Source organism: Lysinibacillus sp. PWR01 (assembly GCF_043359455.1).
GTDB lineage: Bacteria > Bacillota > Bacilli > Bacillales_A > Planococcaceae > Lysinibacillus > Lysinibacillus fusiformis_F.
In genome coordinates, this window is sequence record NZ_JBHERJ010000044.1 from 1 (window position 1) to 48,004 (window position 48,004).

A 48,004-nucleotide genomic window follows, 5' to 3' on the forward strand; every position below is an offset into this window, starting at 1 on the left:
CGATGACATCATAATTTGTCATCGTTTTATTAAATTTAACCTCTTCATAACTATTTCAAGATAGGTTAATGCCAATACATATTTGTCAATATTTTCACTTTCAAGTATAAAATAGTTGGATTTTATATGGTATAATTTCAAACGATACTGATACATATAATAGGAAAAGGGAGAGAAAAGAATTTGATGAAAAAGATGATGAAACGAACGAGTGCGGCGTTGCTTGGTGCCTCATTGATGCTGACGACAGTTGTACCTGTGATTCATGCAGAAGAGCAAACACCACCCCTAGTACCATCGATTAGCGAATGGGCGATAGAAACATTAAATGAGGGCGAAAAATACGGAATTTACTCAACTGAATGGTACTTTGATGGCTTCCTTCAAGAAATTTCAGTGGATAAAGTAAATGAACTTCTAGCTTTAACGGAAAAGAAAGTTGCTTCTCTAGGGTTAGCTGAAAATAAACAATATAAACCAGTGAGTGTGAAAAACGATAACACACGTGGTGATATTGTGAAGCGCTTGTATAATATCGTCGCGCGCTACGATTTACCTGTTGGTACAGATGCTGTTCAATTTATGAAAGAGCATAACATATTACAAGGCTCTCCAAATGGACTGCAGTTAGAGAAAAAGGCAACGACTCAACAGGCTGTATTACTAGCTGTCCGTTTTATTCAGAGTACATATGCACTTGCAGAGCAAGGATCTAAGGGGGTAGCCTGGATAGTAGAGGATGAGGATACACTTGTCTACTTATTAGGTTCTATTCATCTAGGAACACCAGACTTATATCCATTCGATAAAAAACTAGTAACGGCGTTCGATGAATCGGATGCGCTGTTAGTAGAGGCGAATATCTTGGATACGGAAGCACTTGAATACTATTCAGAAAAAGCAATGTATACAGATGGCTCAACATTGAAAGATGCTGTTGCACCAGAAACATATGCGAAGCTTGAACAAGTGGCAAAGCTTTATGATCTTCCTATGGACCAGCTGACAGTGCAAAAGCCGTGGATGCTTTCTAGTGCATTATCAATGCTTGCAATGGACGACTCCTTTGGTATGACACCACAAGAGATGGCAATGCACGGTATCGATATATACTTTTTATTGAATGCACAGTTGCAGCAAAAGCCAGTGATTGAATTAGAAGGTACGAGAGCACAGGTTGATATGTTTGAAGCATTATCACCAGAGGCACAGGAGCAGTCATTAGTCGCTGTGTTGGATAGTATCATTAATCCATCTGAAGAGAATCAATCCGCAGTTCTTCAAGAGTGGTTTACAAGCTGGAAGCAAGGAAATGTTGAAGAGTTTGCAAAAAGCTTCCAAGCAATGGAAGGTACATCGTCTGAATTTAATGAAATGCTATTTGGTCTACGTGATGAACAAATGGCAAAGAAAATCATGAATGTATTGGAAGAAAAAGAAGGTAAGTACTTTGTTGTTGTTGGTTCAGGTCACTTCCTAATCGATAAAAATATTCGCTATCATTTGGAGAAAAACGGCTACAAGGTAAAGCCATTTTATCAATAATAATGAATTTCCCTCGTAAAAGGATAGATTAAATTCTATCTTTTACGAGGTTTTTTTATGCATGTAAGACAATAATGATCATTTGACGCTAACAATCTAAATAATCGGATTATTGTTGCAACGAAAAAAAAATCATGTTAGTATTAGTAAAACGTTTTACTAAATCGTTTTACTTGTGAAGGGGATGAAAATATTGAGAAATAAACGAATTGCAACGATTGGGGATGCAATGGTCGTTTTTAATCCATCTAAGACAGGTCCTCTACGTTTCGTTCCTTCCTTTGAGCGAGCTGTGGGTGGTGCAGAATTAAATTTTGCGATAGGTGTTACACGTTTAGATATGGAAGCAAAATGGATTAGTTGTATTGGAGACGATGAATTTGGCAAGTTAATTTATAACTTTGCGCGTGGTGAAGGAATCGATGTATCACATGTCTTACGAACACCACATATTCCAACGTCTATCTACTTCAAGGAAATTCGGGAAGACGGTGCAGGTAAATCGTTTTATTACCGCAACCCATCACCATTACTTGAGCTAACAGAAGACCGTATAGATGAGTCAGTACTTGATGATGTGGACTTATTACATATTAGCGGTGTGTATTTAGCGGTATGTGAACATAATATTCAAGTTGCAATGAAATTGATTGCTTTAGCCAAAGCAAAAAATATTCCTATATCCTTTGATCCAAATTTACGTTTAAAACTATGGTCTATAGAAGATGCCCGAGCGGTATACGAAAAAGTGTACCCATCTATCAATCTTCTTTTAACAGGACAGGATGAATTTGAACTTTTATTTGAAGGGCGTACAGTTAAAGACGTTCAAGAGAGTTATAAAATAGATGAAATTATTGTGAAAAAAGGCGAACAAGGCGCCACGGTTTATACAGCTAATGAACAGTATGAACGAGAAGCCTTTTCCATTCGTGCCATTGATACAGTTGGAGCAGGGGATGCATTTGATGCAGCCTATGTCTATAGCTATTTAAATGGTGATGATATCGTAGAACGCCTCCGTTTGGCCAATGGGGCAGGTGCATTGGTAGCCACGATTAAAGGAGATAATGAAGGGCTCCCATCCTTGCAAGAATTAAGGCAATTTATCGGCGATGAAAAACTAATTGAGCGTTAGGAGTTGTCAGGAATGCAAAAAATCGAAATTTTGAAAGCGTTGTCAGATGCAAAAGTTGTAGCGGTCATTCGCGGAAGTTCACCTGAAGAAGCGACAGAAATTTCAAAAGGGGCAATTACAGGTGGCATTCGAGCAATTGAAATAACGTATACAACACCTTTTGTTGAAGAAACCTTTAAAGCATTACGTCATAGTGATGCAATAATTGGAGCTGGGACAGTATTGGATGTTGAAACTGCACGCCACGCGATTTTAAATGGTGCAAAATTTGTTGTTAGTCCGAGCTACAACGCTGCAATTGCAAAGCTTTGCAATCGCTATAGCATACCATATTTACCAGGCTGTATGACGATTACAGAGATGGTGACAGCACTTGAAGGTGGAAGTGACATTATTAAATTATTCCCAGGAAATCAATTTGAACCAAACTTTATTAAAACCGTTAAAGGGCCTCTGCCACATATCACAATTATGCCTACAGGCGGTGTTGGCTTGGCTAATATGAACGAGTGGTTAGAAGCAGGCGCAGTTGCAGTTGGGATTGGTAGTGATTTAAATAAAGCATTTGCAAAAGATGGATACGCAGGTGTAGTTGAACGTGCCAAAGCGTATATTGAAAATCTATCAAACTAGGAGGTAATGAAGTATGAATATGACGTTTAGATGGTATGGTCGTGGCAATGATACAGTGAAATTAGAAGATGTGAAACAAATACCGAATGTAAAAGGAATTGTTTGGGCACTTCATCATCTACCAGCAGGAGAAGTATGGACTAAAGAGGCCATTCAAGATGAAGTTGATTATATACAGTCTTTTGGATTCCATACAGATGTTGTAGAAAGCGTCAATGTCCATGAAGATATTAAATTAGGATTGCCGACACGTGATCAATATATTGAAAACTATAAACAATCTATTCGCAACCTAGGCGAAGTGGGTGTCAAAGTCATTTGCTATAACTTCATGCCGGTATTTGATTGGACACGTACAGACTTATTCCATCCATTAGAAGATGGCTCAACGGCTCTCTATTTTGATAAGGAAAAGGTCATGAATTTAGATCCACAAGAACTGGTGAATGAAGTAAGCGCTTCTTCGGATTTAACACTCCCAGGGTGGGAACCAGAACGATTAGCCCGACTTTCAGAATTATTTGAGCAGTACAAAGAAGTAGATGAAGCCAAACTTTGGGACAACTTAGCTTACTTCTTACAAGCCATTTTACCAGTTGCAGAAGAAGCAGGTATTCAAATGGCGATTCATCCAGATGATCCACCGTATTCTATCTTTGGCTTACCGCGCATTATTACAGGAGCAGAAAGCTATGAAAAATTAATTAAAATCTCTGATTCCATGGCGAATGGTTTTACGTTCTGCTCAGGTTCAATGGGAGCAGACCTACAAAATGATATGGTAGCCATCGCTGAAAAATATGCATATCGTGCTCCGTTTGCCCATATCCGCAATGTCAAGATTATGGAAAATGGCAGTTTCTTTGAAACATCGCATTTTACTTCGGATGGTTCAATCGATATTAAAAATATTGTACGCACATTAAATGACCAAAACTATGAAGGCTATGTACGTCCAGATCATGGTCGTCATATTTGGGGAGAACAATGTCGTCCAGGCTACGGCTTATATGATCGAGCACTTGGCATTATGTATTTAAATGGTCTTTGGGATGCTTATGAAAATCTAAAGAAATAGGTGACATGTATGAAGGCACTACAAGTAATCAAACCTTTTGAAATGACTTTAATTGACGTAGCAGAACCAGTGATAACAGAGTCAACAGATGTCCTAGTTCAAACAGAATATGTTGGTATTTGTGGCTCAGACATGCATATTTATCATGGCTCGAATCCATTAGCGACATTGCCTCGTGTACCTGGGCATGAAGTTGTTGGACGTGTGTTAGAGGTTGGCCAAGAGGTACAAGGATTAAAAGCTGGTGACAAAGTTGTTGTCGAACCGATTCGTTATTGTGGTGAGTGCTATGCTTGCCGTAAAGGACAACCAAATGTCTGCGAACAGCTTTCCGTTTTTGGTGTTCATGAAGATGGCGGTATGCGTGAGCGCTTTGTTGTTGCTGAAAAGCAATTACATAAAGTAGCAGACCACACACCTTTAGAAGAAGCAGTCTTAATCGAACCTTATACAATTGGCGCACAAGCAGTATATCGTGGTGAATTACAGGCGGGTGAGACACTATTGATTCAAGGAGCAGGGCCGATTGGCATTTGTATTTTAAAGATGGCTAAATTAATGGATGCACGCGTGATGATTTCTGATTTGGATCCAGCTAAGCTCTCATTCGCAAAAGAACTTGGTGCGGATGAAGTTGTCAATGTAAAAGAACAAGATTTATTAGAGGCTGTTAATCAATGGACAGATGGAGTAGGTGTCAATGTATCTATTGATGCGGTCTGTATTCCACTAACATTTAAGCAATCTATTGATGCTGTTTCAGTTGCTGGAAGAGTGGTAGTCCTTAGCTTTGGAGAGGAAGCCATTGAGCTTGCCCCTCTACCAATCACAAAAAAGGAATTATCGATCAAAGGATCACGTTTACAGACATTCCAATTTGAAAACGTAGTGAAGCTTGTTGATGCTGGAAAGCTACAGCATCAAGGATTAATTACACATACTTTCTCATTACATGAAGCAAAAGCAGCCTTTGAATTTATAGAAAAAAACCCAAATGAAGTACGTAAAGTTATTTTAAAAGTAGGTGAGTAAGGTGCATCAAGCATTACAAAATAAAGTGGCTGTTGTAACAGGTGGTAGTGGTGTTCTTTGCTCAGAGATGGCGAAGGAATTGGCTAGGCAAGGTATGCGAGTTGCTATTTTAAATCGTACGGCGCAAAAAGGCGAGGCAGTCGTCCAATCGATTAAAGAAAATGGCGGAGAAGCAATTAATTTTTCTGTGGATGTTTTAAATAAAGAGTCATTAATAGCAGCGAGACAAGCAATATTACAGCAATATGGTCAAATTGATGTACTGATTAATGGAGCGGGTGGCAATCATCCAGATGCCATTACTGCTGATGAAGTATATAAAGAACAATCAACTACACCAAATTTCTTTGAATTAACGCCAAACGGTTTTGAAAGCGTATTCTCGAATAATTTTACAGGAACATTTTTAGCTGCCCAAGTTTTTGGCGAAGCATTGCTGAAAACGAAGGGGACGATAATTAATATTTCATCCATGAGCTCCTATGCTCCTATGACAAAAGTGCCTGCATATAGCGCGGCAAAGGCAGCGATTAATAACTTTACGCAATGGATGGCTGTGCATTTTGCAGAAGCAGGCTTACGTGTCAATGCCATTGCACCTGGATTTTTTATTACCGAACAAAACCGTAATCTATTGCTGACAGAAGACGGCTCACTAACAGCACGTTCAGAAAAAATCATTACAGCTACACCACAAAAACGCTTTGGAAAACCACAAGATTTATTAGGGACATTATTATTTTTAGCTGATGATACATACTCAGCATTTGTCACTGGCGTAACGATTCCTGTTGATGGTGGATTTATGGCATACTCAGGCGTTTAACAAAGGGGATCTATTTCAAATTTAGGGGTGAATGATATGAAACAACAAGGTATTTTTGGAGATGGCAAAACGGTTGTTATTGTCATGCTATTTTTAGCGGGTGTCATTAACTATTTAGACCGTTCAGCATTATCAATTGCAGCACCATTTATTCAAGAAGATATTCATCTAACGTCAACACAATTAGGGATTATCTTTAGTAGTTTCTCTGTTGGGTATGCCATTTTCAACTTTTTAGGTGGCATGGCTTCCGATAAATTTGGTGCCAAGTTAACGCTATTTGTAGCGATGATTGTATGGTCTTTATTCAGTGGAGCAATGGTATTAGTCGTTGGATTTGCTTCATTAATTATTGTTCGAATTGTATTTGGTATGGCGGAAGGACCATTGTCATCAACCATAAATAAAATGGTGAACAACTGGTTCCCTGCAGATAAACGTGCTTCTGTAGTAGGGCTAGCCAATAGTGGTACACCACTTGGTGGTGCGATTGCAGGTCCAATTGTCGGTTATATTGCATTAGCATATGGCTGGAAATATTCATTTATTGCGATTATGATCCTTGGATTTATTTGGGCAATTGTATGGTTTAAAGTGGTAAAAGAAAAGCCGAACAAAGAAGACAGTGTAGAATCAATGGCAAACTTAGAGATTGCAGCAGAAGATATCAATCATAGTCGTGGTCTATCTTACTATTTAAAACAACCAACTGTATTATTTACAGCCTTTTCGTTCTTTGCCTATAACTATATCCTATTCTTTTTCTTAACTTGGTTCCCAAGCTATCTAGTAGAAGCTCGTGGAATGGCTGTTAAAGATATGAGTATTGTGACGGTTATTCCATGGATTTTAGGGTTCTTAGGTTTAGCAATGAGTGGAATTGTATCGGATTTCATTTATAAACGTTTTATGCGTAAGGGAGTTTTATTCTCTCGTAAAGTCGTTCTAGTTACATGTTTATTCTTAGCCGCTGTATCAATTGGCTGTGCAGGTATTGTAACAACAACAGTTAGTGCTGTTGCGCTTGTTGCTACCTCTGTTTTCTTCTTATATTTAACAGGTGCTATTTACTGGGCAATCATCAATGACGTGGTGGAATCTAAATATGTTGGATCTGTTGGTGGCTTTATGCACTTCCTTGCAAACACGGCAGGTATTATTGGACCAACTTTAACAGGTTTCCTGGTAGACAGAACAGGAACGTTCTCTGCGGCTTTCCTACTTGCAGGTGGTTTAGCGGTCATCGCTTCATTAGCAGTTATTAAATTTGTTACACCAATTGTTCATAAAGAAATAGCTTAGAAATAGAAAGGATGGATTCAAATGAACAATCAGTCAGTTATTAAAATTCATCCAATGGACAATGTAGCCATAGCCTTGAGTGATCTTCCTCAAGGCTTTTTACTTCCATTGGATGGGACAGAAATAACTTTACAGCAACAAGTACTACGTGGGCATAAGATTGCCATCACAACTCTTTCTAAAGATACACATATCATGAAATATGGTTTTCCAATTGGTCATGCGACAGAAGAAATCTCAGCAGGTAGCTGGGTTCACTCACATAACATGAAAACCAATTTATCGGGTGAATTAAGCTATGAATTTAATCCAAAAACACATCCTGTAGCCGAACCTCGTCATGCACAGCGCACGTTTAAGGGCTATCGTAGAAAAGATGGTCAGGTTGGAGTGCGAAATGAAATCTGGATTATTAATACGGTTGGATGTATTAACAAAGTAGCTGAAAATCTGGCGAAGTTGGGCAATCAATTATTGAAGGCTGACAATTTTGATGGTGTACAGCATTTCGCCCATCCATATGGTTGTTCACAACTCGGTGATGATTTAACGTATACACAAAAAATATTAGCTAATTTAATTCACCACCCAAATGCAGGGGCAGTGATTGTATTAGGGCTAGGGTGTGAGAACAATTATATTGAGCTGTTTAAGAAAACAATCGGTCATTATGATGAACAACGCGTAGCCTTTTTAAATGTTCAAGAATCTGCAGATGAAATGGAAGAGGGTCAACTATTACTTGAAAAAGCCTTTGACTATGTGACGACATTTGAAAGACAAGCATTACCTATTTCAGAACTGAAAATCGGTTTGAAATGTGGCGGTAGTGATGGTTTCTCTGGCATTACAGCTAATCCGATGATTGGCGTATTTTCTGACCAATTGATCTCAGCAGGTGGTGCAACGGTGTTAACGGAAGTTCCAGAAATGTTTGGGGCTGAACAGATTTTAATGGAACGTGCAAAAGATGCCTCTGTTTTTGAGGATATTGTGCATTTAGTAAATAATTTTAAACAGTATTTTATTAAATATAATCAACCTGTCTATGAAAATCCCTCCCCAGGAAACAAAGCGGGTGGAATAACAACATTGGAAGAAAAGTCACTTGGCTGTATTCAAAAAGGGGGATTCCAAGAGGTAAAAGAGGTGCTTGATTATGGCGACCGTATGTCCACAAAGGGGCTACATTTACTAAATGGTCCAGGAAATGATCTTGTATCAACAACAGCACTTGCCTCAACAGGCTGCCAAATTGTCCTTTTCTCAACAGGTAGGGGAACACCGTTTGGAGGACCTACACCTACAGTCAAAATTTCAACAAATACACCCCTTTATGAACGTAAAAAAAATTGGATTGACTTTAACGCAGGGCAGTTAGTGGAAGGTAAGCCGATGGATGTATTAGTCGATGAATTTATGGATTATATAGTAGCGCTAGCTTCAGGAGAAGTACAAACAAATAATGAGAAATATGGATTCAAAGAAATCGCCATTTTTAAAGATGGCGTGACGATGTAGGAGAGAAATGACATGAAACATCCTATTAAAATAATGCAAATAGGTGATGGGAATTTTATTAGAGGCTTTTTTGACCTAGCAGTTGAACAACTACAAGTCCCTTGCAGTATCGTTTCAGTTGCAGCAACAGCAAGAGGAAAAACAGTCAAACAGCTAGAAGAACAACAGTTACAATTCACTGTGATGGAACGTGGGTTAAAAAATGGTGAGGTTGTAGAAGAAGAAACCACTGTTAAGATTATTCAAGATACGATTCATCCGTATGAGAACTGGCATACATTTTTACAATATGCCCAGTCAGAAACATTAGAAATGATTGTGTCTAATACAACAGAGGCAGGAATTTATTACGAAAATATTCCTTATCCTACTGCCTGTCCAACAAGCTATGCAGCAAAGTTAACCGTCTTTCTAGAACAATATTACAATCATTTTCAAGGTGAAAAACAATTGGCAATTGTGCCTTTGGAATTAATAGAACAGAATGGCTCTACATTAAAAACGATTTGTCTACAGCATGCTAAAGACTGGAATTTGCCTACAGCATTTAATGAATGGCTGGCTACTTTAGCTTTTTGTAATACACTTGTAGACCGTATTGTAACAGGTTATCCACAAGATTATCAGGGGGAGGATGCCCTTTACACAGTTTGTGAACCGTACTTCTTATTTGTAATTGATCAAAAAGAGCCATTTAAACATTGGCCAACAAGTCTTGATTTCCCTTTTGTCTTTGATGATTTAGACATGTATCGGAAACGCAAAGTCGCCATTTTAAATGGTAGTCATATTTTGCTTTCAGCATTCGGCAAGATTTTTAACTACACAACTGTAAGAGAGGTATTTTCTCATGCAGGCGTTCGAGCCTTTATTGAAAAAGTAACAAACGATTTTACTCAACGATTCCAAGTGGATGAACACTATCAGCAAGATGTCTTTGAACGTTTTTTAAACCCATTTATTGAGCATCAGCTATATGATATTCAATTAAATGAGTTATCCAAGTGGCAAACACGTATTGCTCCATATGCTGAAACAGAAATTTACTATCAAGCTTTAGCATTAGGGATGTATGCAATGAATCCAACACGCTTTTCCATGCGTGAATCGGATCAAGTTATTGAAAAACTAACTGAAATCCATAACCATTTTGAACAAGGTCAGACAGAGCCAATGCAACAATTCATCGAACAACATTTCCAGTGTGATGCAACCAAGGTTATTCAGCAATTATCCACAATTAATAGTTTATTGGAGGAAATAGCATGCGACAATTAATAATTAATGAACCATTTCAAATGGTAGAACGTGAAGTAGACAAGCCGAGTATTGAAGGAAGTCATGATGTTTTATTAAAAATCACACATATTGGCGTGTGTGGAACAGACACACATGCTTTTGCAGGTGAACAGCCATTCTTTAGTTATCCACGTGTGTTAGGTCATGAACTAGCTGCTATCGTAGAAGAAGTCGGTGAAGCAGTGAAGGACATTCAAGTAGGTGATCGTGCAACAGTTATTCCATACATCCATTGTGGAGAGTGTGTTGCATGCCGTCGAGGTCAAACGAACTGCTGTAAATCCTTGAAAGTATTAGGTGTACATATGGATGGAGGTATGGGCGAATATATCGTAGTTGATGACAGTATCGTGATTACTGATAATGCTGTGTCAGGTGACCAATTAGCCATTGTGGAACCATTAGCTATTGGTGCCCATGCAGTACGTCGTTCAGAACTAACAGCAAATGATACGGTACTTGTTATCGGTGCAGGGCCAATTGGATTAGGAGCGGCTCGTTTTGCTAAATTACGTGGCGCAAAAACAGTGTTAATGGACTTAAACGAAGAACGTTTAAAAGAAGGACAGGCATGGACGGAAGCGGATGGCGTGATTGTTGGTAGTCATGACGTAAAGGCCCAGTTACATGATAAATTTAATGGCGAACTACCTACAGTTGTCTTTGATGCAACAGGCAATCAACAATCAATGGAATCTTCATTCCAGTATGTAGAAAATAGTGGCACATTAGTGTTTATTGGCTTAATGAAGAAGACCATTACATTTAATGATCCTGAATTTCATTCCAAGGAATTAACGTTGAAAAGCAGCCGCAATGCGACGTTAGAAGACTTTGAGACGGTTATGAGCTACATGCAGTCAGGAGCTATAAAGCAAGGCTATGTCACGAAAAATATTGCATTCGATGAAGCGATTTCTTACTTTGAGGCAAAACAATACAACACGAATAAAGCACAAATCTATTTTAAGTAATGGGGAGGGTTTTCAATGAATATTTCTGTACCAGCATTAAAAGAAATCGTTGTTCGAAAATTCACAGCTGAGGGTGTTGACGCTGAAACAGCAGCGCAAGTAGCAGATGTTTTGATTTATGCAGATTTACGTGGTGTCAGTTCTCACGGTGTTATGCGTGTGGAGCATTATATAACACGTTTAAAGGCAGGTGGCATAACGAAAAACCCCCATTTTTCATTAGAAAAAAGAGGCACAAATCACCTTCTTTTTAAAGGGGATAATGGTTTTGGGCATGTCATTTGTAAGGAAGCGATGGATGAAACGATTAAAATAGCTAAGGAACATGGCTCATGTACAACGATTATTCAAGAAAGTAGCCATTGTGGGGCGCTTGGCTATTTCCTTGAACAAGCAACGAGCGAAAATTTAATTGCTATTATGTGCTCTCAAACCGACTCAGCAGTCGTTCCTTTTGGGGGAAAAGAGCCTTACTTTGGTACGAATCCAATAGCTTACGGTTTTCCAACCAACGATAAACCGATCATTTTGGACATGGCAACAAGCAATGTAGCACTCGGAAAAATTTTATATGCACGCGAAAAAGGCGAGACAATCCCAAATTCGTGGGGAGTTGATGCACAAGGTGCGCCAACTACAGATCCTCACCAAGTCAAATCTTTAACACCGTTTGCAGGACCAAAAGGATATGGGATGGCACTTGTAGTAGATGTTCTTTCTGGAATTTTAGCAAGTGCAGCTTTTGGTCCACATATTTCAAAAATGTATGGTGATTATGAACAGAAACGTAATCTTGGACAATATTTATATGTATTAGATCCAACTATTTTTGGTGACGTCGAGCTATTCAAAGAAAATATTTCACAAATGATTAATGAATTACATGATGCGCCAACAGCACCCAATTTTGATCAAGTACTGGTGCCTGGTGAGATTGAACAGAATCGTAGTGCAGAAACAATGGATAAGGGCATTGATTTACCTGAACAAGTGTATAACTATTTGAATAGTTAATTTAACCAGTAAAGTATGCTATGCTACATAATACCAAGGAGAGTTTTCATATTTATAGGTAGGAGATTGATTTTAGTGAAAAAAACAACAATTGCCGATGTTGCACAATATGCAAATGTTTCGAATAGTACAGTATCGCAATATTTGAATAAGCGATATGAATATATGAGTGCAGACACTCGTAAGAAAATTGAAGAAGCTGTTGAAGCATTGCAATATCGTCCAAATTTAATGGCTCGTAGCTTAAAACAGAAATCTACCTTTACAATTGGTATTATTGTGGCGAATATTATCCATGACTTTTCAACGAAAATTATAAATGCACTGGAAGCAGAGTTCGATAAAGAGGGCTTCCATATGATTGTATGTAACTCGGCGGATAACCCTAAAAAAGAGAAAAAGCATATTGAAACTTTACTAGAAAAACAGGTAGATGGCTTAATCGTTTTTCCAACGGGAGAAAATAAAAATCTCTATATAAGGCTTCATCAACAAGCAATGCCAATCGTTTTTATTGACCGTTTTATTGAGGGAGTAGATATTCCAGCTGTGTTGCTTGATAATTTTTCTGCCATGAATACGGCAGTAGAGACGTTCCGCAAACAACCATTAGCCATTATCACTACCTCTTTAGCCTTACCGATTACTCCTCGTGTCGAACGCTTAGAAGGGTTTCGTCAAGCGCTCAGAAACAGGAATCTGTTCATTGATGAGCGCTATATAATAAATGGTGAACCAGCTGAGATGGCAGAGATATTCAATCAATTATTTACATTGGAACAACCACCAAAGGGAATCATTGCGGCAAATGATCGTATTTTTGAAGAATTAATGCTTTATATTAAAAAAAGAAATTTACATGTGCCTAATGATGTACAAGTAATCGCTGTGGATGATGTACCATATGCAAATTTTTTAACACCTTCCATTACAACATTGCAACAACCCATTTTACCAATGGCTCAGAAAGCGGCATCATTGCTCCTAGCAAAAATCAAAAAAGAACATCTTGCTGATGAACAAAAATTATATCGCTTTAAACCAATATTAATTCAGCGAGATTCAACTAATTAAAAAGGCAACCCAAAGCTATGATCTTAGCTAAGGGTTGCTATTTTTAGTTGCACCAATATTCATCGATAGATATGATTATCTAAAAGAATACTTTTATGTAAAAAAAGACCAATAATTCATTCTTAGGTGATAGAAAGGAGACTTATGCGCATTATTAGGAAGTATCGTCTCATTCTGTTTGGCTTTGGTTTCTCGTATTTAGGAAATTGGGTAAATCTAGTAGCACTGAATTTATTAGTTTGGCATTTAACAGAATCGCCTACTGCTATGGCTAGTATATTTATTGTAGGACCGATTGCTCGAATTTTAACAAGCTTTTTTGCAGGCTCCATTATTGATCGCTCGAATAAACAAAAATTAATGATCTATAGTGATATCATTCGTGGCATATTGATTTTATTGTTACCATTTACATCTTCTATTTGGCTCATCTATTGCGTATTATTTTTATCTAATATTGCAAGTAGCTTTTTTGGGCCGAGTAGTACCTATTATATTTCGAAATATATTCCAGACGAAGATAAACAATCCTTTAATGCAATATTAGGAATGTTTAGCTCAGGCTCATTTTTAATTGGGCCAGCATTGGCTGGGTTTATCATTGCCATTTCAAATGTATCTGTAGCATTTTGGTTTAATGCCTTGACGTTCTTTATCTGTGCGCTCTCGATTTTTAAGCTTCCAGCAATAGAAGATCATCAGGAAATGCAGCGAAAACCCATTACTTGGAATATGCTAAAAGAGGATTATGGTATTGTCTACGCTTATATTAAAAAAGAGCAAGTCTTTGCCAAAGTATTTCTATATTTTCAAGGTGCATTGATGATTGCCTTTGCATTAGACTCACAAGAAGCTACATTTATTAAACAAAGGCTACAAGCTTCAGATAGTCTATACGGTATCATTGTTAGTATCGCTGGGATTGGGGCGATCATTGGTGGAGCAATGGCTGCTCGTTATGCTAAAAGGTTTTCAACTAGACAATATATTGTCTATGGTCTGCTTTTGACGACAATTTCCTACACATTATTTTACTCTTCACCGAATGTGACAATGGCGATTATTAGCTTTATTGCATTAGGAATATGTATGTCATTTTGTAATGCGGGATACAGCACCTTTTATCAAATAAGTGTACCGACAGAAATTATGGGCCGTTTTGGTAGTATTTCCACAATGGTCATCAACGTGCTACAGATTGTCTTTACGTTAGCTTTAGGATTGCTAGCGGAATGGCTCTCACTACAAATGGTATGTATTGCATTTGGAGTCATAGCTATTTTCATCGCCCTAGTTTTATCTGTATTTATGCATTCAAAATCGGCCTATGCAGGTCTGAGGGAAGAGATTGTTTGAATACAATGTCAGGTTATTATATGGGGAAACTTAATTGTTTCTAATTAAAGTTAGAATTATTGGATAGACCGCTATTAAAAGATGTTTTTTAGAAAAAGTTAGCACTCATATAATGACAAAATGATTCCAAAATAACCTTATGTCAAAATTTGAGGAGGTTAACATGGCTAATTCAAGACACCGAAAACCAGATGATCGATCCAATAATGTTGAACGCATGCGTGACATTGTTAAAAATACTGAAGAGAAAGTTCAGGAAGCAGAAATTAGTATGGAATTTGCAGATCCTCTAGAAAGTAACAGGCTAAAAGAAAAAAATAAGCGACGTAAACAGTCAATTGAAGCATTAAAAGAGGAAATGAAAGATGAAATGGCAGCACGAAAAAAAGGTGAAGTTTAAAATTGGATTTTTAGAAGAATCAATTGTGATTCGGAATTTAGCCAAAAGAGATCTTTTAAAGGAAACCGAAAAAATCTGCATGTAACAATAGTGTCTTGAGTATTTGTTTACTATTTTCCACTAGACAAAAACAGATGGATTAGATGGTCCATAATGGACCTCTATATTGCCATCTGTTTTTATTTTGAATATGTTTACTGGATTTTTTTACATAATCACTAGATTAAAAAGTATGTACATGAAATTCTGAAAAAATGAACCTTTTCTAGTAGTCATTTGTTTATAACGTAGAACAATTAGAAAGGAGTGCCTTGAATTGACAGAACGTGAATTATTCGATTCATACAACAAAGATGTATACCGTACCTGTTATTACATGCTACGGAACGCCCAAGATGCGGAAGATCTCTGCCATGATGTATTTGTCACCGTCTTTCGTCAGGATTGGAGAAGTGTAGAGCATACACGTGCTTGGATTTTACGAATTGCGATGAATCAATGCTTAAATTTGCTTAAAAGAAAGCAGGCTCAGTTAAAAAAAGTGAGTCAGGTACAGTTGCTGCAGGAGCAAACTACGGCAACAGTTAAATCTGTAGACACCATTGTATTGGAGAAGGCAGCAGAGGAGGAGTGGGATGCACTACTCAGACAGCTACCAGAAAAGTTAATGGCTGTTGTCACCCTTCGCTACATCGGTGAGCTATCATTAGTGGAAATTGCGGAAACACTAAAGATTCCGGTGGGAACAGTGAAATCGAGACTCCATAAGGCATTGAAAATTATGCGCAAAAAACTAGAACAAAATCAAAATCTATGGTTGAAGGGAGAGAATCAATTTGGAACGCATTGAAAAGAAATTGAAAAAAGAGATGAAGGCAGACCATAACATGAAGTATCCTGATTTTGAACAAATGTGGAGCAGTATCCAACAGGATGAACTAAAAATCGTGGATGAACCGATCGAACTTCGACCGCGTAAAAGAAAGAGATTTGTATTGGTTGCAGGATTAGCTGTCGCTCTAATGGCTACCCCTGTCTATGCAGCATTGAATTATGATTGGTCAACTATTCTTTCTTATAGAGCTGGTATTCAGTCTGCATTAGATCAGGGTTTAGGGCAGACGATTGAACAATCTGTTACGAAGGATGGATTTACGCTCACTGTACATACGGCGTTTATCGATGATAACAGAACCTTTCTTTTATATAGTTTGAAACCTGATGCCTCTTGGGATGGAGAGAATATTGGCTTTGAACTTACCGGACTTAAAGATTCCAAGGGTAACTTTATTGAAGGGAATTATACACATTCTTGGAATGAGGAGCTTGGGACCTTTCAGGGTTATTTTGAAACGGATTGGGTGGCTGAAGGACAGATGACAGAAGTGGAGCTTGTGATGGAGAATATTCAGTTCATCAGCGATGAGAAATATTCTATCGACTATAATCCAAATGACTTGACTACGCAAGTGTTCCCTATTCAAAAGGATGGAGTTGACACAGTGTCTATTCAATCTTTTGAACAAGATGAAGGTAAAATATTGCTTAAAACGGCAGTTACACTTACAGATTTAAAAGTCCGAAATACAGGGATATTCATTGAGGCGATTAATAATACGAATCATTCAATTGAAACAGGGAAAAGATCTTTCATGGGAAGACAGGGAGCGAAAGGAGAATATTTTAGTCAGCAACTATTCGAGTCTGAAGCCTTACAAGAGGAGGGGACTAAATTCCAAATTTCTTATAACCGCATACTAGAAACAAAAGAAAGCACTTGGAATATGCAACTAAATCTCTCTAAAACACAACTGGAAAATACGTCATTTAAGAAAGTACTAGATATTCCAATTGACAACGTGCCTGGTGGAACTAAAATTCATGAAATGTCGGTTACACCGACCCAAGTTCGATTGATTCTTACTCAAGAAAAATACGAAACTTTTCCTTATATGGATTATCAACTGGATGTAGGTGGAACTTTATTGACTGGGTATATTTCGAGTGAAGTTGGAGATCCTAATGAAACAGAGCTGCGCTTTGAAATAACTGGACTAAATGGAGCCTCTTTGGAAAATCAACCTGTAGCTTTCGTTGCTAAGAACCATGTTGAAGGTTTATACGGAGACGACAATTCAATCCAATTAACGAACATATCAGCAAAGCCTCAAAGTGTAACATCTAATATAGCAGGGTACTCAATTTCATGGACTTATTATATGAAGGACAATAACCTTTATGTGGAATCATTAAGCCCTGATCCAGGGTTTGCTGGAGTCAATCAAACCTATTATTTAGAGGGTAAAGAAAAAATCTATGGAACGCCTGAATATATGGGCATTCTTGAAAATAATAAAAGAATGGATGTTTATGAGAATTTTGACAAGAAGGAGCTAGAAATTCTCATTTTTAAATATTTAACTAACAAGCCCAATGATGAGCTACGTATACCCCTTACATTTGGAAAATAACAGCATTAATAACCCCATCTATTTGACTCTTCACTATTCAAATAGATGGGGATTTTTGTTTTCTTATAAAGATTAAAGTGCTTTACATAAAAAGAAATGTATAATATAGTTTAGTTAACTTAAATAAATTAATGCGCAGGAGAAGATACATGACCTCTAACGAAAAAACACAAAAATCATTTGCTTATAAGCTTGGATTAGGCATTATTATCTTTTCTCTTTCACTATGGTTAATCCCAATCATTACACCTTTCACACCGATACCTACAAAAGTAAAGGCTGGGATTATACCAGGAAGTATTATTGTAGCTGAAATCTTATTTTGGCTTGGTGCTTTACTTGTTGGAAAAGAGGTAGCTAACAAATTTAAAAGCTATCTAAATCCTAAAAAATGGCGAGAAAAAGGTGACACTCAAAAAAATGAAGAATAACAAGGTAGCGGAGCAAATTAATCAAACCATTGAAGATATTTGGATCATGCTTGAGAAAATGGAAAGGGCTTATACTAATTACTCCTTAAATAATCAGCAATATGTTCTTTTAACATTAGTGATTCGTCATCCGTCCTGTTCACCTTCAGAACTAGCAGATAAAATGGCTATTACGAAAAGTGCAGTGAGTCAGCAATTAGCTAAGCTTGAACAGGATGGTTATATAATGAAAAGGCAGCATGAAGAGGATAAGCGTGCATTTTCTGTTGAATTGGGTGAGAAGGGGCAACTATATAAACAGGAAATCGAAGCCTTTAATCAACAGATTACAGAAAAGTACCATGCTAATTTATCATCTGAAGAATTAGCTGAAATGTTAGCTACTCTAGAAAAAATGAAAAAAATACTGTATGAATTTTAGGAAAAGTTTGACATTTAATCTGGTGTGTCTTATAGTAACCCTTAATATTAAAGGGGGAATAAACATGGTCATTACTCTTGTCCAATCATTCACAACAAAACATCATCATCATCACTAGTCTTGCTATCTTTATTATCTTATTAATATTGAATAGGAAGACTATTTCTCATGTAATCGTATAAATAAAGCTGATTTGAAGCTTTATCGTTATACGGTTTTTTTATTGCTCAAAAAATGAGGAGGAGATTATGATGAAAAAAATGGACTATCAGAATGTTCGAGGAACACAAGATTATTTACCAGAGCAGGAGGCTACTCGTCGTGCGATACGCCGTACGTTAGAAGATACATTTATATCCTATGGCTGCAAGCCGTTAGAAACACCTATTCTTAACTATACAGAGTTGATGGCTTCTAAATATGCTGGTGGTGCTGAGATTTTACAGGAGATGTATACATTAACAGATCGAGGCGAGCGGGATTTAGCGTTACGCTATGATTTAACGATTCCATTTGCAAAGGTTGTAGCTATGAATCCAGCGATTGCTATGCCATTTAAACGATATGAGATTGGCAAAGTATTTCGAGATGGCCCCATTCAGGCTGGTCGTTTTCGCGAATTTACACAATGTGATGTAGATATTGTTGGGGTAGAATCACAGGCTGCTGAGGCGGAGCTAATGATGATGGCGATAGATGCCTTTGATCAGCTTAAACTTAAAATTAATCTCCAATATAATAATCGCAAGCTTTTAGTTGGTTTGCTGCAATTATTTGAGGTTGAACAGGATCAAATGAATCGAGTTATTTTAATTTTAGATAAGATTGAAAAAATAGACGAGAAAACAATGCTCGCAGAATTGCAGGCATTGGGGTTATTAGATAATAGCATTAATAAAATAAAGCGTTTTTTAGATGAACGTCCTCAAATAAGTATGGCGTATTTTGAAGGCTATGCGACCGAAAACAACTTTTTACAACAAGGTTTACAGGAATTAACGGAATTAACAGCTTATATAGAGGCACTTGGAATAAGTGGGCAATGTATTTTCAATCCATTTTTAGCGAGAGGACTTGAAATTTACACAGGAACAATTTATGAAATCTTTTTAGCTGATGGAACAATCCGATCAAGTATTGGTAGCGGGGGACGCTATGACAATGCAATTGGTGGCCTTTTAGAGACAAATCAAACCTATGCAACTGTTGGTATTTCATTTGGGTTAGATGTCATCTATACAGCTTTGGCGCTTTCAGGAAAAATAGATCAAAACGCTCCTAGTGTGGATATTTATATTATTCCTCTGGGAACAGAAAAGGAGGCACTAAAGCTGGCAACTGTATTACGGCGAGAAAAATATAAAATAGAAGTTGAGTTAAGTGGGAAAAAAGTGAAGAAGGCAATGGAAAAAGCCAATCGTGAAAACACACCAAAGGTCATTGTATTAGGAGAAAACGAGGTCAGTCAAAATATGTATAAAATAAAAGATATGAAAAGTGGTGAGGAAGAAATCGTTGCATTTACCTTTTAAACGCCATAGCATGGAAAAAACGGCTGATCCCACTCTATAATAGGATTTGAGCCGTTTTTTAGTTATTTTTCCAATTTAAAAACCAGTTTCCAAATCAAGATGTTGATGAAGAAAAACACAATGAAATATATAGTAGAGCCGTATGTTATCTGACTAGCTATTATATAGTGCAGCCCTACAAGTAAACCTAAAGGGAGCAATAACAAAAGAATCTTCCAGCCTTGCGCATCATTAACTTCATCATAGGGTTTGGTAAAAGGTAATTTGTTTGTCATCATGACGAAACAAAGGATGGTATACAAACAGCTTGTTACCAAAACAGCTAGTAAATCAGGGATAATTCGAATACCGTAAATATAGCTAAAGACTGTACTTAGTACTAAAAATAACGGAATATACAAATTGATTAAAAATGCCTTTAAGCTACCTTTTTGTAAATCTATATAGTCTTTAATCGGGAGCGTTTTATAAATCCAAGCAGCCTTATATTTAGCAGAGTGACCAAGCATAAGGACAGCGGATGGTATAATCATCATACTAAAGTAGATATTTAAATAGCCCATACTACTAGCATAATCGACTTCTTCCCCCCTGCTAAAAGTAAATATGAAAATAAAGGGGATAATAAATGAAAAACCTAAAGATGGATAGACCTTCAACTTAAACTCTCGTTCTTGCTTCATCATCAGAGTGGCGAAGCGATAGAAAGCTCGTTCTTCGTGTGTTCTGCACACAATGGTTAATAAAAACGACTTTAATCGATTGTTCTTTTCTTTTTTTGATTTACTTGTACTTAGCAATTTTTGGAGATTGCGTTCAAAGGTTGGTATGAGCTTGATATATATCCAAATCGAAATAATAGGTACAATCACTGCTAAGAGGGTATAAATGACTGTCAATAAGGATGTGTCACCATGCAGTATGAGTTCATAAGGAGCAGCGAACCACATCGGAATTAAGAAGAGGCTCCACCAATGAAACGACACTACCATATCTAAATTGACGAATTCAAAGGATCGAATAAGAACTTGATAGCCAATCATCAGCATTAGAGATAAAGCGATTTGTACATAATTAATCATATCCTTCAGCTTTTCGCCATCGAAGAATCGTAAAATGGCAATATATAAAATGGCTGTGATGGCAACTATAAATAAATTCATTAATAGAATCTCAAGACCTGTTAAAATAAAAAACACAATTCCTTGAGTAAAAAGGCTGACTATTAGTGGGATGGCTGTTAGGGCCAATGTTAAATAGGATAAATAAATAAAAATATGCATAAATTTTGCTGCATTGATTGTTTTAGCTGAAATCGGCTTAGTTGAAAGTATGCTTTTATCTCGTACATCTAAAAGCACAGAAGAAAAATCAGAAATCAATGAAGTCATAATCAAAAATATAATCATTGCAAAGGCAATGCTCATTTGAAATAGAAAATTTTGACCAAATCCCATAAGCGGGATGAGTATAAGACCGAATAACACATAAATCCATAGAGACTTAATATAACCGTACTTTTGATTGTCTTTCTTTTTGTTCTGATTAAATAGGGTTGGTACTTTCCGTTCATCCATCGTTAATTTTATATGGAGGATTCTTCTCATCATGTCATAATCAATACCCATTTTTACAAAAAGCCATCGGAATTTATCAAGCAATTGTAGCGTTTTGAAATCTGTCATAATCGTCCTCCTCGAACGACGGACACAAATTTTTCTCCGATTTCCTGATGTTCATGAAATCCTGTTAACTGGTTAAAAATTCTTTCTAATGTTCCTTCGGTATTATCTGCTTGTAATTGGGCAAATGTTCCGTCCGCTGCAATTTTTCCATCATACAGCAGAATGATACGGCTACTGATTTTTTCAACTACATCCATAATGTGAGATGAGTAAAATATAGTCTTTCCGTTGGCAGCTAGTTGCGTTAGGATTTCTTTAAAAATCATGACACTGTTTGCGTCTAGGCCATTGATTGGTTCATCTAAAAATAGCAGGTCTGGATTATGTATAAGGCTTGCAATAATTAGTAGTTTTTGACGCATGCCCTTAGAATAGGAAGAAATTCTAGAATGGTACGCTTCACCAACTCCAAACAGTTCCATTAGCGATTTGGATTTGTCAGCCGCCTCCTCTAGCTCTAATCCATATAGCTGCCCGATGAAGGTTAAATATTCATAGCCTGTTAAGTTATCATAAACATCAGCGATTTCAGGAACGTAACCAATTCGCCGTTTATAATCAATTTGGTCTTGCCTTATGCTTTTCCCAAAGAGCTTAATTTCGCCGCCATAATCACCTTCTAGGCCTAGAATAAGTTTTACAGTTGTACTTTTACCAGCGCCATTGGGGCCAATATAACCGATGATTTCACCTCTAGCTGCATGAAGGTCAATCCCCTTCAAGATTTCCTTGTTTCCATAACTCTTCGTTAAATTTGTAATCGTTAAAATTTCTTCCATTTTATAGCCCCTTTCAATTATTTAGAAAATTTAACCATAATTACACTATATCATATTAAAAGAGAGGATATTCTTTTTCCTGAAATGAAACCAGTTAAATCAAAAATAGAGAAATTTTGTTATATTAAAAGGAGATTGAAAAACGAAATAGATTTATTATTTTAAGGTAAATACGCATTATTTATAGTTGGTTTATTCCAAAAAGTGAGGTGAGCACCACTTGAAAAAAATTGAAGTGGTATTGTCAGAGTATGATGTGAATTGGGAAGAACAATTTTTATATGAGAAAAGAAGTATTCAAGAAGTTATTGGCCATGCAATATTAGGGATTGAGCACATCGGTAGCACATCTATCAAAGGTTTAAAGGCTAAGCCTATTATCGATATCCTTCTAGGCGTCCCAAGTATAGAAGTAGTCTCGGAACTAATAGAGGCGTTAAAAATTATTGGGTATGAATATGTTCCTAAACCGGAGCTAATGGAAAGAAGATTTTTTAGAAAAGGGCTATGGGGCCAAGGAACATGTCATTTACACATATGTGAATATAACAGTAGTGAATGGATTGACAAATGCCTGTTCCGAGATTATCTTCGATTAAATGCTCAAGCGGCGGATGAATATGAAACCTTAAAAGAACAGCTTGCTGATCACTTTCAGTATGATCGCCAAACCTATACCAAGAAAAAGGAACCGTTCATTCAAAAAATTATTGCTAAGGCGAAGAATAATGACTTTCTATAAAAGCCATTCTCAACAATATAGAGAATGGCTTTCTTCTATAATATAGTAGTCTATCTAGCAAGTTCGACAACGGTATCATAAAAAATATTAGTTGCTACAACAATATCTTCATCTGAACTGTATTCTAATGGATTATGACTAATGCCGTCCTTTGAGCGAACGAATAGCATCCCAATCGGGGCAATTTCAGCAAGATTCATTGCGTCATGCCCAGCACCACTTATGAGAGAATAAGGTCGTATACCTTGCTTTTCAATACTTGTAGTGAGTTGCTTTTGTAGTAAGGCGTCGGTTTTTGCAGGCTTAATGCGCTGCAATACTTTTGATGCCAATGAGACATGTCTTCGTTCAGCAATTTGTTGCAGCTGTTGCATAATTTCTTGTTCTAGTGCGCTTACTTTATTTTCGTCAATATCACGAAGATCAATCGAGAACGTGACTTTACCTGGTATAACGTTTGTCCCATTTGGAGAGACCGTTAGCTTACCAACCGTTGCAACGGAATCTGTTGTATTGTTTAATAGTTGCTCAATAGCTAAAATCATTTCGCTTGCTGCAGTTAGAGCATCCTGACGAATCGGCATAGGTGTGGCACCAGCATGTTCACTGACACCCGTTACGGTTACCTCTAGCCATAATGGGGCTGCAATACCTGTGACAACACCGACTGGTAGGTCTTCATTTTCTAACACTTTTCCTTGCTCGATATGCATTTCTAAATAAGCTTTAATATCATTACGCTGCACTTTTACTAAAGGGTAAGGTGATAAATCGAAATCCTTCATGGCTTCTTCAATGGAAATGCCAGCTTCATCTGAATGCTGTAACTGCTCCTCCGTTAAAAGACCAGCCATTGCACTACTGCCAAGGAGCCCGAAGCCAAATCTCGTTCCTTCCTCATCCTTAAAAGCGACAACTTGAATTTTTTTAGAGGGTAGCAACTGTTGCTCATGCATAGAATGTACCACTTCAATTGCTGCTAGCACCCCTAATGCTCCATCATATTTGCCGCCCTCTGGTACTGTATCGATGTGAGAACCCAGCATAATGGTTTCATTTCCTTCACCATATGTACCAATAAGGTTTCCAACTGCATCGATTGTGACATTCATTCCTGCTTGTTCCATATAAGTTGTGACTAACTCAATGGCCTGCTTTTCTTCTGGTGTGAACGAGAAGCGGTTAATGCCACCTGTCTTTTCATTGCGACCAATTTGACTTAAGTCTTGAAGATGCTGTACGAGCCTAACTCCATTAATCATGACATCACTCTTTCATTTGGAATTGGAAGTGGCACTGTCCTTCACGTAAAACAAATTGATCATGTACCACCTCTAGATTTTTATTGTACCCTTTGGCAATAGAGGGGTCGATGACTTTGCAATATAAAATGCCGTATTTACCCATATCATCATCTGCCCATTGTTGACCTAGTGGGCAATGAGTAAACGTTTGTTCTACCTCATTTTCTTTATAGACGGTTTCTATTTCAAATAAATCACTACGACCCATATCATAGTTTGTTAAATAATGCTCTACTGAATTTTCTAAGCCGTTTGTGCGTGCACGTTGAGCAATACCTTGGCCTCGTTTATGGCCAAAACGTTCTACTGCCCGCATAATCACTTGTTCACCAGCTTCTCCATATTCATCTACAATTGGCTTGGCAATTTGTGCAAACATTTTGGAAAAACGGGCGAACGTTGTTAAATCCGCAAATTTCTCTTCACCCTCGACACTTGATGGTAAATATTCAAAGAAAGTATGATTTTCGCCTTCTGCTGTTGCTTTTTTTGCCATTGCTTCAGCGTCTTTTAAACCAAAGGCCTCCAAGCCTTTTTGTACTAAACCCCGACCATGCTCTCCGTATTGCTCTGTAATGGAGAGATGTAATTCTGTAAACATTTTTGCGGTAATTATGTCCATAGATAAAGCCTTCATCATTAATTTTTCCTCTGCCATTTTATGAGCCCCCTCATCACAAATCATATTGATTTACTTGGATTTTATTTTTATTATAGAGGTGGCTAGTAATTTAAATCAAATGAATATTTACACAATCAAATATGAAAAAAAATCATAAAAGGGGCAGAATAGCATGGCTACATTAGCACAATATATTGCTTTCCATACACTTATCGATACAGGGAATTTTACAGAAACAGGCTTAAAGCTCAATCTCACACAGTCTTCAATCAGTCATACGATTAGTAATTTAGAGGCAGAATTAGGACTTTCTCTAATTATTCGAAACCGCAATAATATTGTTTTAACGAGTGAGGGGAGAATAGTTTACGAACACATATCAAAAATATTGCAGCAACAGCAGCAACTTGAAACCTCCGTGGCAAATTTAAAAAATCTCATTGGGGGTACGTTATCGGTTGGTATTCTACCAAGTGTTTCATTGGTATTATTACCAAAGGTTTTAGCGTACTTCGAAGAGTATCATCCAGACCTACAAATTCGTTTGATGGAGGGAGACTATGACCAAATCGAGGATTGGCTTCATAATGGCATAGTAGATATTGGCTTTTTAGTACAGCCAAATTCTAAACATCTTGTATTTGATGCAATTTTTGATGATGAGCTTGTTTGCATTATGGCACAGGAGCATCCATTGGCGAATGAAGAGACGCTTTATCTAGAGCAATTGCAGGATGAACGCTGGATTATGCCTAAACGTACGATTGATCGGGATGTATCAAAGATTTTGGCTAAACATAAAATCCATCCCAATGTGGTATATGAACTATCGGTTGACCAAGTTATTTTAACAATGGTCAATGAAAATTTAGGCATTTCCATTGTGCCGAATTCCCTTTTACTACATGCACCAAGTAAGCTGATTAGAAAAAAATTTTATCAAGCATATATTAGACAGGTTGGAATTGCACACAAACACAGTATTCATCTTTCTCCGGGGGCTTTAAAGTTTGTAGAAATATCGAAATACTTTGCATCCTTTTTACAAAATTAGTTATTGACAATTAAAAAAACCCGAACTATTATCTGATAAAACCAATTGGGATTGTTTAGATTAATCAGATGGAGGACTTTGGGTATATGCATACAATTGTTTATGTTGAAATATTTATCTATTTACTCGCTATGCTAGGAGTGGGTATATACTTCAGTAAAAAAGATTTATCACATAATGATTACTTTCTAGGGGGAAATAAACTACCTGGCTGGGCGTTAGCCTTTTCTGAACGTGCAACTGGTGAATCCGCCTATATGTTTTTAGGGGCTATTGGCTTTATTTATGTGGCTGGGCTGTCTGGAATTTGGATTTTATCTGGCATGCTTTTAGGCGTTGTTGCATCATGGCTATTTTTATCAAAACGCTTTATGACAGAGCAACAAAAATATAAGGTGAATAGCCTAACAGATTATATTGCGGTTAAATTTCCAAAGCACGCAGATATAATTCGTTGGTTAGCTTCTGTAGTAATGGTGTTATTCTTTGTTTGTTATTTAGCAGCTCAATTTTCCGGGATGGGTAAAACCATTTATTCATTCTCAGGACTTAACATTACGTGGGGAACAATTATTATTGGAGCAATAATAATTGCCTATTCATGTATGGGAGGATTTATGTCTGTTGTTTGGACAGATACCATCCAAAGTTTTTTAATGCTGATCTCGTTCGTTATTGTACCCATTGCAGCTTATATGGAAATTCAACATCAAGGTTTAAGCATTTCAACAGAGCTTGCACAAATGGGCAATGGCGCAGATAGTTGGATTGGAGGCTTAAATGGACTTGCCTTAGGGGCGATGTTATTTACAAATTTATCATGGTTCTTTGGCTGGCTTGGAGGACAACCTCAATTGAGCTCTCGTTTTATGGCTATTACGACTGAAAAAGAGCGAATTACTGGCCGTAATATGGCGATTATTTGGACACTAATTGTCTATGTGGGTGCCTTTTTATCTGCCATTTTTGCGTCCACTTTGTATAAACAAGGCTCTATTGAGGACCCTGAAATGATCTTGCCACATATGGTATTTGAAATTTTACCGCCTTGGATTGCAGGAATTATTGTGGCTGGTATTTTAGCAGCTATTATGTCAACGGCTTCGTCTCAATTGTTAGTAATCACAACATCGATAAGTGAGGACATCATTCATAAAACATTGCGTTGGAATATTTCCAGCAAAAAATTAGTTCACCTTTCGCGTCTAGTGGCTGTTATTAGTGGGATTGTGGGTATTATCATTTCACTCAAATCGGGTTCAGTGATTTATAGCTTAGTATCCTTTGCGTGGGCAGGGATTGGCAATACATTTTCTGTTGTTATCCTTCTAATATTTTTCTGGAAACGTGTTTCAGGCATTGGGGTCATTGCCACAATTATTGTAGGCTTTATTAGTGCGATTGCATGGTCTCTGTCACCTATGGAGGCCGTCGTGTCAGCCAAGGCAGCGACATTCTTTATTTGCTTAATTGTTGGAGTAGTCGTGTCTTTAGTATATCCTGATGAAAAAGGAAATACGGTCTAAAAAGTATTTTAAAATAATAAAAAACTCCTCTTTTGAAGATGCATTTCTCAAAAGAGGAGTTTTCTTTTTATGCTTATGACCATATTGAAATATGATAGAAGGAAGAGCAACCACTCTAACAGGAAATTACATAATGTGTGGACCTTTTTGGTCATCATGGTTTATGCAAAAATGAAGCAAGGGGGTTAGGAAGTGTTTAGTGATTTTAAGCTTATGGATGAACGACCAGTTTATGTACAATTGAAGGATTATGTTCAAGACATGATTGTCAAAGGGCATCTGTTGGAACATCAAAAGCTTCCATCTACCCGTGAACTTAGTAAGTTATTAGCGGTCAGTAGGAATACAGTGCTGAACGCATATGCCGAATTAGAGCTAGATGGCATCATCTATGCAGTGAAGGGAAAAGGGCATTTTATCGGAAAGGTTACTACATTGAAAGCCTCTTCTATTGAAATAGATTGGAAGCAAAGGCTAAATGAAGCAACTTTATTAGCAGATGAAATTGATTTAATACGGCAAGATATACACTGGCAAAAAGGCATGATTTCGTTTACTAGTATTGCTCCAGAAGAAAAGCTTTTTGATGTTGAAAATTTCAAAAGGGCGTTTCTCACAAGAATGTCCATTGAAGGAGATATTGTCTTGAACTATGGCTATGCCAAGGGGTATAAGCCTTTAATTGACTATCTTCTTAGCTATATGGAGATGAAAGGTGTAGACATTTCTAATAAAGATATTTTAATTACAAATGGTTTTACAGAGGGGCTAGATATTTTATTGTCCTCTTTAGCTAAAAAATCAGGGCGTGTACTATGTGAAAATCCTACACATCACGCAGCATTGAAGCTTTTCCGTTTACATGGGCTAGACATACATGGCGTCGATATGAAAGATGACGGGATTGATATGGATCAGGTGGAAAAAACGTTAGCAGATAAGGACTTTGATTTTGCCTATCTCATCCCGTCCTATCATAATCCAACAGGAATAGTCACTTCCTCGGAGAAAAGGAATGCTATTTTTCAACTTTTTTCCAAATATCAAATACCCATTGTAGAAGATGGTTTTAATGAGGAATTGAGGTATTCAAGCTCTCATTTGGCACCACTGATCGCTTTTAGTGGTATAGGTAATAACGTTGTCTATATTGGCAGCTTTTCTAAAATTCTTTTCCCTGGCTTACGTGTTGGTTGGATTTTAGCAGATAAGGCGTTAATTGATAGCTTAGAAAGCATGAAAAGAGCTCGAACGATTCATACATCGACACTGGATCAGGCAGTGTTATACCAATATTTACAGGATGGTTATTTTGAAAAATATCTGAAGAAAGCACGATTTGTTTACAAGAAAAAATATGAGCTTGCTCGACAAGCCTGTATGCAATACATTCCCTTTAGCAGGATAACAGGGGATGGAGGACTCCACCTCTTTATAGAGCTAAAAGAGGAAGTAGATGCACGTTTACTGCTGGAGAAGTGCTATGACAAGGGCGTGGTGTTTTATCCAGGAGATGTATTTTATACAAACGGGAGAGGCAGTAATACATTTCGTTTAGGTTTCTCTCGTTTAGCAGATGACGATATTGTTCGTGGTATTCAAATCATTGGTGATACATTGAAAACCGATATGAGGAGTTGAGAAAATGAAGGTTGGCGTAATTATGGGTGGTACTTCCTCTGAAAAGCAGGTTTCCATCATGACAGGTAAGGAAATGGTCACTCAATTAGATAAGCAAAAATACGAAGTTGTTGCCATTACATTAGATGATAACAAAGAGATAATTGACAAGGTGCGTGACATTGATGTGGCTTTGTTAGCACTTCATGGTAAGTTTGGAGAGGATGGTACGATTCAAGGGGTGCTAGAAACATTGGTTATTCCTTATACAGGAAGCGGTCTTCTAGCAAGTAGTTTGTGCATGGATAAAAATATGGCTAAAAAAATACTTCGATATGAAGGTGTTGCAACACCAGATTGGATACATCTCGTAAAGGGAGAGGAGCTGCCCTTACAGGATATAGAGCTTATTGGTTATCCGCTTGTCGTTAAACCAAATGCTGGTGGCTCTAGTGTAGGTGTCCACATTGTCCATGATCGGAGTGCCTTATTGACTGCTATTGCAGAGGTATTTAAGTGGGATAACGAAATTATTATTGAGCAGTATTTGATTGGTGACGAAATTACATGTCCAATCCTCAATGAGCAGCTATTGCCAGTCCTTTCAATCAAACATACGGCAGTGTTTTTTGACTACCAGGCAAAATATGATGATGCTTCTACAATAGAGGAACCTGTAGAACTCCCACTTGCGATTCATGATCGTGTGGCAAAAGCTGCGATGATCAGTTACAAGACTTTAAGATGCAGTGTCTATGCTAGAGTAGATATGTTGATTAAGGATGGGGTTCCTTATGTGCTGGAGGTTAATACATTGCCTGGCATGACACAAAATAGCCTCCTACCAAAAAGTGCCCTTGCTGCTGGAATCAGCTATTCAGCACTATTGGACAGCATTATCGAAAGCTCCTTACAGATTGATAGAAATAGGTAGATAGAAAAACAAAACCATTAATAGCATTTTTGCGAAAGGTGAAAATGGATCTCCGTGGCAGGGGACTCGCCTGTCTCGCGATCCCACGGGAGTCAAGTAGCCTTCCACTCCAACCCATAAAAATATTAACTTTTTAGCAAGGTTTTCAAATAAAGTGAAGGTGTTCACTACTGTTAGTATGAAAGAAAAGGAAAAGAACTTTTGCAGAATGGTTGATTGGAGTGGAGCCAGCGTCACAGAGGAGACCCTGGAGCGAACGGAAGTGAGTGAAGCGGCTCATCGGACGCTCCCTGGATAGGACGTTGGCGGAACGGAAATCAACCCCTAGCCTTGCCAAAAGGTCTTTTTCTGCCAGTGACATCATCTTTTTCAACAACATAAAACACCTTTTGTAAGTAATGACAAAAGGTGTTTTAGACTGCCTTATGATTTTGCTAGTTCAATAAAGCCTTCTCCGAAAACGTCCCTTACATCATGAATGGCAATAAAGGCGTCCTTGTCGACTTCTTTGACAATTTTTTTGAGCTTTACAACTTCTTGCTTACTAATGACGATATACAAAATTTCCTTTTGTTCCTTTGTATAATAGCCATGACCTGAAAGAACAGTAACTCCACGGTTCATATAAGCAGTTACTTGTCCAGCAATGTCTTCAGGTTTCTTAGAGATAATGGTAACGGCCTTTTTAGGGTTAACCCCTTCAATAACAAACTCCATTACCTTTGTACCAACATATAGCATGACGATCGTTAGCATTAATGCCTCCGCACCAATGATAAAATAAGACGAAAAAGCAACAATTAAATCGAAGAATAAAAGTCCATAGCTAATACTCCAGCCAAGATATTTGTTAGTGATTCTAGCTAAAATCGTAGAACCTGCTGTTGTACCACCAACTCTTATAATTAAGCCAATACCAACTCCAGCAAATACGCCACCAAAAATCGTATTGATGATAATTTCATCTGAGGAAATAGACCAAGTTTCTGTTAAATGTAAAAATAAAGAATGGAATGAGACCGCAATGATTGTGTAGATTGTTGTTTGTCTATTTAAAAATTTATAACCAACAATAAGTAAAGCTGCATTCATAACAAAGCTGACAATACTTGGCGACCATCCGAACAGATAATAAGCAATAATCGTTAAGCCTGTTACGCCCCCCTCACCTAAATCATTTGGAATAACAAATAAGTTAACTGCTAGGGCAAAAAGCAGTGATCCAAGCATAATCATTAAAATATCGATAACGTATTTCTTCATTCACATAACACCACCAATTCAAATTTTATTTTTTCTTAAATTCCATACTATATCAGGTTTTCACCAAATGGTATACTTTTTGGATGTTCATTTGTGATATATCGACAGTAATTAATATGTCTTTAGAGAGAATTTTTGAAACGTGACATATTATAGCTTCACTTTACATGTTCAAGAGAAGGTACTATTACTCGAGGTCAGCTTCCAAACCCCATTAGTAAAAAATTGCGCTTACGGGTAACAATGGTAGTGGTAAAAGTACATTACTACAACATATAGCCAATAATGGTGAGGGAATAGCCATTTCTCCAAAGGCTAAAATAGGTTATTTCCATTAGATGAGCTAATAGTTTACTGGAGAGGAAACAGTGCTGCAATTTTTAAAGAACCGCTCTGATGATAATAAAAAGATATATTAAGTGAGAAGGTGCGATTCCATTAGGAGAATCGCACCTTTTTTAGTGAATTTTTATTAGGAAGGAAGGTTAAGGGAGAATTTTGGCGAAGGTGTAGATAGACAATATGAAAAGGATGATGAACGATGATAAATACGGATGTGACGACGAAATTAAAAATCAATCAGCCAGCCCATAAAGTATTTGAAGCCATTATATCTCCTACTGAAATCGGGAATTATTGGTTTTCTAGCAGCTCTGAAAGATGGGGAGAGGGTAAAAGAATCACACTTAAATATGCTGAGTATCGTGCAGAGGGTGTGATCACCGTTCTTGAAATGGAGACGAATAAAAAAATTGTGTTTGTATGGGGAGAAGAGCATGGTGAAGTGACGATGGTTACCATCACATTTGAAGAATCACAAAGTGAAACAATTATTACTGTAGTAGAATCAGGGTTAAATGTACATGACCCAGAAATCGTGGCAAAAATGATGGGCCAAAAAGAGGGTTGGGTCTATACATTAACGTGCCTCAAAGGATATTTAGAAAATGGGATTAGCAATTTAAGAGCTTCTCTAATTCATTAAAAAGGTAAGATATGTCAGAGATCGATAGCATGGAGCAATTGGCAGATGTAATAGTTTGTGCTGCGAGAAAAACATTTCTGGATCTTTTTAAAAATGGTGAAAGTTATTATTACTGCACGTTATGCACTACTGGAGAAGGGCATGCCCCGAGCGTTTCAGCTTGGTCATGGGAAGCGCTGGAACGACAAGCTGCTAAACAAACTAACAGTAACATATCTGAAAGAGCATCCCTTATCAAATGGTCTTATGCAGATTCTCCCTATTATTGCTATGGAGAAGAAAATTTTTCGAATGTTCGGCAGTGCTTTAATAAGCGCCCTTACATCTATACTCTTGAAGGGGAAGCATGGCAGCAAGAACTGGCATTACGGCTAGCAGCAATGGAACTAGCCATGAAAAAGCTTGATGAAGAAGGACTATTCGCCTTGAATCAAACAAGGGATTCCGTATGCATACTTGTAGAAGTGATGCCACCAGAAGAAATAAACACCGAAATAGCATTACGATTAAATCACAAGTTGTCTACAGCACTACAGCAATGGTTGTTGGAAGCAGCCGAGTGATGGAGGGATGAATATGAAAAAGCTGTATTGGGTGATTGGCAGTATTTTGGTTTGTATAGGATTTGTATGTAGCATTATTTTTTGGAAGTTTCAAAAAGAAATCAAGAAGGACGATCCTGAATATATTGTGCAATTTATGAAGGAACATAAAGAGGATAAAAATATTTCCGTTGTCATTCAATATAATCAACAACATTGGGTGGAGCTAAACACCAAGGAACAGCTACCATTAGCAAGTACGGTTAAAATGATCGTTGCCATCGCCTATGCTCAACAAGCAGCAGATGGCCGTATTAATCCTCAAGAGCAGGTCCCACTAAAGGAGTTAGAGGCATTTTATATCCCTAAAACGGATGGCGGCGCACATGAAGCATGGTTAGCGCAGTTAAACCTTAAGGGGGCGGATCGTGTGCCTTTAAGTCAAGTCGCAAATGGCATGATTGCCTATAGCTCTAACGCAAATACGGAATATTTAATGCACGTACTAGGTTTTCAAACAATTAATGATGTGCTTACTCAGTTAAATGTAGAGGATCATGAACCTTTGTATCCAATTGTAAGTGCACTCCATATTCCCATTCACTTGATGGCGGAAAAAAATTTAACGAAAAAAGCAACATTAACGGCTATGCGAGAAATGGATATGGCTGAATATCGTGAGCGGGCAATGGCTATTCATGCGAATTGGATAGAGCATCCTTTGACAATTGAGGAGAAAGCAAAAGCACAAAAAATGCTCAATATGGATTTTCAAAGGATATGGTCAGACCGTTTAATAAGGGCCACAACAAATGATTACATCTCTATTTTAGAAAAATTGAATAATAAAAATTTCTTTAGTCCAGAGGTACATAAATATTTAGATCCCGTGTTGGAGCAATTAATGCAGAATCCTAGAAATCAAACATGGCTAAAACATGCTGGTCAAAAGGGAGGATCGACTGCATTTGTGTTAACACTAGCAGCCTATGCAGAAGATAAAGATAGAAATAAAACAGAAATAGCCTTTTTCGCTAATAACTTAAATACATTAGAGCAGATTAAACTCTCAAATAGTATGAATAGTTTTCAGTTAAAATTTCTTACAGATGATAAATTTCGTAAGCGTTTAAAAAAGGAATTTTCCGAGTTGTGAGTTGCCTCCATAAATAAGGCAACTCATGCTATTAACTACGTTCATCAATCAATTTTTCAAGAAATTCTGAGAAGGAAGAGGCATATTCATAGATCATGTCATTCATTAAGTCATAGCACATAACAGGAAATTCGCTGAGTTCATCTTTAGACGATCGATCAAAGAAGTACAATTCGTCAGCGTCTGGAACAAATAAATCTAATCTATTCGGATATTGTTTACACCAATCTTCATCAGCCAAGTTAAGACGATGGATATAGAGAATATCGTGATCATTGATGTCTCTGTATGCTGGTTGACCGATCGAGAGAATAGATCCACCATTCAGCTGCCCATTACCATAATTTTTTAACCACCAGCGATAGGATGGTGGTAAGTTGAATCCTAACTCTGCTTCAACTTCTACTATCCAATCATCTTCAGCACCGTGTCCAGGAAACCATTTAATCGCAGTAGTGCTTGCGAGTTTTTCTGCTAATCTAGCATACATGCCAACTACCTCCAGTCTATATTTAAATATTACTCAATTAAGAATTCAAAGTGCAAACTACATATGAGTACCTTCTTTCAATCAACTGCATACTATAGCGTTATCATGCATGAGAGGATTGAGATAAATGTATCACCCTTATTACGGTAATTATCAATCGTATAATTACGGTTATCAACCTGTTTATTGGGCCTATCCAAATCAGGTAGAACGAACGCCAAGAAGTAATATCCAGAATGATTTTGGACCAGGACCATTCGTTGTCGACATTGAAGAGGCTACAAAGCGCAATAAAAATTATCGTACAGCACTGTGGACAGGGTCAAACTTACAAGTAACGGTGATGAGTCTCAATGTTGGGGAAGATATTGGCTTAGAAGTACACCCTCACGTCGACCAATTCATTTGTATTGAGGAGGGGCATGGATTAACTCAAATGGGGCCAACTAGAGATTATTTAAACTATCAGAGACATGTCACAGAAGATACGGCTATCATGGTGCCTGCAGGAACATGGCATAATTTTACGAACACAGGGGATAAACCACTAAAGCTTTACACGATTTATGCGCCACCAAACCATCCATTTGGGACTGTGCATGTGACAAAGGCTGACGCTATGGCTGAAGAAACGGGCTATGGACAGCATGAATAATAGATCCTAAAAGAAAGCATGTTTTCATACAAAAACATGCTTTCTTAGTGTTGAAAAACAAAACAGTCAATTGAAAGGTAGAAATGGATTTCCGTTACAGGCTACTTGCTTTCCTGTGGGCGAGCGCCGAATCGCTTACTCCGCTACCGCTCCGCAGGGTTTCGCCTGTCTCGCTATCCCACGGGAGTCAAGTAGCCTTCTACTTCAACCCACTAACTTTTTAGCAAAGGTTTTCAAATAAAGTGAAGGTGCTCACTACTCTTTATGAAGAGGTGTTGTCACGCATCACTTCTCCACACTGAAAATAAGAGCTTATCCCCTCTAAGAATACAGATAATAGGCGATTTGATTATGAAAAAAAGTAAAGACACTTTGCAGAATGGTTGATTGGAGTGGAGCCAGCGTCACAGAGGAGCCCTGGAGCGAACGGAAGTGAGTGAAGCGGCTCATCGGACGCCCCCTGGAAAGGACGCTGGCGGAACGGAAATCAACCCCTCACCTTGCAAAGTTGCTTTTTCTGCCGTTGACATCATCTTTTTCCTTTAATTATGGTAGAATGTGTTTTAATTGCAGATAGTAAAGGTCCTGAATGAAGGGTGATGAATGATGAAGTATTCAAAAGCAACAAACTATGCTTTACATACAATGGTGTTTTTAACACGCAATCCTAAAGGGAAATCAATGAGTGTAGAGTCTTTAGCAGAAATACAAAAATTATCTCCAACCTATCTATCGAAAATATTAACAAAGCTAGTGAAGGCAGGTTTAATTGAGTCGAATCCAGGTGTTAACGGTGGTTACCGTATTTCTAAGCGCCCCCAAGAAATTTCGTTTTTAGAGGTGATATATGCGATTGAAGGACAAACCTCATTATTTAGTTGTTCCTCTGATCACGAAGATTCCTTCCATCATCAAGGCTGTCTCATTGAGCAAGTGATGGTAGATGCTGAGAATAATATGAAAGAAGAGCTTAGTAAGAAATTTATAATAGATATAGCTAATAAAATCGATTTAAAAGGATAGCATATTGAATTGAGTGAATCGGAACTAGGGTTTCTCCCCTAGCTCCTTATTATTTTAATTGCATAAGAGCACCAAAATATTGCTGTGCTGTCGTGAAGCAAATAAATGCTAGTAGCTCGCTAATCTCAGCTTCTGTTAAATAATCCTTTAAGACAGCCGTGACATTGGGGGCGGTGTGCCCCTTAGCAGCTAAGAATGCTTCCGCAAAACCTGTGCATACCGCCGTTTTCTCATCATAGTTCTGGGGATCAGGCTTGCCTTTTGCCTGACAATACTGACAGCCATTTTTTTGAGCTAAAGTTTTTCGAACCTCTTCTTTTAATGAAGCGGATAGATGCCCGTCTTTTTCTAGTACGTCTCCTAACTGCTGCCAGTGCAGCTGAATTCCCTTGTTGTAGCCTAATAATTGTTGAAAGGGTGTTAAGCCCTTGTCATATAATTGAATAAGTGTCATCAATCATTCCTCCTTCTATTAATTAGTGTAAAATGTTCATAACGAAGTTAACATATCAATTCGAAGGGAAATATGATTGTTTTCCTTCAAAAAGAAGGGGTATTTACAAAATGGATTTCATTAACGAAATGATACTTAAAGAATTAAAAGAAGATAGTCGAATTTCTATGAGCGAGCTAGGGAGAAGGGTTCACTTATCTGCACCAGCAGTTCGCGAAAGAATACGGCAATTAGAGGAACAGAACGTCATTAAGAGGTATACATTGGATATTAATAAAAAAGCATTGGGTTATCCAATTGACGCTATTGTTGAAGCGACAATCAAAAATAACCGCTATGCAGACTTTAAAGAACATCTGAAGGTTTATACAAATATAGACTTCTGTTATCGCATTTCAGGTGAGTCATGTTTTTTATTAAAGGGGCATTTTCAATCTTTTCCTGATGTAGAGCAGTTTATTGATGCATTACAGCCATATGCGCATACAAAAACTAACTTTATTTTTTCAGATATATGTGAAGACATATAAAGGAAGGAGATAGTTATGGAAATCAAATTATTTAAAGAGGAAATTGATGATTTAGTTCATTTATTAACGCAAAATAAATGGTTGTATCACACCAATCCATACATAAAAGAAGAGGCTGTTCGAGCCGCATACGCAGAAGGATACTATCAGAACAATCGTGAAACACATTGGATACTTGAAGATGGAGAAAAAGTTGGCGTGATCTTTATTCATGATATAAACGATACGATCCCTCTTTTTGATCTGCGCTTAGATGCAAATGTTCGAGGCAAAGGATACGGTGTCAAAGTGCTTCTTTGGCTACAAGAATACCTGTTTGGCGAAAGAGAGAAGATTCGCATTGAAGGCTATACAAGAGTTGATAATATCGGAATGCGAAAATGCTTTAGTAAAGCTGGCTTTGTGAAGGAAGGGTATTTAAGAAATGCTTGGGAAAATGAAGATGGTACCGTGACAGATAGTATTGTCTATGGTGCCATTAAAGATGATTGGGTAGTAGGGAAATCAACGCCAATAAAAATGGATGAAGTCCCATTTTAAAGTGTTTGAGAGGAATTTTAGCATGGAAAAGACGTATTAACTGCTTTAAGAAAATCATGGTCCATTCAATCGAGTTCTAAATGGTGTGTGGACAACCCTGCAAAAGGACAATGTAGCATCACTTCATTAGTTGTGCAGGATATTCTTGGCGGAGAAAATTAGAAAGACATTTCTCGAGGAGGGCTGGCACTTTTCTAATGTCATGAATGGAGAAAGAAAGGATTTCTCCATATCGAATCGACTACCAAGACATTGAATCAAATAGAGTAGAGGCTTTTCAAGATACCAATGATAGTCAATATCGTTATTTAACATCACATGTTTATAAGCTTTTAGGGAAGGCAGAGAATTAGTTTTCTCTGCCTTTTTAAATTTAAAAACAAAGTTGTTGACGTTTATAAAAATATCGTGTTATTATTATCTCGAATTCAAGATATATAAATTCAAGATAAATGAATTCGAACCTTTAGCTTCGTCAGGAGGTATAATAATGGGGTTTTTTAATAAATTTTTTAGCTCAAAAAAAGAGGAGGAACAAACAATGGCAGAATTAAATATCGGTATTATTATTGGATCAACTCGTGAGGGTCGTGTAAGCCCTCAAGTAGCACAATGGGTAAAGGAAATCGCAGATCAACGCGGTGACGCAAACTATACAGTGGTTGATATTGCTGATTATAAATTGCCATTATTAGGTGAGCCAGGGCAGGATGCTTCGGGCGCACAAGCTTGGTCAGAAATTATTGCTAAACAAGATGGTTTTGTGTTCATCGTACAAGAATACAACCACTCCATTACAGGGGCATTAAAAAATGCACTAGACTATTTACGTGTTGAATGGAATAACAAAGCTGCAGGAATCGTTTCTTATGGCTCTGTAGGTGGTGCTCGTGCAGCGGAACATCTACGTGGGATTATGGGAGAGCTTTTAATCGCAGACGTACGTGTTCACCCAGCCTTATCTTTATTCACAGATTTTGAGAATGGAACAGACTTTAAACCAAAAGATGTTCAAACGGATTCAGTGAATCAAATGTTAGATCAATTAATCCCATGGTCTAAGGCGTTATATACAATTCGCTAAGATTTACAGATTGAGGTAGATATTAATTGAGCACAGTATAGGTGAGAAAAATAGTCATGAAAGGGCTTGTTAACATGAAGAAACATACAGCAGGTATTCACCATATCACAGCGATCGTAGGACATCCGCAAGAGAATATTGATTTTTATGCAGGCGTATTAGGCTTACGTTTAGTAAAGCAAACAGTAAACTTCGATGATCCTGGCACATATCATTTATATTTCGGTGACAAAGGTGGGAAACCAGGAACAATCATTACCTTCTTTCCTTGGGCTAATGCTTATCAAGGACGTATTGGTGATGGTCAGGTTGGCGTTACAACATATGTTGTACCAGAAGGGGCACTGCCATTTTGGGTTAATCGCTTAGCGAAATTCTCGGTTCCTTTCCAAAAAGCTGAACGTTTTGGTGAGCAAGTCATTCAATTCGATGATCCACATGGTCTGCATATTGAACTCGTGGCACGTGCGGAAGGCGAGCTTAACGAATGGACATTTGGTGAAGTGACACCAGAGGTTGCTATTAAAGGTTTTGGTGGAGCTACACTATACTCAAGTCATCCAGAAGAAACTGCAAAAGTTTTAACAGAGGTAATGGGTCTTGAAAAAGTAGCGACAGAAGGTGACTATACGCGTTTTACATCTAGTGCAGAAATCGGCAATACAGTGGATTTAAAAACGATTGCAGGTCAACGTGGTCAAATGGGTGTAGGGACGGTTCACCATATTGCGTGGAGAGCTCAAGATAATACAGATCATTTAGAATGGCAAGAGTATGTGATGAATCAAGGACAACATGTAACGGAAGTAAAGGATCGTCATTATTTTAATGCAATTTATTTCCGTGAACCTGGCGAAATTTTATTTGAAATCGCTACAGATCCTCCTGGATTTGCTCATGACGAGACACCAGAGACAATGGGTAGCCAATTAATGTTGCCACCTCAGTACGAGCAGCATCGTGAACAACTAGAAAGAACATTAATCCCGATTAAAGTACGTGAGCTTGAATAAGCAGGCTTGCGGGATCAAACTAAGCTAAAGTTGGCGGGATTTTGAGATAGAACGTCCACAATAGATATACAATTAATGCGAAAATGTTGATAGCTAACATTTTCGCATTTTTTATCTTTTTATTAGAAGCCGAAGTGCTAATCAAAAATTGAGTGCGCGTGCCATGGCATCTAAATAATTCTGAATAGCCTGCTGACTTACTTTTGCTTCAGGCACAAAGACCTCAAAACAATGGTAACTGCCAGGGTAGAGGTGGAATTCAACATCGACTCCTGCCTGTGCAAGGCGTGTTACATAATCAATGGTTTCATCACGAAATAAATCAAGTTGGCCAATACCTATATAGGTTGGCGGTAATCCTGCTAAGTTTTCAGCTCTTGCAGGGACCGCATACGGGGAAAGGGCATTGATGTCCTTTTCTTCTCCTAAGTACCAACGCCAAGCAGTCAAATTATTTGTTCTACTCCATGTTGCATGATCATCAATAATCTCATAGCTGGAAGGTGTTATATTTCGGTTATCAAGCATCGGATACAGTGGCATCTGGAATATAATTGATGGTCCTCCTTTATCACGAGCCATTAATGCAAGTGCTGCTGTTAATCCTCCACCACCGCTTGCACCAGCAATTGCCACCCGTTTGACATCGATACCAAGTGATTGGTCCTCATTAGTCATCCAAACTAATCCAGCATAACAATCTTCAATAGCCGCTGGGTAGGGATGTTCAGGCGCTAGTCGGTAATCGATGGATACGACAACGCAGTTAGCTGTCTCAACAAAGCGTTCACATAAAATATCATCCATATCAGGGTGTCCCATGACAAAGCCACCTCCGTGAATCCAAAGCATAGCTGGAAGTTTATCCTGTTTCCGTTTAGCTGGCTCATAGATTTTAACCAGCATTTCATTCCCGTCACCTCTAGGAATCATACGGTTGGTCGTAATTACATGTTCTGATTTTTTCGAAGATGGATTGGACAAGAGACTTCGACTCCAAGTTAAATCCTCCTCCAATCGAAAGCCAGGAAATTCTGAGTAAGCCTGCCTTAATTCTGGTAAGACTCGGTTAATAATGGTCATATGAATTCCTCCTGTTGAATAATGAAATCTTAAAGAAATGGCTTTCCTTCTAGAGCCATTTCAGCTTCCCATTTGGCGACTTCCTCACGTACACGAGGAGCAACTTCTGTTCCAAGTAGTTCTATAGCTTGTATGACTTGATCATGTGGCATGGTACTTAAAGGCACGTATAGCATAAACCGTGTAATTCCTACATGTTTACGAAGATGAATAATTTTTTCAGCAACTGTATTTGGATCACCAACATATAATGCTCCTTCAAAGCTTCTTGCAGCATCATAACTAGAACGGTCATAATAAGGCCAGCCTCTTTCCTTGCCTAATTTATTCATACCAGCCATTGTTGATGGGAAAAATGTGTTTGCTGCCCATTTCGTATTCAGTCCAACAAAACCTATTGAATGAGAACCTATCTGAAGTTTTGATAAATCATGACCTGCATGAAGCGCTGCCTTTTTATATAACTGTACAATCGGTGCAAATTGCATGGGGCTGCCACCAATAATTGCTAGCATAAGGGGTAATCCTAAAAGGCCAGCACGCATAGCAGATTGTTGATTTCCTCCACTAGCCACCCAGATTGGGAGAGACTCTTGAACCGGTCTAGGATACACACCTAAATGTTTGATTGCTGGTCGATGTCTACCTTCCCAAACTACTTTCTCAGACTGACGAATTTTGAGTAGTAAGTCTAAATGTTCCTCAAATAATTCATCATAATCATGTAAATCGTAGCCAAATAAGGGGAAGGATTCGATAAAGGAACCACGACCTGCCATGATCTCTGCACGTCCATTTGATAGTCCATCCAATGTGGCAAAATCCTGAAAGACACGTACAGGATCAGCCGAAGAAAGGACAGTTACTGCACTTGTGAGTCGAATGTTTTTCGTTTGCGAAGCAGCGGCAGATAGTACCATTGCGGGAGAGGATGCGGCATAATCTTCTCGATGATGCTCGCCTATGCCAAAGACATCCAATCCTACTTGATCTGCAAGTATGATTTCTTCTACAACTTCACGTAAACGCTGTGCATGACTAATTACTTCACCACTGTGAACGTCTGGTTTTGTTTCTACGAAAGAAGTAATTCCTATTTCCATTTGTCATCTCTCCGAATCAATTGAATTTGTAAATCGTTTTGTAGTTGCCCAAAAAAGAAGAGCAATTGTACTAATCGAGGCGCCAAGTAAGCAAACTCCTCCCCAATCAAAATGCGCATACATTTGAGTTGAAGCGATTGAACCGCTAGCACTGCCAATCGAATAGAACACCATATAGCCTGCGGTCAGTCGACTTCGTGCTTCTGTACGCAATGGGAGAATCATTGTCTGATTGGTGACATGTACCGCCTGCACTGCCAAGTCAAGCAACACAATCCCAATAATTAATGCCAAGAACGACTTTTCTAAATAATTAATAAATATCCAGGAGATAGGTAAAAGCGTTAAAGCAATACCTGTCGTTCGTTGACCATAGCCTTGGTCAGCAAATTTCCCCGCCTGTGCGGCAGCTAATGCACCAGCCACTCCAACAAGACCAAAAGCGCCAATTACAGTGTGTGATAGAGCTAATGGTGGTGCACTAAGTGGCAGCACCAGTGACGTCCATAAAATACTGAAATCGGCAAAAATCAGCATAGCTAGAATAGAGCGGATACGTAATGTTCGTTCTTGAATAAACAGCGTGAACACGGATTGAATTAGCTGAAGATAGGATAGTGATTTTACTTCACGCTCGCCCCTTGGTAACACTTTTATAAACATCCCAACCATTAGAAGCATCAGAGCGGCGGAGACTAGATAGACAGAGCGCCACCCTGCAAGGTCTGTTACTAACCCAGCAAAGGTACGAGCAAGTAGTATGCCGATGACAATGCCACTTGTAACAATGCCTACGACACGACCTCGTTCTGTAGAGGAAGCTATAGTTGCAGCGAACGCCACAAGGGTTTGAGTCACGACTGCAAGTAGACCAACTAAGGCCATACCCACGAATAGCACTACAACATAGGAGGCAGTAGCGACTATAAACAAAGCCACGGTGGATAATAGCATTTGTCCAATAATCAAGCGTCGTTGGTTTAGTAAATCTCCAAGTGGTACTAGAAGTAGTAAGCCTAGACCATAAAAAATTTGCGTGATGGTAATAATCAAACCAATAATCGATTGATCAATAGCAAAATCATTAGATAATTCATCTAGCAACGGCTGAGCAAAATAAATATTGGCGACAGACATTCCGCAGGCTGTAGCGAATAATAATGTTACAGCTCGGGGCATAGAAGACGGTTGATTTATATTAAGTGCATCATTTGCTTTGTCCACACTGTAACCTTCCTTCCTAATAGAATTGTAATTATAACATACCGTTCGGTACAAAATAATTATTGGTAAATATATCTTAACTATATTTGTTTTGTCAATATTTATTTGGGATTTATTTTTTGTTTAAATCGATTGATGAAATGAAATTGACAATAAAAAGAGCCGCATATAAAATAATTACATACTGTTTGGTATTGTAAAATATAGTGATTAACTTACTATTTCTTTCTAATGGGGGTGTATCAATAATGGCAAGAACTCGTGAATTTGATGAGGCAAAAGTGTTAGAGGCAGCAATGCAGTTATTTTGGGAGAAGGGATATGAAGCAACTTCTTTAAGTGATCTTACAGCTAGAATGGGGATTCAGCGTCCTAGTATTTATTCAACCTTTGGTGATAAAAAGGAGCTATTTGAAGCGGCACTTCGTAGATATACGACATCACGGGCGTCCGAAATACGCACTAAACTTCAAAGTTATACCTCAGTAAAACAGGCATTTTCTATATTTTTTGAAGAAGTAATTACTGCTGAATATACGAAAGATCTTAGTAATGGCTGCTTTTGTATCAATACAATGGTTGAATTAGCGCCACATGACGAGAAGTTCGAAATCTTGACGAGAGAGCATCAACTCTATCTATCAGTAATTTTTCAGGAGACAATTGAACGAGGAATTCAATCAGGAGAGTTAGAGGAAGACACGGATGCAAAATCTTTAGCGCAGGCATTAATTGTTGCGTTAATAGGTTTAACAGTTATGCTGAAATCCCAGCCACAACGTTCATTTGTTGATAATGCCATTGCAACGACGCTGACATTGCTTAAATGAATGGATAAAACTATTAAAAGTATAAAATTAAGTAGTTTCTGTAACCCTTTATAATAATATTTTAAAGGGTTTTTTGCGATTCATTTTCATGAGGAAAGAAAAAATTTAATAAAACAGATTGATTTATGATGGCACACAAATTATTCTAATAAAAATGAATTATTATAATAATCTAATCATTGACTATATTTAGAAAATTATATAATATACTAATTATTATTAAAAATGTATAAAAATGATAGAAACTATCTTTTAGTGAAAGTGGAGTGGTTATTATGGCGAATTTTCTACGAACAAAGTCAATCGAGCAGGCCAATAAGATAACTGAAGTAGAACGCTTTAAACTTAAGCGAGAACTGGGATCATGGCAGTTAATGCTATATGTTTTAGGGGCTACAATAGGGGCAGGGATATTTGTATTGCCTGGAACGACTGCTGCTTTACATGCGGGTCCAGGGGTAATTGTTTCTTTCCTCATTGGTGGACTAGTGACAATTGCTGTTGGACTAGCTTATGTTGAATTTGCAGCAATGGCCCCCGTCGCCGGAAGCGCTTACACCTATTCTTATATTGCATTAGGTGAAATTATTGCATGGATGATCGGATGGGATTTATTATTGGAATTTACCGTAATTGCTAGTACAGTGGCTGTTGGCTGGAGCGGTTATGTAGATTCATTTTTACAATCGATCGGTATCCATTTACCAGCAGTTCTAACAAAAGATATTGCACATGGCGGAATAGTCAATCTACCAGCAGTCATTGGGTGGTTGATCGTAGCTTGGATTGCGTTAAGCGGTATTAAAAATGTTGGTCGTTCAAATACATTATTTACAATTGCGAAGGTTGGAGCGATTATCTTGTTCCTTGCTATAGGAACTTTCCATGTGAATCCTGTAAACTGGACGCCATTTACACCATTTGGTTGGTCGGGTGTCATGGCAGGAGCAGCATTAGTATTCTTTGCCTTTACAGGTTTTGATGGGGTGACAACAGTACTTGAAGAGGTGAAAAATCCACAAAAGACAATACCAAAAGCATTAATTGGGGGACTAAGTGTTTTAACACTTATTTATGCTCTTGTAGCAGCAATTTTGACAGGGATTGTACCATTCCCAGATTTAGATGTTCCAAACCCAACTGTGTTTGCCTTACAATCTGTTGGAATTCAGTGGGGAGGTGCAATTATTGCCGTAGCAGTTATCTTTGGGTTACTTGCAACAATGATTGCTAATACAACGAGTGCTACACGTGTTCTATTTGCGATGAGCCGTGATGGACTTCTCCCTGAGCGAATTGCACAAACTAATAAAAAGACTGGTGTACCTGTATTATCAATTGTCATTGTTGTATTGACAGGTATTTTATTATCAGGATTTTTATCTATCGGTGAATTAGCGGAATTTGCTAACATTGGGGGTCTAACAGCATTTGCTTTAACGACAGTTAGCGTAATTGTTCTTCGTTACACACGACCAGAACAACCACGTGCGTTTAAAGTTCCAGCAATCTGGCTTGTAGGAATCGTTGGGGTTGGGGGTTCATTAGCGCTAATCTTTAGTCTTCCACTATTTACAATTCTACGCTTTTTCATTTGGCTGTTCATAGGTTTAGTTGTTTACTTATTGTATGGCTATAAACATGCTAAAATAAGCTCTACTGATAAAAAGTAATAATAAAATGCGACCCCTTTGGAGCCATCTAAAGGGGTGTTTTCTATAAACAATTCACATATTTCTATAACATTCAACATAATATGAGCTTATAATTCCTTACAAGCCCATGCATCAATCTCAACCTTTAAAGCAGGCGTAGCGAGTGCAACGACATACATTAATGTTGTGCATGGAAGATGTTCCCCGAAAAAGTCACTGATCATTTCCTTTCGTTGATTAGCATCCATATCTCCCACTAAATAAAATACGAGCTTTGTGATGTCTTGAACCTCCATATCGGCACTATCTAGATTTTTTTTAATATTTTCTAGTGCCACCTTCAATTGAGCTGTTGCATCTTCAGGTATAGTTCCATCTGACAACATGCCGATTTGTCCAGATAATGTTAACCATCGCTGTGGGTCAGTCACTTCAATTTGATGAACATAAGGAGCAACGGGTGGATGAATGTTCTGAGGGTTTCTCGCAATTTTCATAGAATCAGTCCTTCTCTCTGTTTAATTTATATCTCTAATCAAAATAGCATAAAGTAACAGTTGATAAAAGTTCTATACAAATACCATTATAAAAGAACATACAAATTGGATATGCGGGTTTAAAGGGTTATAATAGATTTATAGAATTTAGGCTAATACGCTGGTAAAGCTTTCACAAAGGATAAAAGTATCGACTTTTTAATTTGACAAGACATACAATTCACTTCACCCCCGCCTAAGGTTTTATACAGACACTTCTAAAAGAAACATAAATTTCGTCTTATTTTGAAGGTAGATGGCTATACTCATTAAATGAGAGGGAATTTTTTACATAAGAATGATGCGTATTGTTATAAATCAATTTTATAGTGTAGCCCTAGGTAGCAGAGGCAGCGAGGCCGTTTTGTAGAAGGAGTGAATAAATGAATAATTTCTTTCGGAGTAATGGATTTAAGCGTTTTATTATTCTAGTTGGGATTGCTCTTGCATTATATTTAATGCGTAGTATGATCAATCTAATTTTACTTACGTTTATTATTACTTATTTGATGAACCAGCTTACTACGAAGACTACGAAAAGCATAAGGAAATATACGCCGATGAATGAAAAAGCTGTGACGGTAACGTTATACCTTTTACTTGTTGCGGGTATTGTAGCAGTCATTTACAAATATTTACCGATTGTGACCCAGCAAATCACGCAGCTTTTCGACCTCATTGCAAGCTTTAATCTCGATCCAGATGACAATGAGATTGCGAGATACTTAGCACCAACTTTTGAGAAAATAGAGCTGGGGAAATATTTAGAGCAAGGTGTGGATTTAACTCTTAAAAATATTACGAATATTGGTAAAATCATTATGCAAATTTTGATTTCTCTAATATTAAGTTTATTCATCTTGTTAGAAAAGAATCGTATTATTGAATTTACAGCCAAGTTTAAGGATAGTAAAATTGGTGCGCTTTACGATGAACTTCATTATTTCTCAAGAATATTCATCCGCTCATTTGGAAAAGTAATTGAGGCACAATTTATTATTGCTGCAGTCAACTGTGTGTTATCAGTAATTGCTCTTTCTATTATGGGCTTCCCACATCTGATTGCCCTTGGAATTATGCTCTTTATTTTAGGCTTAGTTCCAGTCGCAGGAGTTATCATTTCGTTAATACCATTAAGTATTATCGCCTATAGCATTGGTGGCTTGATGTACATCGTCTACATTTTAGTCATTGTTATGGTATTGCATGCTATTGAAGCATACTTCTTAAATCCAAAGCTTATGTCCGCAAAAACAGATTTACCGATTTTCTATACGTTTATGGTCATTCTCTTCTCTGAGCATTTCCTTGGGGTATGGGGACTAATCATAGGTATTCCACTATTTATGTTCCTGCTTGATATTCTAGGTGTAACTTCCTCGGAAGACCCTGGGAAGAAATCGATGAAGATACCCACTGAAAAACAAATGGAATAGTTCTAACAAAGGAATCATCTATGATGATTCCTTCATGTTGTTGAAAAAAGATGATGTCAACGGCAGAAAAAGCAACTTTGCAAGGGGAG

General features: G+C 37.7%; 47 protein-coding genes and 2 pseudogenes. 38 read left to right on the plus strand and 11 right to left on the minus strand.

The genetic code is table 11. The features are described from left to right. The first annotated feature begins 195 nt into the window (after positions 1 to 195). From ACEVFT_RS06955 to ACEVFT_RS07045, 19 genes are all read left to right on the plus strand, one after another. Positions 196 to 1,545, plus strand: coding sequence for a TraB/GumN family protein (locus ACEVFT_RS06955; protein WP_393948961.1), 1,350 nt, complete (start codon positions 196 to 198; stop codon positions 1,543 to 1,545). A gap of 184 nt (positions 1,546 to 1,729) precedes the next feature. Further along, entirely contained in the window at positions 1,730 to 2,683 is a 954-nt protein-coding gene (locus ACEVFT_RS06960) for a sugar kinase (RefSeq protein ID WP_393948962.1), read from the plus strand. 12 nt (positions 2,684 to 2,695) lie between these two features. Further along, a complete protein-coding gene (locus tag ACEVFT_RS06965; RefSeq protein WP_393948963.1) occupies positions 2,696 to 3,316 on the plus strand; it encodes a bifunctional 2-keto-4-hydroxyglutarate aldolase/2-keto-3-deoxy-6-phosphogluconate aldolase in 621 nt (206 codons plus the stop codon). Positions 3,317 to 3,329: 13 nt separating this feature from the next. Next, a complete protein-coding gene (gene uxuA, locus ACEVFT_RS06970; RefSeq protein WP_393948965.1) occupies positions 3,330 to 4,394 on the plus strand; it encodes a mannonate dehydratase in 1,065 nt (354 codons plus the stop codon). A 9-nt stretch (positions 4,395 to 4,403) separates the two neighbouring features. Continuing rightward, positions 4,404 to 5,426, plus strand: coding sequence for a zinc-binding alcohol dehydrogenase family protein (locus ACEVFT_RS06975; RefSeq protein WP_393948966.1), 1,023 nt, complete (start codon positions 4,404 to 4,406; stop codon positions 5,424 to 5,426). Further along, entirely contained in the window at positions 5,419 to 6,252 is an 834-nt protein-coding gene (locus tag ACEVFT_RS06980; RefSeq protein WP_205446102.1) for an SDR family oxidoreductase, read from the plus strand. Before ACEVFT_RS06975 ends, ACEVFT_RS06980 begins: the two co-directional genes overlap by 8 nt. 36 nt (positions 6,253 to 6,288) lie before the next feature. Then, entirely contained in the window at positions 6,289 to 7,554 is a 1,266-nt protein-coding gene (locus ACEVFT_RS06985; RefSeq protein ID WP_205446101.1) for an MFS transporter, read from the plus strand. Between the two features lie 21 nt (positions 7,555 to 7,575). Beyond that, entirely contained in the window at positions 7,576 to 9,075 is a 1,500-nt protein-coding gene (locus ACEVFT_RS06990; RefSeq protein WP_205446100.1) for a UxaA family hydrolase, read from the plus strand. A 12-nt stretch (positions 9,076 to 9,087) separates the two neighbouring features. After that, the gene (locus ACEVFT_RS06995) at positions 9,088 to 10,353 is read left to right on the plus strand and encodes a mannitol dehydrogenase family protein (protein WP_393948968.1); all 1,266 of its coding nucleotides are present in this window, start codon (positions 9,088 to 9,090) and stop codon (positions 10,351 to 10,353) included. Further along, entirely contained in the window at positions 10,341 to 11,348 is a 1,008-nt protein-coding gene (locus tag ACEVFT_RS07000) for a zinc-binding alcohol dehydrogenase family protein (RefSeq protein WP_393948969.1), read from the plus strand. Before ACEVFT_RS06995 ends, ACEVFT_RS07000 begins: the two co-directional genes overlap by 13 nt. A gap of 15 nt (positions 11,349 to 11,363) precedes the next feature. Further along, positions 11,364 to 12,362: an ureidoglycolate dehydrogenase gene (gene allD / locus ACEVFT_RS07005; RefSeq protein ID WP_393948972.1), complete on the plus strand. Its 999-nt coding sequence runs from the start codon at positions 11,364 to 11,366 to the stop codon at positions 12,360 to 12,362. 75 nt (positions 12,363 to 12,437) lie between these two features. Continuing rightward, positions 12,438 to 13,436, plus strand: a complete 999-nt coding sequence (locus ACEVFT_RS07010; protein ID WP_205446096.1) for a LacI family DNA-binding transcriptional regulator — start codon at positions 12,438 to 12,440, stop codon at positions 13,434 to 13,436. A 144-nt stretch (positions 13,437 to 13,580) separates the two neighbouring features. Continuing rightward, positions 13,581 to 14,792: an MFS transporter gene (locus ACEVFT_RS07015; protein WP_393948975.1), complete on the plus strand. Its 1,212-nt coding sequence runs from the start codon at positions 13,581 to 13,583 to the stop codon at positions 14,790 to 14,792. A 163-nt stretch (positions 14,793 to 14,955) separates the two neighbouring features. Beyond that, complete coding sequence (locus ACEVFT_RS07020) at positions 14,956 to 15,192, plus strand: small acid-soluble spore protein Tlp (RefSeq protein ID WP_393948977.1); 237 nt, start codon at positions 14,956 to 14,958, stop codon at positions 15,190 to 15,192. A gap of 316 nt (positions 15,193 to 15,508) precedes the next feature. Continuing rightward, on the plus strand, positions 15,509 to 16,042 hold the full coding sequence (locus ACEVFT_RS07025; protein WP_205446093.1) for an RNA polymerase sigma factor: 534 nt from the start codon (positions 15,509 to 15,511) through the stop codon (positions 16,040 to 16,042). Further along, on the plus strand, positions 16,029 to 17,663 hold the full coding sequence (locus ACEVFT_RS07030) for a DUF4179 domain-containing protein (RefSeq protein ID WP_393948978.1): 1,635 nt from the start codon (positions 16,029 to 16,031) through the stop codon (positions 17,661 to 17,663). Before ACEVFT_RS07025 ends, ACEVFT_RS07030 begins: the two co-directional genes overlap by 14 nt. A gap of 149 nt (positions 17,664 to 17,812) precedes the next feature. Further along, on the plus strand, positions 17,813 to 18,094 hold the full coding sequence (locus ACEVFT_RS07035) for a transporter suffix domain-containing protein (protein ID WP_205446091.1): 282 nt from the start codon (positions 17,813 to 17,815) through the stop codon (positions 18,092 to 18,094). Further along, the gene (locus tag ACEVFT_RS07040) at positions 18,084 to 18,515 is read left to right on the plus strand and encodes a MarR family winged helix-turn-helix transcriptional regulator (protein ID WP_205446090.1); all 432 of its coding nucleotides are present in this window, start codon (positions 18,084 to 18,086) and stop codon (positions 18,513 to 18,515) included. Before ACEVFT_RS07035 ends, ACEVFT_RS07040 begins: the two co-directional genes overlap by 11 nt. Before the next feature lie 251 nt (positions 18,516 to 18,766). Continuing rightward, positions 18,767 to 20,047, plus strand: coding sequence for a histidine--tRNA ligase (locus tag ACEVFT_RS07045; RefSeq protein ID WP_393948981.1), 1,281 nt, complete (start codon positions 18,767 to 18,769; stop codon positions 20,045 to 20,047). A 62-nt stretch (positions 20,048 to 20,109) separates the two neighbouring features. Here the strand turns inward: ACEVFT_RS07045 and ACEVFT_RS07050 are convergent, their stop codons facing one another. Together ACEVFT_RS07050 and ACEVFT_RS07055 are read right to left on the minus strand one after the other, a co-directional pair. Continuing rightward, complete coding sequence (locus ACEVFT_RS07050; protein ID WP_393948983.1) at positions 20,110 to 21,732, minus strand: hypothetical protein; 1,623 nt, start codon at positions 21,730 to 21,732, stop codon at positions 20,110 to 20,112. Next, on the minus strand, positions 21,729 to 22,511 hold the full coding sequence (locus ACEVFT_RS07055; RefSeq protein ID WP_016992797.1) for an ABC transporter ATP-binding protein: 783 nt from the start codon (positions 22,509 to 22,511) through the stop codon (positions 21,729 to 21,731). Before ACEVFT_RS07055 ends, ACEVFT_RS07050 begins: the two co-directional genes overlap by 4 nt. 220 nt (positions 22,512 to 22,731) lie before the next feature. Here ACEVFT_RS07055 and ACEVFT_RS07060 point away from each other — a divergent pair, with 220 nt between their 5' ends. Continuing rightward, a complete protein-coding gene (locus tag ACEVFT_RS07060) occupies positions 22,732 to 23,253 on the plus strand; it encodes a GrpB family protein (RefSeq protein WP_393948986.1) in 522 nt (173 codons plus the stop codon). Positions 23,254 to 23,303: 50 nt separating this feature from the next. Here ACEVFT_RS07060 and ACEVFT_RS07065 read toward each other — a convergent pair whose 3' ends face one another. After that, positions 23,304 to 24,515 carry a Zn-dependent hydrolase gene (locus ACEVFT_RS07065; RefSeq protein ID WP_393948989.1) on the minus strand — a complete coding sequence of 404 codons (1,212 nt, stop codon included), beginning with the start codon at positions 24,513 to 24,515 and terminating at the stop codon, positions 23,304 to 23,306. Positions 24,516 to 24,519: 4 nt separating this feature from the next. Beyond that, positions 24,520 to 25,215, minus strand: coding sequence for an L-2-amino-thiazoline-4-carboxylic acid hydrolase (locus ACEVFT_RS07070; RefSeq protein WP_016992791.1), 696 nt, complete (start codon positions 25,213 to 25,215; stop codon positions 24,520 to 24,522). Between the two features lie 136 nt (positions 25,216 to 25,351). Here ACEVFT_RS07070 and ACEVFT_RS07075 point away from each other — a divergent pair, with 136 nt between their 5' ends. The 4 genes from ACEVFT_RS07075 (at position 25,352) to ACEVFT_RS07090 (ending at position 30,313) form a co-directional block, all read left to right on the plus strand. Continuing rightward, a complete protein-coding gene (locus tag ACEVFT_RS07075; protein ID WP_205446082.1) occupies positions 25,352 to 26,233 on the plus strand; it encodes a LysR family transcriptional regulator in 882 nt (293 codons plus the stop codon). 86 nt (positions 26,234 to 26,319) lie between these two features. Beyond that, entirely contained in the window at positions 26,320 to 27,759 is a 1,440-nt protein-coding gene (locus ACEVFT_RS07080; protein ID WP_342441954.1) for a sodium/proline symporter, read from the plus strand. Positions 27,760 to 27,951: 192 nt separating this feature from the next. Then, positions 27,952 to 29,400, plus strand: coding sequence for a MocR-like pyridoxine biosynthesis transcription factor PdxR (gene pdxR / locus ACEVFT_RS07085; RefSeq protein WP_393948991.1), 1,449 nt, complete (start codon positions 27,952 to 27,954; stop codon positions 29,398 to 29,400). A gap of 4 nt (positions 29,401 to 29,404) precedes the next feature. Continuing rightward, a complete protein-coding gene (locus ACEVFT_RS07090; protein ID WP_393948994.1) occupies positions 29,405 to 30,313 on the plus strand; it encodes a D-alanine--D-alanine ligase in 909 nt (302 codons plus the stop codon). 423 nt (positions 30,314 to 30,736) lie between these two features. Here ACEVFT_RS07090 and ACEVFT_RS07095 read toward each other — a convergent pair whose 3' ends face one another. Then, positions 30,737 to 31,576 (minus strand): YitT family protein, encoded by an 840-nt coding sequence (locus ACEVFT_RS07095; RefSeq protein ID WP_393948996.1) that lies wholly within the window; start codon positions 31,574 to 31,576, stop codon positions 30,737 to 30,739. A 221-nt stretch (positions 31,577 to 31,797) separates the two neighbouring features. Between ACEVFT_RS07095 and ACEVFT_RS07100 the strand changes: the two are divergent. From ACEVFT_RS07100 to ACEVFT_RS07115, 4 genes and pseudogenes are all read left to right on the plus strand, one after another. Continuing rightward, positions 31,798 to 31,890, plus strand: a pseudogene (locus tag ACEVFT_RS07100) (ATP-binding cassette domain-containing protein); the annotation flags it as partial. Between the two features lie 227 nt (positions 31,891 to 32,117). Next, positions 32,118 to 32,561, plus strand: coding sequence for an SRPBCC family protein (locus tag ACEVFT_RS07105; RefSeq protein ID WP_393948997.1), 444 nt, complete (start codon positions 32,118 to 32,120; stop codon positions 32,559 to 32,561). A gap of 11 nt (positions 32,562 to 32,572) precedes the next feature. Then, complete coding sequence (locus tag ACEVFT_RS07110; RefSeq protein ID WP_393948999.1) at positions 32,573 to 33,124, plus strand: DUF4303 domain-containing protein; 552 nt, start codon at positions 32,573 to 32,575, stop codon at positions 33,122 to 33,124. 13 nt (positions 33,125 to 33,137) lie between these two features. Then, positions 33,138 to 34,259, plus strand: a complete 1,122-nt coding sequence (locus ACEVFT_RS07115) for a serine hydrolase (RefSeq protein WP_393949002.1) — start codon at positions 33,138 to 33,140, stop codon at positions 34,257 to 34,259. A gap of 31 nt (positions 34,260 to 34,290) precedes the next feature. Here the strand turns inward: ACEVFT_RS07115 and ACEVFT_RS07120 are convergent, their stop codons facing one another. After that, entirely contained in the window at positions 34,291 to 34,749 is a 459-nt protein-coding gene (locus ACEVFT_RS07120) for an SMI1/KNR4 family protein (RefSeq protein ID WP_342441948.1), read from the minus strand. A 127-nt stretch (positions 34,750 to 34,876) separates the two neighbouring features. Between ACEVFT_RS07120 and ACEVFT_RS07125 the strand changes: the two genes are divergently transcribed. Beyond that, positions 34,877 to 35,404, plus strand: coding sequence for a cupin domain-containing protein (locus tag ACEVFT_RS07125; RefSeq protein WP_393949005.1), 528 nt, complete (start codon positions 34,877 to 34,879; stop codon positions 35,402 to 35,404). Between the two features lie 603 nt (positions 35,405 to 36,007). Further along, on the plus strand, positions 36,008 to 36,427 hold the full coding sequence (locus ACEVFT_RS07130; protein ID WP_205446073.1) for an Rrf2 family transcriptional regulator: 420 nt from the start codon (positions 36,008 to 36,010) through the stop codon (positions 36,425 to 36,427). A 49-nt stretch (positions 36,428 to 36,476) separates the two neighbouring features. Here ACEVFT_RS07130 and ACEVFT_RS07135 read toward each other — a convergent pair whose 3' ends face one another. Beyond that, positions 36,477 to 36,881, minus strand: a complete 405-nt coding sequence (locus ACEVFT_RS07135) for a carboxymuconolactone decarboxylase family protein (protein WP_393949006.1) — start codon at positions 36,879 to 36,881, stop codon at positions 36,477 to 36,479. Between the two features lie 110 nt (positions 36,882 to 36,991). Between ACEVFT_RS07135 and ACEVFT_RS07140 the strand changes: the two genes are divergently transcribed. From ACEVFT_RS07140 to ACEVFT_RS07160, 5 genes and pseudogenes are all read left to right on the plus strand, one after another. Continuing rightward, positions 36,992 to 37,411 carry an Lrp/AsnC family transcriptional regulator gene (locus ACEVFT_RS07140; RefSeq protein ID WP_393949008.1) on the plus strand — a complete coding sequence of 140 codons (420 nt, stop codon included), beginning with the start codon at positions 36,992 to 36,994 and terminating at the stop codon, positions 37,409 to 37,411. Positions 37,412 to 37,426: 15 nt separating this feature from the next. After that, positions 37,427 to 37,951: a GNAT family N-acetyltransferase gene (locus ACEVFT_RS07145; protein ID WP_393949010.1), complete on the plus strand. Its 525-nt coding sequence runs from the start codon at positions 37,427 to 37,429 to the stop codon at positions 37,949 to 37,951. A 63-nt stretch (positions 37,952 to 38,014) separates the two neighbouring features. Further along, positions 38,015 to 38,304 (plus strand): annotated as a pseudogene (locus tag ACEVFT_RS07150) (YunG family protein). A 137-nt stretch (positions 38,305 to 38,441) separates the two neighbouring features. After that, on the plus strand, positions 38,442 to 39,035 hold the full coding sequence (locus tag ACEVFT_RS07155) for an NADPH-dependent FMN reductase (RefSeq protein ID WP_393949013.1): 594 nt from the start codon (positions 38,442 to 38,444) through the stop codon (positions 39,033 to 39,035). Between the two features lie 74 nt (positions 39,036 to 39,109). Then, positions 39,110 to 40,048 carry a ring-cleaving dioxygenase gene (locus tag ACEVFT_RS07160; protein WP_393949015.1) on the plus strand — a complete coding sequence of 313 codons (939 nt, stop codon included), beginning with the start codon at positions 39,110 to 39,112 and terminating at the stop codon, positions 40,046 to 40,048. A 141-nt stretch (positions 40,049 to 40,189) separates the two neighbouring features. On the opposite strand, the gene ACEVFT_RS07165 is transcribed toward ACEVFT_RS07160, so the two are convergent. The 3 genes from ACEVFT_RS07165 to ACEVFT_RS07175 are packed head-to-tail and all read right to left on the minus strand — an operon-like array spanning position 40,190 to position 43,413. Next, positions 40,190 to 41,131: an alpha/beta hydrolase gene (locus tag ACEVFT_RS07165; RefSeq protein WP_393949018.1), complete on the minus strand. Its 942-nt coding sequence runs from the start codon at positions 41,129 to 41,131 to the stop codon at positions 40,190 to 40,192. 29 nt (positions 41,132 to 41,160) lie between these two features. Beyond that, the gene (locus ACEVFT_RS07170) at positions 41,161 to 42,234 is read right to left on the minus strand and encodes an LLM class flavin-dependent oxidoreductase (protein WP_393949019.1); all 1,074 of its coding nucleotides are present in this window, start codon (positions 42,232 to 42,234) and stop codon (positions 41,161 to 41,163) included. 3 nt (positions 42,235 to 42,237) lie between these two features. After that, positions 42,238 to 43,413 carry an MFS transporter gene (locus tag ACEVFT_RS07175; protein WP_393949027.1) on the minus strand — a complete coding sequence of 392 codons (1,176 nt, stop codon included), beginning with the start codon at positions 43,411 to 43,413 and terminating at the stop codon, positions 42,238 to 42,240. A 293-nt stretch (positions 43,414 to 43,706) separates the two neighbouring features. On the opposite strand from ACEVFT_RS07175, the gene ACEVFT_RS07180 reads away from it, so the two are divergent. Together ACEVFT_RS07180 and ACEVFT_RS07185 are read left to right on the plus strand one after the other, a co-directional pair. After that, the gene (locus ACEVFT_RS07180) at positions 43,707 to 44,288 is read left to right on the plus strand and encodes a TetR/AcrR family transcriptional regulator (RefSeq protein WP_393949020.1); all 582 of its coding nucleotides are present in this window, start codon (positions 43,707 to 43,709) and stop codon (positions 44,286 to 44,288) included. Between the two features lie 275 nt (positions 44,289 to 44,563). Next, the gene (locus ACEVFT_RS07185; protein ID WP_393949022.1) at positions 44,564 to 45,961 is read left to right on the plus strand and encodes an amino acid permease; all 1,398 of its coding nucleotides are present in this window, start codon (positions 44,564 to 44,566) and stop codon (positions 45,959 to 45,961) included. A gap of 89 nt (positions 45,962 to 46,050) precedes the next feature. Here ACEVFT_RS07185 and ACEVFT_RS07190 read toward each other — a convergent pair whose 3' ends face one another. After that, positions 46,051 to 46,440 carry a RidA family protein gene (locus ACEVFT_RS07190; RefSeq protein ID WP_393949024.1) on the minus strand — a complete coding sequence of 130 codons (390 nt, stop codon included), beginning with the start codon at positions 46,438 to 46,440 and terminating at the stop codon, positions 46,051 to 46,053. A 422-nt stretch (positions 46,441 to 46,862) separates the two neighbouring features. Here ACEVFT_RS07190 and ACEVFT_RS07195 point away from each other — a divergent pair, with 422 nt between their 5' ends. Beyond that, the gene (locus ACEVFT_RS07195; RefSeq protein WP_393949026.1) at positions 46,863 to 47,915 is read left to right on the plus strand and encodes an AI-2E family transporter; all 1,053 of its coding nucleotides are present in this window, start codon (positions 46,863 to 46,865) and stop codon (positions 47,913 to 47,915) included. Positions 47,916 to 48,004: the final 89 nt, after the last annotated feature.

Coding starts and splice junctions, on each gene's coding strand:
- ACEVFT_RS06955 (WP_393948961.1), top strand. CDS start 196: ATGATGAAACGAACGAGTGCGGCGTTGCTTGGTGCCTCATTGATGCTG.
- ACEVFT_RS06960 (WP_393948962.1), top strand. CDS start 1,730: ATGAAAATATTGAGAAATAAACGAATTGCAACGATTGGGGATGCAATG.
- ACEVFT_RS06965 (WP_393948963.1), top strand. CDS start 2,696: ATGCAAAAAATCGAAATTTTGAAAGCGTTGTCAGATGCAAAAGTTGTA.
- uxuA (WP_393948965.1), top strand. CDS start 3,330: ATGAATATGACGTTTAGATGGTATGGTCGTGGCAATGATACAGTGAAA.
- ACEVFT_RS06975 (WP_393948966.1), top strand. CDS start 4,404: ATGAAGGCACTACAAGTAATCAAACCTTTTGAAATGACTTTAATTGAC.
- ACEVFT_RS06985 (WP_205446101.1), top strand. CDS start 6,289: ATGAAACAACAAGGTATTTTTGGAGATGGCAAAACGGTTGTTATTGTC.
- ACEVFT_RS06990 (WP_205446100.1), top strand. CDS start 7,576: ATGAACAATCAGTCAGTTATTAAAATTCATCCAATGGACAATGTAGCC.
- ACEVFT_RS06995 (WP_393948968.1), top strand. CDS start 9,088: ATGAAACATCCTATTAAAATAATGCAAATAGGTGATGGGAATTTTATT.
- ACEVFT_RS07000 (WP_393948969.1), top strand. CDS start 10,341: ATGCGACAATTAATAATTAATGAACCATTTCAAATGGTAGAACGTGAA.
- allD (WP_393948972.1), top strand. CDS start 11,364: ATGAATATTTCTGTACCAGCATTAAAAGAAATCGTTGTTCGAAAATTC.
- ACEVFT_RS07015 (WP_393948975.1), top strand. CDS start 13,581: ATGCGCATTATTAGGAAGTATCGTCTCATTCTGTTTGGCTTTGGTTTC.
- ACEVFT_RS07020 (WP_393948977.1), top strand. CDS start 14,956: ATGGCTAATTCAAGACACCGAAAACCAGATGATCGATCCAATAATGTT.
- ACEVFT_RS07035 (WP_205446091.1), top strand. CDS start 17,813: ATGACCTCTAACGAAAAAACACAAAAATCATTTGCTTATAAGCTTGGA.
- ACEVFT_RS07040 (WP_205446090.1), top strand. CDS start 18,084: ATGAAGAATAACAAGGTAGCGGAGCAAATTAATCAAACCATTGAAGAT.
- ACEVFT_RS07045 (WP_393948981.1), top strand. CDS start 18,767: ATGAAAAAAATGGACTATCAGAATGTTCGAGGAACACAAGATTATTTA.
- ACEVFT_RS07050 (WP_393948983.1), bottom strand. CDS start 21,732: ATGACAGATTTCAAAACGCTACAATTGCTTGATAAATTCCGATGGCTT.
- ACEVFT_RS07055 (WP_016992797.1), bottom strand. CDS start 22,511: ATGGAAGAAATTTTAACGATTACAAATTTAACGAAGAGTTATGGAAAC.
- ACEVFT_RS07065 (WP_393948989.1), bottom strand. CDS start 24,515: ATGATTAATGGAGTTAGGCTCGTACAGCATCTTCAAGACTTAAGTCAA.
- ACEVFT_RS07070 (WP_016992791.1), bottom strand. CDS start 25,215: ATGGCAGAGGAAAAATTAATGATGAAGGCTTTATCTATGGACATAATT.
- ACEVFT_RS07075 (WP_205446082.1), top strand. CDS start 25,352: ATGGCTACATTAGCACAATATATTGCTTTCCATACACTTATCGATACA.
- ACEVFT_RS07080 (WP_342441954.1), top strand. CDS start 26,320: ATGCATACAATTGTTTATGTTGAAATATTTATCTATTTACTCGCTATG.
- ACEVFT_RS07090 (WP_393948994.1), top strand. CDS start 29,405: ATGAAGGTTGGCGTAATTATGGGTGGTACTTCCTCTGAAAAGCAGGTT.
- ACEVFT_RS07095 (WP_393948996.1), bottom strand. CDS start 31,576: ATGAAGAAATACGTTATCGATATTTTAATGATTATGCTTGGATCACTG.
- ACEVFT_RS07105 (WP_393948997.1), top strand. CDS start 32,118: ATGATAAATACGGATGTGACGACGAAATTAAAAATCAATCAGCCAGCC.
- ACEVFT_RS07110 (WP_393948999.1), top strand. CDS start 32,573: ATGTCAGAGATCGATAGCATGGAGCAATTGGCAGATGTAATAGTTTGT.
- ACEVFT_RS07115 (WP_393949002.1), top strand. CDS start 33,138: ATGAAAAAGCTGTATTGGGTGATTGGCAGTATTTTGGTTTGTATAGGA.
- ACEVFT_RS07120 (WP_342441948.1), bottom strand. CDS start 34,749: ATGTATGCTAGATTAGCAGAAAAACTCGCAAGCACTACTGCGATTAAA.
- ACEVFT_RS07125 (WP_393949005.1), top strand. CDS start 34,877: ATGTATCACCCTTATTACGGTAATTATCAATCGTATAATTACGGTTAT.
- ACEVFT_RS07130 (WP_205446073.1), top strand. CDS start 36,008: ATGATGAAGTATTCAAAAGCAACAAACTATGCTTTACATACAATGGTG.
- ACEVFT_RS07135 (WP_393949006.1), bottom strand. CDS start 36,881: ATGACACTTATTCAATTATATGACAAGGGCTTAACACCCTTTCAACAA.
- ACEVFT_RS07140 (WP_393949008.1), top strand. CDS start 36,992: ATGGATTTCATTAACGAAATGATACTTAAAGAATTAAAAGAAGATAGT.
- ACEVFT_RS07145 (WP_393949010.1), top strand. CDS start 37,427: ATGGAAATCAAATTATTTAAAGAGGAAATTGATGATTTAGTTCATTTA.
- ACEVFT_RS07155 (WP_393949013.1), top strand. CDS start 38,442: ATGGGGTTTTTTAATAAATTTTTTAGCTCAAAAAAAGAGGAGGAACAA.
- ACEVFT_RS07160 (WP_393949015.1), top strand. CDS start 39,110: ATGAAGAAACATACAGCAGGTATTCACCATATCACAGCGATCGTAGGA.
- ACEVFT_RS07165 (WP_393949018.1), bottom strand. CDS start 41,131: ATGACCATTATTAACCGAGTCTTACCAGAATTAAGGCAGGCTTACTCA.
- ACEVFT_RS07170 (WP_393949019.1), bottom strand. CDS start 42,234: ATGGAAATAGGAATTACTTCTTTCGTAGAAACAAAACCAGACGTTCAC.
- ACEVFT_RS07175 (WP_393949027.1), bottom strand. CDS start 43,413: ATGCCCCGAGCTGTAACATTATTATTCGCTACAGCCTGCGGAATGTCT.
- ACEVFT_RS07180 (WP_393949020.1), top strand. CDS start 43,707: ATGGCAAGAACTCGTGAATTTGATGAGGCAAAAGTGTTAGAGGCAGCA.
- ACEVFT_RS07185 (WP_393949022.1), top strand. CDS start 44,564: ATGGCGAATTTTCTACGAACAAAGTCAATCGAGCAGGCCAATAAGATA.
- ACEVFT_RS07190 (WP_393949024.1), bottom strand. CDS start 46,440: ATGAAAATTGCGAGAAACCCTCAGAACATTCATCCACCCGTTGCTCCT.
- ACEVFT_RS07195 (WP_393949026.1), top strand. CDS start 46,863: ATGAATAATTTCTTTCGGAGTAATGGATTTAAGCGTTTTATTATTCTA.